We start from the raw sequence: 57,671 nt of genomic DNA, 5'->3' as shown, positions 1-57,671 counted from the left end.
TTATACTGTTGGTATATTTTTCAATTAATAGGGGGCATTATGGGAATTAAATATCCTATATATTTCCTTAGTAAAATAAAACCATATCCCTATACTAAATTACCTATAAAATATGATAGACACCGCCAAAAAAGTGGCGGTGTTTTTTTATAACCGCCAAATCACGCCAAAAATCTGTCTGAATCACGCCAGAAAATTGGCGTAAACCCGAAGTTGAAATAACGGTATAACTACTGGTACGCTTAAATTAACAGTGGTTAAGTAGATTTGCTTTAGTGAGTAATATATAAATCATTTTATTAAATAAGCAGCCTGACTATCTATGAATAAAGTAGCGTTAGTAGATTGTAGAATGTTACTAGCTAGTCAATATACTTCACCATAAAACTTTATAAAGGTAGGCGTGTATTGTGAAAGTAGAACTTGAAAATTTGTTTTCCATAGATGAAACTAGTCAAGATCAAGTTATTAACGTTTATAATCGTCATGGTATTGCTATTGGTGCGCCTGAATTGAGAAAAAGAAACTTAAAAACTAAATTTAATCCTATTTTTACATTAAATGAAGATGTAACATACGAGCAGGTAACAGCTTTATATGAGTCATTAGAGCGTGAATTTGGAATCGTTTCAATCGGAGAACGTTTTTATTTTGAATTTTCAGATTTAGAGTATGAACGAGCACCATTATTTACTTTAAATTCAACAGGTAATTCACCAGAAATGTTCTTAGAAGATAAGGGGACACTATTTTCTTTGAGTACACATTGTAAGTGTTGTGGGCTCATGGATAAAGAGCAGTTATCACCAATAGTTATCGATACTACGCAGATGAAAGATCGTCATTTAGTGCATGTAAATGGTTATTGGGTAGCTTCTGAGGAACTAGTATCATTAATGAAAAGAGAAAAACTAGAAGGCTATGAGCTTTTAGAGGTGATCCATCAAGGTCCGGAAGAAGGCAAACAGCCAGCTTTTCAAATTATTCCTATACAAATGCTTCCTGAGTGTAGTAAGGACAGGGTTAAATTATACTTTGCAACTGAGCAACCTCCGTGCAGTTGTGGTTTAAATGGTGTCATTAATGGTCCTGATATTTATCATCATGAAGATTTGGAAAACTTAAAAGGGGATGTTTTCTACTCAGCCGAGTGTAGTCATGATGGAAGATATCTATATAGAAAGACTTTGTTTAGTAAAAGATTTAGAGAAACTATTATAAAATATGGTATTTCACGTGAGGTTAGAGGAGAAAAGGATGCAAACTTTGGTCCAAAAGATTGGCTTTTTGATCCAGTGCTAATTAAGTAGTCAAATGTGGACTAGTAAAAGAATAAGGGAGTGTTTAGGATGTTTAGAAGAATACTACCTATAGTAGCCATTTTATTCATTGTTGCATTGGCCGTTTCCAATTACTTTAACAAACCAGAAGAAGAATCAGTCACTATTTATCAAGAGGTCAATGGTGTATACCTTTCTTAAAATGAAGGCCTATATTTCATTCAGAAAAGATTTATTTGTGTTATGATGTGAAGGACATAGCATGAATGTTTTTTGAGGTGAAAAAATGAAAAAATGGGCATATCCATTAGCAGTTTTAACGTTAATTGTCTTTATTGTATTAAGAGCCACTTATCAAAGCCAGCTGATGAATACATTTGATGCAAAGATGGCAGAGCTTTTTTTTGGTAATCGATTTATTGAGATTTTTCATTATATAGGTGAGCCTAAATTTGTTGTTGCTGTTGCAGTAGTTTTAATGGTGTATTTAGCTTGGAAGGAAAAAAATTATCGAGGTATGCTATTTGTTGTCCTAACTTTTGCGGCAGGCAATGTTCTGAACCAATTACTAAAAAAATGGGAGCAGCGTCCACGACCTGAAATTGAGGATCAACTGACATCCTTTAGTTTTCCATCTGGACATTCGATGACTGGTATACTTTATTTATTTACACTTGCTTATATCTTAGCGGAGAATAGTAGTAAAGGACGTAAAATCCTTCTGTGGCTTGGGGCAACAATTTTAATGGTGCTTATTGGTTTATCACGTATTGCAGGAGCTCGACATTTTGCTACAGATGTACTTGCTGGTTGGAGCATCGGCTATACTTGGTTTATCATCTGTGTCATTTGGTACGAACGTCGTAAACGTTTATTTCAATCTAATCATAAATAAAAAGACAGGCAGTATCTATTTCTATGATAGATACTGCTTTTTTACATTTTACCGAGACATTGTAAAGAATGATATTTGCCTCATAAAAAAGAATTGCGTATAGGAAACTTCTACGTTAAGATGAGTACAATAAGAAAAAGAGCAAAGGAAGAAGGGTATGGACGGAAATGTTTTACTGGCATTAGGATTAACTCTGTTTGCTGGACTTGCAACAGGTGTAGGTAGTTTAATAGCGTTTTTTACATCAAGAACAAATACAAAATTTTTATCATTAGCATTGGGGTTTTCAGCAGGGGTGATGATTTATGTATCCCTTGTAGAAATATTTGTGAAAGCTAAAGATGCTTTAACCAATGCATTAGGTACAACTAATGGCTATTGGATGACAATCCTTGGATTTTTCGGTGGGATGTTGTTTATTGCCTTAATTGATAAATTCATTCCGAAGGCAACTAATCCTCATGAAGTAAAGCTGGTAGAGGATGTTAATGCCATCAAACCACAGGTTAATGAAGAACATTTGATGAAGATGGGCGTTTTTACAGCCCTGGCGATTGGTATTCATAATTTTCCTGAGGGGATCGCTACATTTATGTCAGCTATTAATGATCCGAATGTAGGAATTGCTATTGCCATTGCAGTTGCTATTCATAATATTCCAGAAGGCATTGCTGTATCTGTTCCTATTTTCTTTGCAACAGGTAATCGAAGGAAAGCCTTTAAATTATCCTTTTTATCAGGATTGGCAGAACCTGTAGGTGCATTAGTAGCTTTTTTGCTCCTTATGCCCTTTTTAACAGATGTCATGTTTGGAATCGTTTTCGCTGGGGTTGCAGGGATAATGGTCTTTATTTCACTAGATGAATTGCTACCAGCTGCACAAAGATATGATGAAACACATTTGTCGATGTATGGTCTAGTAGGGGGAATGGCAGTCATGGCCATTAGCTTAGTATTATTAGCATAAGTAAGTAGGAAAAGGGAGACATCTTTGTAAAAGTGGCTCCTTTTTCTTTTTTCTATTAGCGTGTAACAACAGCTTCTTTTGACTCCACTAGCTCTTGTACTATTTTTAGACAATCATGAAATGTGGTAAAAGGTCTATATGGAACATGAAGCTCTTCACAGCGTTGGATAAGATGATCTCTAGCTAAAACAATATCTGCTAGTTTAGCTGCCTCAAAATCTGATAGAGAATCACCAATTACAATTTTATAATGATCCTCCTTGGCAACCTTCCGCATCACGCTTGGTTTACAGCAGCCGCATCCTTGTGTGTTGTATTTAGCGCATTCCTCATCGCAGCTATTTGGGTAGATCAATTCTATTTGTTTACCAGAGAAATCTGCTCTATTACAGTAAATGCCTGAAAAGGGGCCAAATTTTTCAACTAAAGGCTCGATGAAAAAATCAACTCCGCCACTTACAATATAAAATGGAATATCGTTGTTTTGAGCAAAGCGGGCAAAATCACCAAATCCCTCACGTATGACTGCCGACTCCATCAGGTATTGAATGACTTCATCTTTTTGATGAGTAGAAAGTAGATGAAACATTGCTGATAGCCCATCTTTAAATGAAATGGTTTGTTCCATCATCGCTTGAGCAATTTTCTCAGATTCTTCTGGTACAAATTCAGTCATAAGTGAAAAGATGTTATCTGTTTCTGTTATCGTGCCATCGAAATCACAGAATATAATGGGTTTCAAAATAATTCCTCCTTAGGAAAGCGCGTATAAAAAGTTTAATTCTATACTTCTATAATATTAGTTTTATCCAATCTTGCTTTCAAGAAAAAACGCCTACTATTAAAGTAGACGTTTCACACATTCATTGACTTGTACACCATGTTCATCAGCATTTGTTAAAATAATTTGATGCTCTGGGAATTGCTTTTTCATTAATTCAACGAAGTCAGAGGCAATAGCAGAAGGAATAATAGAAATCATTGTTGGTCCAGCGCCACTTAGAGCAGTACCATATGCACCGTTCGATTTTGCAGCCATACGAATTTCTTCATAAGCAGGAATTAGCTTTGCACGAAACGGTTCATGGAATAAATCTTCCTCCATATAACGCCCAGCACGTTCAAAATCTCGCGCCATTAAAGAAGCGGCTAACATATTTGCATTTGCTGAGGCATGAACAGCATAGGAACGGTTAAATTGCTCTGGTAAAACAGAACGGGATTCGCTTGTTTTTAATTCAACATCTGGTACATATACCACAAAGGAGGCATCGATATCATTGATGTGGAATGTATCGACTATGCCATTGTCATCCATCGAAGAAATCGTTAATCCTCCTAAAACTGAAGCAGTTGCGTTATCTGGATGTCCTTCAATTTGTGAAGATAGATTGAGTTTATCTTGAATTGTTAATTCCAGCTCGCAGACTTGGTTAGCAAGCTCAATACCTGCAACAATAACTGCTGCACTGCTGCCAAGTCCACGTGCCAATGGAAGTTCACTAGCCATCTCTACACGACAAGCCGGTAGCTGTTGACCATATAGATCTGCAGTTTTTTTAGCAATGACGTATAGTAAGTGTTCTTCAAGCTCAAACTCTTTAGGACCATTATCATCAAGATGAATAATTTCCCATTGTTCTTGCAACGTAACAGAAAGCTGTAAGTAAAGAGACAAGCCAAGTCCTATTGAATCAAAGCCTGGACCTAAGTTGGCTGTGCTTCCAGGAACTGAGATTTGCCACATTTTACTCATAGTACACCCTCAATATATGCACGAATTTCTTCTTCATCGTTTTTAAGGGATACGACCTCTACAGTGGATACATTCATGGCTGTATCAGGATCTTTCAGGCCATTCCCTGTAAAGATTGTTACAACTTTGGCGCCTTGAGGGATTTTTCCATTTGCAACAGATTTCATAACACCAGCTAAAGAAGCAGCAGAGCCAGGCTCAACAAAAATGCCTTCTGTACTTGCGATTAATTTGTAGGCTGCTACAATTTCTTCATCTGTAACAGAATCAATGATACCACCAGATTCATCTCGAGCAGCTTCTGCCAATGTCCAGCTCGCAGGATTTCCAATACGAATGGCAGTTGCTACAGTCTCAGGATTAGCAATTGGCTCACCTTTAACGATTGCTGCAGCACCTTCAGCTTCAAAGCCATACATTTTTGGTAGACCACAATTTTTTGCAGCGTGATATTCTTTAAACCCTTTCCAATATGCAGTAATATTACCTGCGTTCCCAACTGGAATACACAAATAATCAGGGGCTGAACCTAAGGCATCTACGATTTCAAACGAAGCTGTTTTTTGACCTTCGATACGGTATGGGTTTACAGAGTTAACAAGTGCAACTGGTGTCGTTTCACTTACTTGGCGAACGATATTGAGTGCATCATCAAAGTTTCCGTCAATTTCAATGATCTTTGCCCCGTACATTGTTGCCTGTGCTAGCTTTCCAAGAGCAACTTTACCTTTTGGAATAACAACGATTGATTGGATGCCTGCACGAGTTGCATAGGCAGCCGCAGCAGCGGAAGTGTTTCCTGTAGAAGCGCAAATAACGCATTGACTTCCATCCTCGATAGCTTTTGCAACAGCAAATACCATTCCTCGGTCTTTAAATGAGCCAGTTGGATTTGCACCCTCAATTTTTCCGTAAAGCTCAATGCCTAGTTTCTTAGATAAATTCACTAAATGTATTAGAGGCGTATTGCCTTCGTTTAAAGTTAAGGCAGGTGTATTTTCAGTTACGGGTAAAAATTGTTTATATTCTTCAATAAGGCCTTTCCACATAACGTAACGATCTCCTTTTGTTCTTATAGAAAGAACAGTTGTTTTTGTATAAAAGACATTTTAACGCAAATAGCACTATTATTTCAATACCATTTCATTAATTGTCGAAACAATTCGGTAATTTGAATAGTACTTGTCACTTTCTTGAAACAACTGTATAGTAATCTTGTAATGTAAAGTCATGTGTAAAGACAGGTGGTTAGAATGACAATAAATACAGTAGTAACAAAGAAACCTCAGCAATCCATTTCCAGAAATAAGTTATTGGGTGTAGCGGGGGTTGGGTGGCTCTTCGATGCAATGGACGTTGGTATATTATCCTTTGTCATTGCAGCATTGGCCGCTGAGTGGGGACTATCACCAAGTCAATCTGGTTGGATTGGTAGTATAAATTCTATCGGGATGGCTGTAGGAGCTCTCTTTTTTGGTGTGTTTGCTGATAAAGTAGGTCGCAAGCAAATATTTATGTGGACACTTGTCCTTTTTTCTATTGCAAGTGGTTTATCCGCTTTTACAACAACATTAACTGCATTTTTAATTTTACGCTTTTTAGTAGGGATGGGGCTAGGAGGAGAATTGCCTGTAGCTTCAACACTTGTATCTGAAAGTGTGGCTGCCAAAGAAAGAGGTCGTGTGGTTGTATTACTTGAAAGCTTTTGGGCAGCAGGTTGGTTAATAGCGGCACTTATTTCGTATTTTGTTATTCCCACATGGGGATGGCGAGTAGCCCTTATACTAACAGCACTTCCAGCGTTTTATGCTATTTATCTTCGTTGGCATTTGCCAGATTCACCTCAATTTACGGTGAAGGAAGAAGCGAAAAAACGGAGCATTGGTCAAAATATGAAAGAGGTTTGGTCAAAAAAGTATGCTCGTTCTACATTTATGCTGTGGCTATTATGGTTTACGGTTGTATTTTCGTATTATGGCATGTTTTTATGGTTGCCAAGTGTGATGGTAGGGAAGGGCTTTGACATGATTACAAGCTTTAAATATGTTTTGATCATGACTTTAGCTCAATTACCAGGTTACTTTACAGCCGCTTGGTTTATAGAAAAGTTTGGGCGTAAGTTTGTCCTTGTTTCCTATCTAATTGGTACAGCAGCGAGTGCTTATATTTTTGGAAATGCAGATACTTTAGCCGTATTGTTAACTTCAGGGATGTTTTTATCTTTCTTTAACTTGGGGGCTTGGGGAGCATTATATGCTTATACACCCGAACAATACCCATCGGTTATACGTGGAACAGGTGCTGGTATGGCAGCAGCGGTTGGACGGATTGGTGGTATTTTTGGGCCGTTGCTCGTTGGGTTTTTATTAACGGCAGGCTATGATATAGGTTTTATCTTTGCCATTTTCTGTGGAGCGATTATTATCGGTGTTGTAGGGGTCATCTTCCTTGGTAAGGAAACGAAGCAGCTTGAATTAGAATAGTATGAAATAGAATGTCCTGGATCACAGAATTGATCTAGGACATTTTTGTCTGATTTCGCTTAAATAATACATAAAAATGAGTTTTTATTAATTTTTATTCGATTTTACTGACTTATTTGTTAAAATGACAAATCAATATAAAATGGTTAAAGAGTAAATCAAATTGTTTTATTAGCAGGTTAATGCGATGAAGATTTTTCAGAAAAGTCATTGTATTCAAATTGTAATCGTGATACTGTATTTTTAATCGAATTTTGAGTCAGTAGGAAACAATCTCCCGTTCGTGATAAGGTCATTGAAAGAAAGGTTGTTAGGAATGAGTATTCATGAAGATATAAAGAAAAGGTTTGTAAGGCTGTCAAAGGGCCAGCGTAAAGTAGCACAATTTGTAATGGATAATCCCACAACAGTGATTGCTAATGGAGCAGCAGAGGTTGGCAGATTGGCTAATGTAAGTGAATCAACCGTGATTCGATTTTGTTATGCTATGGATTTGTCAGGGTATGTAGAACTACAAGAGCAAGTTAGAGGCTTTATTATGTCTCAAGATGTAGGTGCAAATCTACAGCCTACATATACTGCTAAGAAGCTGACTAATTCTAGCTTTGGTAAGGTGATGCAACGAGATAGCCAAAATATTCAAGAAACAATTCATTTGATTAACGATCAGCAGATCCAAAAATGCTCAAAATGGATGCATGAAGCAGACAATATATATATTCTAGGTACTCGTCACAATGCATCTGTTGCAAATTGGCTATCTAATACATTGAAAACACTTCGTGCTAATATTAAGCAGCTTCGTTTAGACTCAGATGATTTAGTGAATCAAATAAACAGTATGGGCGAACATACGACTTTAATTGTACTATCTTTTGATAAACAGATTGTGGATATTAAAACGATTGTTGAAATTGCAAAGGTAAAGAAAGTGAAAATTATTGCCATTACAGGTTCTGCATTTTCGCCTATTCGAGAATATGCCAGTGCATTATTTACCCTCGGTACCAAGAATCATTCTTCTCTAGACATTGCCCCAGTCTTGATTTCATTTTTGCATGCGTTGATAGAGGAAATGATAAGCCAGGATAAAGACCACTATGATAAATATCAGCAATTGTATGAGCAAGTAGAAAGTAATGTATTATTCTTAGATGCTATTAGAGAAAAGCAGGTATTTTAATGTAACTACGTATAGATAGTTGTTGAAACACACTATCTATGCGTATTTTTTTGAAATTTTCTATATAAAAAGATGTCCAAATAGTATTTAGACATCTAGGAAAAGTGAATTATAGAATTTTACTCAAGCTATATTCATTAATATAAGTATCATTTAATTTAATGGCATTTTTTCGAATGCCCTCCTGATGAAATCCTAGCTTTGTAAAGAGGTGTAAAGCTACATTGTTATGCTCCATAACAGATAACTCTAAACGGGAAATATCATGTTGTTTAGACCAACTTTCAACAGCTTTCATCAGTGCGGAGCCAATACCTTTTTGTTGATACTCTTCTTTCACAGCTAAACGAATAGAGGCAACATGTCTAGCTTTAGATTGTTTATATCCATGAATAACCGCATAACCCGCAAAAATTCCGTTTAGTACACAAAGTAGTATAGTACGGTTTTTTAATTGCTTCCAATAGGTTAAATTTTTACGAAGTTGTTGGACAGTGAGATCTAGCTCGTTTTGAACATTATACATGAAGTCAGTTTCTTGAAAAATCTCCTCTTGTAAATGAATGAATGATCTAGCATCAGATGCTTCAATTCCTCGTATTATGTATGCAGATGAATTCTCCTCACTATTAGAAGTGTTGTTTTCGGTAGACTTCATTTGCGTACGTGAGAAAGATACACTAGAACCTAGTTTAACATCAATGACATAATAGCCTGCATTTGTCCATGATAAATAATGTGAGAGAGGGGGCTTAGTTTTTTTCCACCAGCTTTTATTTAAGTAGGCAGCGTTCGGTAATGCTTGTCCCATAATGTTTTCTAATTCACCAAAGGATAAAGTAATTTCTTGTTGTAAAGCTACATCAAAATAGTTAGCTAAAGGAATGTACTTTTTTTCTATCTTCTTCGTCATCGTAATCCCCATTTCCTGAATATCCAAAAATATAGACTACCTGATGATAGCATAAAATTATGATGACTTAAATATGAAAACCCAACTAAATATCTATATAAACTAATTATTTTATAAAAAAGAGGCATTTTTACTATTGAATGTTAAAAATAGGTTGGTAAAAATAGAGAATTTTATAGAAGTAATTAGACCTATTAAAAGTATACATAGCAGCTTAAGCTAGTTATAATATAGATATCTTATTTGAAAAGTATGTATTTAGAGCGCTATCATTATATTTGCATAATACAGGTTAACCGCAATTAAGCCTGTATGTTATTTCGAGAGTGAAGGTCAATGGCAAATACGCTGAGGCGAAATTGTTCCAAAGTTTCACTTTATCACTTGTCAGGCTATAAGGTATGATAAAATAAAATATAAATGTAAGTGCCATTTTAGGAGGAATTAATTCAATGAGTAAAGTATTAGTTTTTGGACATAAAAACCCAGATACAGACACAATCACGTCTGCAATTGTATATGCCTATTTAAAACAACAAATTGGTGAAGAAGCTGAGGCTGTACGTCTTGGAGATGTTAATAATGAAACTCAATTTGCATTAGATAAATTTGGCTTTGAAGCGCCTCGTTTAATCTCTTCTGTAGTTGGTGAAGCGGACAAAGTTATTCTAGTAGACCACAATGAATTCCAACAATCGGCTGACGGTATTGAGGAAGTGCAAATTGCAGAGGTAATTGATCACCACCGCATCGCCAACTTCCAAACAGCTGATCCACTATATTATCGTGCAGAACCAGTAGGCTGTACGGCTACTATTCTTAAGAAAATTTTTAGCGAAAACGGTTTAGACATACCTGCGAACATTGCTGGTTTAATGTTATCTGCAATTGTTTCAGATACATTATTATTCAAATCACCGACTTGCACAGAGCAAGATGTAAAAGCTGGTGAAGAGCTAGCAAAAATTGCTGGTGTGGAAATTGCAGAGTATGGCTTAGCAATGCTAAAAGCAGGTGCTGATTTATCTGATAAATCATTAGAAGATTTATTATCATTAGATGCAAAAGAGTTCCAATTTGGTGAGTACAAATCTGTTGTAGCTCAAGTTAATGCAGTTGATGTTAATGATGTTCTTAATCGTCAAGAGGAGTTAGAAATCCTACTCAATAAAAATGTTGCAGAAAATGGCTTAGATCTATTCTTCTTCGTTGTGACTGACATTTTAAATAATGATTCAACAGCTGTTGCAATAGGGCAAGTAGCAGAAGCAGCAGCAAAAGGATTCGGTGCTGATCTTATCAATAACCGTGTTGTATTACCAGGTGTTGTTTCTCGTAAGAAACAAATTGTACCAGTATTAACAGAAGCTCTAAAATAAAAAATACAAAAGAGGTTGTCTATTTAGACAGCCTCTTTTTTTAATCAAGTTTTAATGGCTGTACAGCAGGGCCTTCAAGCACCTCACCCTTAGCGTTAAAACGAGAACCATGGCAAGGACAATCCCATGTTTCATCAGCTTCATTCCATTTTGTTTTGCAGCCTAAATGAGTACAGGTTGGAGCAGTGGCATTCCTCATATACCCAGCTATATATTCCTTGGCAACAAAGCCTCCTACTTTCAGCATTTGCATGAATTGGGCACCGAATTTAGTACGTGATGGTGAATAAAGAGCGATAGCACCTTCTTCAATCTTTGAGCCAGTTAAAAGAGACGATAAGATATCACCTGCGACAAAGGAATTGGAGATTCCCCATTTTCGATAGCCAGTGGCAATCAATACGTTAGGTAAGGAGTTTGTAATTCTCCCAACATAAGGGACAATATCAGGTGTTTCTATATCCTGGGCTGACCATCGATAAAGTGGCTGTTGTTCAAAATGCTCCTTCATTTCATTGGAAATGGCCTCATAATATGGCTCAGTATGAACGGTCTCGCCAGCGATATGATTCGCCCCTCCTAAGACTAAATAATTTTCCTGATTGATCGTGGCAGTCCGTATCGAACGGGAAGGAAAATCAACTGATAAATATTGACCTTGCATAGTCTCAGAGGTTTTACTTGCAACCATATAGGAGCGACTATTGGATAATTTAAAAAGTTTAAGCCCTTTAAATGCTTCAATGGGATAATGTGAACATAAAATAAGTTTATTATATTGAACCGACATATTTTTTTCGGTATATAAGTTATTCTGTGGTATGTTTAATTGCTGAACACGGGTATTTGCATAAAGTTTTGCGCCCATCTTCTGCGCCTCTTTCGCAAGAAAATTACTTACTTCAACAGGATTTATTTGTGCTTGTTGTGTCATACATAAAGCTTTTGTAATAGGGAATGGGAGCTCTGTGTCAGAGGTAAGGTTAGACTTAATGTTTAAAACCTTATAGGCATTCCATTCTTTTAATAATTGTGCATAGCCTTCTTTTGTTTGACAGTATAACAGTGAATCCACCGAACGAACCCTGTCTGGTGGGAGTATCTGTCTAGCTTTATCAATGGCTTGTTGATTCAGTTGATAATAAAGCTGTGCCTCTTCTAAAGATAATTTTTCTAAAAGATTTGCATAGACAATGCTATGTTGGGCTGTTAATTTTCCTGTTGAATGCCCTGTCGTACCGTGACCAAAATGGGTATTTGCTTCGAGAAGAACTACATCCACACCTGCTTTTGCTAAAGTATAGGCAGTATATAAACCAGTTAAGCCACCACCGATTATACATACATCGCATGTTGTTGAGGAAGTAAGAGAAGATAAAGAGACAGACTCAGTTGTAGCAAGCCAAAGAGATTGTGTCATATAGAAACCTCACATTGTTTTTGTGTTCAGTATGTAGAAGAACTTGAAAATTTATGCAGTGAGGCATTAAAATTGCCTTGTGATTTCAACTATCGCTACAATGTAGCAAAAGGAGTGAGTATGAAATGAAAATTGAAATTTGGTCTGACTATGTATGCCCATTTTGTTATATTGGTAAAAAACAATTAGAGAAAGCGATTGAGGATACTGGCTATTCGGGGCAGGTGGAGCTTGTCTATAAAAGCTACCAACTAGATCCAACGACTCCAATAAATTCGCATAGTACTGTCTATGAATCATTGGCAAAGAAATATGGAATGTCCTTAGAGAAGGCAAAGGAAATGACAGTGGGTGTAACAGAGCGTGCGAAAGAAGTAGGGCTAAACTACGATTTTAGCAATTTGATGGAAGAGAATACGCTAAAAGCACATCGGCTTGTAAAATGGGCTGAACAACAGGGAGATGTTACAGCTCTAGTGGAGTCACTTTTACACAGTCATTTTATTGAAGGAAAGCGTATCGGTCAAGATGATGTTTTATTAGAGATAGCTGAGAAAGTGGGCCTAGAGCGTGAAGAAGTTGCAAAGGTTCTTGCTAATGATGTTTATAAAAATGAGGTAGAAGCGGATATTCAAGAAGGTCTCCAGCTTGGTGTACGAGGGGTACCGTTCTTTGTCTTAAACCGTAAATATGGTATTTCAGGTGCACAACCGCAGGAGGTATTTGAGGATACATTGCGTAAAGTTGCTGAAGAAGAGGGCTTACAACCATCGCTAAAGATGGCTGGCACAGGTGATGCGGGTATTTGTACAGACGATAACTGTAAATTTTAGCTTACTAGAGAGAGGAGTAAGACTTTCAACTCCTCTTGTTAGAATGGATGAAAGATAGAATATTTCAGTCAAAAGTCTGAGGCAAGTAGCATTGACATTTTAGATGAAATTTTTTAAGATAAACACATATCTTGAATTCGAGATATTAGATTTTGAAATTTAAGGGAGATTTTATATAATGAACGTTTTAGTAGTAAAAGCTAACAACCGTCCAGACGGTATTTCAACAAAAATGTATGATACTTTCATGGAAAATGTACAAGGTGCCAACGTAACAACTTTTGACGTATTTGCAGAAGATATGCCTTATTTTGGCCAAGATCTTTTCAATGCTTTTGGTAAAGTACAAAATGGTGGAGAGTTAACAGACATTGAATCACGTCTATTAGCTGCAAAACAAAAAGCAATGGATGCATTAACTGCTGCTGATTTAGTTGTATTTGCATTCCCACTATGGAACTTAACAATTCCAGCACCTTTACAAACATTTATTGACTATGTATACCAAGCAGGATTCACATTCAAATATGGCGAAAATGGTCAATTAATTAGCTTAATGACTGACAAAAAAGCGATTATTTTAAATGCTCGTGGTGGCTACTATTCATCACCTGAAGCTCAACCAATGGAAATGTCAGTAAACTACATTAAAAACGTAGTAGGTGGCGTATTCGGGATGGAAGTTATTGAAGAAGTGATTATTGAAGGTCACAATGCTTCACCAGATAAAGCGCAAGAAATTATTGCAAATGGCCTAGAAGAAGTGAAAAAGGTTGCTCAATCACTACAAACTGTGAATGCATAAAAATTATTTTTTATTAAAAGTCCTCTCAATTTTGGGAGGACTTTTTTTATTTTGTCAACAGATGTATGGTGTGGTATGGAGGTCGGACATATTGACAGTAACTAATTATTTTGAATTTACATTTACTAACATCCTATTTAATAGAAAAATAAAGAATGGTAGAAATCTATGATTTGGAGGGAAAGTAATTAACCATTCTTTTAAAAATACATATAATTAGGACTATATATTCAGTAAAAATTAGAATGGTTTTAATATAATAGAATTTGTAGGAAAATACTAGATTATTAAGGAGGTTGTTGTATGAATAAGAAATTAATAACTAATTTCTTGGCGACGTTACTAGTCCTTTTCGCGTTTATACCATTTGGAATTTCTGCTGATGCTGCTTCCAATGATGTAACACGCGCAGGTTATGTAAAAGAATTAGTAGAAAATTTAGATGTAGAGATGGGTGACGGCTCTTCGCTTGCCTTTAACGATGTCTCTAAGGATTTAGCACCTTATGTAGAAAAAGCTGTTCAATTAAAACTTATTAAAGGGAAAACAGCAACGACATTTGGCCCAGATGACAAATTAACACGTCAGCAAGCATTTGTTATCTCTGCTCGTGGACTTGTTAGTGAAAACGCTTCCCTCAAAGTTTTAGAGCAATTTAAGGATGCAGATCAAATTGCAACGGCATATAAACAAGATTTAGCGAATGCTGTTGCAGCAAACATTTTACAAGCATTTGAGGATAATACTATTCGTCCTCGTGACTATGTGACAAAGGAACAGATGGAGAGTATTGTGGAGCGCTTTGTAGCAGAATACAAAGCACCTTCAACTGGTGTATCAGTTGATCTTCAGATTTTAGGGACAACAGATATTCATACCAATTTAGCTAATTACAATTACTATTTAGATGCTCCATCATCAGAGCTTGGGTTAGCTAATACAGCAACACTAATTGAGCAAGCAAGAGCTAAAAATCCAAACACATTACTATTTGATAATGGTGATTTAATTCAAGGCACACCACTTGGCTCATATAAAGCATTAGAAAGTGTTTTAAAGCCAGGTGAAGTTCATCCAGCTATTGCTGCACTTAATGCATTGAAATACGATGGTGGAACTTTAGGAAATCATGAATTTAATTATGGTCTAGACTTTTTAGATGAAGTATTAAACGATGCAAAGTATCCAGTCGTAAATGCTAATACCTATGATGCAAAAACAAAAGAGCGTATGTTTACACCTTATGTCATTCTTGATAAAGAAGTGGTAGATAGTTCAGGCAAAAAACATACACTTAAAGTTGGTGTAACAGGGATTGTTCCAACGAAAATTGTTGAATGGGATGCCATTCATTTAGCAGGTAAAGTTGAAATGCAAGAGCCAGTCGAAGCTGTGAAAGAGGTAGTACCAGAAATGCAAAAGGCTGGAGCAGACGTGATTGTCGTTCTGTCACATTCAGGTATCGGTGAAGATACTTATGTGAAGGGTGCTGAAAATGTTGGTTACCAATTAGCAGAAATTGATGGTATTGATGCTTTAATTACAGGACACTCTCATTTAACATTCCCTGGTGACTATAAGGATTTGAAAGATGTTGACCAAGAAAAGGGTACAATTCATGGTGTTCCTACTGTTATGGCAGGTAGCTATGGTAGTCATCTTGGTGTAATTGATTTAAAACTAGAACAACAAGGATCTGAGTGGGTAGTGGTAGATGGTAAAGGTTCATTGCAATCGATCAAGCAAGAAGGTTTACAACCATCCACAACGGTTTTAGAGGCTATTAAAGAGGCACATGATGGCACATTAACGTATATCCGTCAGCCTGTTGGAGAAACAACTGCACCAATCCATAGTTATTTTTCAATGGTGCAAGATGATCCATCCATTCAAATCGTAACACAAGCTCAAAAATGGTTTATCGAACAAGAGCTAAAGGGTACGGCTGATGAAAAGACACCAATTCTTTCAGCAGGAGCACCTTTCAAAGCAGGATCACGTAATAATCCATTAGATTATACAAATATTCCTGTAGGACCGCTTGCTATTAAAAATATGGCCGACATTTATCATTATGACAATACTGTTGCTACGATTAAAGTGACAGGCGCACAAGCAATCGAGTGGTTAGAGATGGCTGCTGGTATTTTCGCAACAATTGATCCGACTAAAACAGAAGAGCAAAATATTATCGATGCAGAAGCACGTTCTTATAACTTTGATGTGTTAGATGGCTTAACATATCAAATTGATGTCACATCGCCAGCAAAATATGACCGCCGCGGTAATCTTACTGATGAAAAGGCAAATCGTATTAAGAATGTACAATATAATGGTAAACCAATCGATTTAAAACAAGAATTCATCATCATTACAAACAATTATCGTGTTGGTGGATCATATGGGGCGACATTTAAAAATGCAGAAGGCTCTAACATAACTAACTATGCTTATGAAAATCGACAAGCTGTTGTAGATTATATTATGGCTAATAAAACAATTAACCCAGCTGCGGATAATAACTGGTCATTTGTACCGTTCCCAGCCAATACAAAGGTTATCTACCTATCTGCAAAAGATGCACAAAAGTTCATACCAGCAGGTAGTGGTATTGAATATTTAGAAGATACAGAAGCTGGATTTGCTAAATATTTAATTAAATAAAAGAATAGGAAAAGGAGAGTAACGATAATCGCTACTCTCCTTTTTTATGTCTGTTGAATGAATGATACCGTGTACCTTGATAGGTTAAAATGCCAAGATCACCTTCTACAAGCTGACCATAATCGTAGCCATTCATCTTTAGTTCATGCCGTTCTCCGTTTTGCTCTTCAAACGTAACGTAGTAGGACGTAGATGCCCCAGTATTGTTAGATCCCCCACGTATATTCGTACGCTTTGTCACAACCTTAGCGGGTACCGTTAATATTGGTGAACGGTTGTTTTTAGACCAAGTGATAATACCGTTTACAATCATAAAGGCTATGCTCCCAAAAACAATAAAGAAGATGATGGTAATAAAAGCAGAGCCAAATAAAAAATCATTATCAAACCAAAACATAAATTCCTCCCTTTCTTTAAGGTAGAAACAATACTTAAAGAGGATTTAATTCAAGATCTACTATCACGTCTATTTCATCGCTAATCAATACACCACCTGTTTCTAAAAAGGTATTATAGACTAGATTAAAATCACGACGATCAATTTGGGCTTTAGCTTGGAAGCCAAAAACTTCTTGTGCCCATGGATTCACACCTTTTCCTGTATATACTGTTGTAAATACGATAGGTCTTGTTATGTTTTTGATGGTTAAATCACCATGAATAGCAAAATTTTTATCATCAAGTTTATCAATATATGTAGAGGTAAATAATATTTTTGGATAGACGTCTGCATCAAAAAAGTCAGGAGACACAAGGTGGACATCACGATCATGATTCTTGGTGGAGACACTAGCCACTGTAATCGTGATAGAAATGTTTGCATCCTGCATTTGTTCGATATTGGATGTAACTATTTCACCGCTGTACGATTCAAACGTACCATGAATACGAGAAATCATCATATGTCTTACGGAAAACCCGATCGTTGAATGACTGAAATCAATAGCATATTTTTTCATTTGAAAACCTCCTAAAACAGCATTCTACAACGAATGATAAAGTAAACAAATCGCATATTCAATGAGTTTTTTATAAATGTGGAAGTATTTCCCTCTATAAAAGTGTAATCTGTGAACATGAAACAGAACATATTTAAAATCGAATAGGCATATTATTGGAAATATGTGCATTTTATTAAGATAGCGTTTAGTCTAAGACATTTTATGTTCCCTTGTTAGATATGTCCAACATTGAAATTGTTAGTTACTATTTGTAATTAAATATATAAAAGTTAATAGATTATTTTACGTAAATAAGTTACTTCAAATTTACATTTAGTGCATTAATCGTTACAATAGTTACATAGAGGTGAAAAATTATGAATGAGACAACTTTGTGTCCTCGTTTAGCTAAAGCAATGGATTTAATCGGAAAACGATGGACAGGGTTAATATTATATCAATTACTAGATGGACCACAGCGCTTTAATGAAATCGAATCTGCACTACCTGTCAGTGGACGTTTATTATCAGAACGTTTAAAGGAGCTTGAAAAAGAGGGGCTTGTTGAACGTAAAGTATATTCAGAAGTACCGGTACGCGTTGAGTATTCATTAACAGATAAAGGTCAGGCACTTGAAGGTGCTATCCGCAATATCGAAACATGGGCAAGTAGTTGGCTCTAGGGTGAATGGATTATTTTACTAGATAATACAATGAAATAGTGTCCTAAAAACGACACTTGGAATGACTGTCAATTTTCTTTATAATATTCATCATCTCTGCACAGGTCTTACCTGTCTTTTAATATGAGATAAAAATACCCTTCATTTTACTTGTCAAATTGGGGTTGTAAATCCATACTGGTGTAGAGTAAGAAGGACGTTAGAAAGGAATTAGCTCTCATGACAAAAGAACAATGGGCGATGGATTTAGCAAAAAGTATTAATCCTGCCAATATTAAGTTAAATGAATCATTACAGCAATACACAATGACAAAATTAGGTGGCAAAGCAGATGTTTTTGTTCTTCCTGAAACAGAAGAAGAGGCGGCATCCGTTATTCGCTATGCATATATAAATAATATTCCTTTATTAATGTTAGGTAACGGATCTAATATGGTTGTTCGAGATGGCGGTCATAGAGGAATCGTTGTAACATTTTCACGCTTAGATGAGATTCGTATTACTGGTGAGCATGTGTATGCTCAAAGTGGTGCACTGATCAAAGATGTATCAAAGCTATCAGCGCAAGCATCCTTAACAGGTTTTGAATTTGCATGTGGTATTCCTGGATCAATTGGCGGAGCAATGGCTATGAACGCAGGTGCCTATGGCGGTGAGATTAAAGATATTATTGTTTCATCGAAGGTGTTAACAAAAGAAGGGGACATTTTAATATTAGGTAAAGAAGACCTTGAGCTAGGATACCGACAAAGCATTATTGCCAAAAAGGGTTATTATGTGCTGTCCTCTGAATTTCAATTAGCAGTTGGCGTACAGGAGGAAATTGATGCGAAGATTGCTGATTTAACCTTCCAACGTGAATCAAAACAGCCTTTAGAATATCCATCTGCTGGAAGTGTATTTAAACGCCCACCTGGTCATTTTGCTGGAAAACTTATTCAAGATAGTGGCCTACAAGGTAAAGGTGTTGGTGATGCTGAAGTCTCTACCAAGCATGCAGGATTTATTGTCAACAAAGGAAATGCTACTGCTTCAGACTATATTAAGACAATCCAAATGGTTCAACGTGTAGTGAAAGAAAAATTTGGCGTTGAATTAGAGACGGAAGTCAAAATTGTTGGTGATGATCTATAATAGGATGCCCTTCGCATAAGCCGAAGGGCGTTTTTTTAGGAGTGTGGATAAAATGAAATTTATATCATGGAATGTTAATGGGATACGAGCATGTCTAGGTAAAGGCTTTTTAGAGTTCTTTCATCAAATAGATGCAGATTTCTTTTGTATCCAAGAAACAAAATGTCAGGCTGGACAAGTTGAGCTCTCTATCGAAGGTTATGAGCAGTATTGGAATTACGCGCAGAAAAAAGGGTATTCTGGAACAGCAATTTTCACGAAACACACGCCATTGTCTGTTAAGTATGGGGTGGGCGCCGAAGATTCTCAGGATGAAGGCAGAATTATAACATTAGAATATAAGAATTTCTATTTAGTAAATGTTTATACTCCAAATGCACAGCGTGATTTAGCGCGGTTACCATTACGTTTACAATGGGAGGATCGTTTAGCTAGCTATTTACAAGAACTAAATAGTCAGAAGCCAGTGGTTTATTGTGGTGATCTAAATGTTGCACACACGGAAATTGATTTAAAAAATGCAAAATCTAATATTGGAAATTCGGGCTTTACATATGAAGAGAGAGCAAAATTTTCAGCGTTATTGGAAAGCGGTTTTGTAGATTCTTTTAGATACAAGCATCCCGAGGAAACTGACCACTACACATGGTGGTCCTATATGAATAAAGTGCGTGAACGTAATATTGGTTGGCGTATCGATTATTTTGTTGTATCCAATCAATTGAAGGAACAAATTGAAAGCGCAACAATTCACCCACACATTATGGGCAGTGATCATTGTCCAATTGAATTGCAATTACAATGCTAGTACTTAAATCGTATTTTCTAAATGGAAATACGATTTTTTGTATTTGTAACTTAATAAGGTGACTTTTAAAAATGTGAGATTTGGCAATGCCAGGGGGTACCTTCAAAGTGAGGAGTAGACGCTACAATCACATGGGAACCCGCCCTAAAGTAGGGAAGAACGCTCCAATCATGTGGGAATCCGCTTCCACCATATAAGTCCGCTCCACGAGAGAAGATAAAAGAAAATATACTCTATAGAATCATTATACCTCTATGAACATACGAATTTTTAACATTACTCAGTAGCCTTCATAATTCCTATTGATTATACTATTCTAATAGCGGATAAATATAAAATTTTGTATTTAGAGACAATTTTATATACATAAAATAAGAAATTTCGCTAAAAAATTTTGCGTTTCAAAGCGGGTTTGGGAAGGTAGTACGGGAATATAGTGCAAAAAGGGGGTTATTCAGTGGGGAAGAGAAAGTTTAATTGGAAAAAGTGGCTAATTGTCATAGCTGGGATAATAGCTGCTTTGGCTCTTGTGGCTTTTATTGGATTTACATGGTTTATGAATAAATCTAAGCCGGTGATTGATGGTGAATTAGCTGTTACTATTCTGGATCAGGATGTGACAGTTACGAGAGATGAAAAAGGGGTTCCGCATATTTTTGCCAAAACAGATGCGGATTTGTATCGTGCGCAAGGTTATGTCCAAGCACAGGATAGACTATTTCAAATGGACTTGGCACGAAGGCAGGCAAGTGGTCGACTATCTGAAATTATTGGAGAAGCAACGATTAATACTGACAAACATTTCCGTACATTTAGCTTACGAGATGCTGCAGAGAAATCATTAGCTGCCTATGATGACGAAAGCAAACAAGTACTTGAATGGTATGCCGAAGGAGTAAATGCTTTTATTGCACAGGCAAAGGAAAGCAATACACTAAGCTATGAATTCGCTTTGTTAGGCTATGAACCCGAGGAGTGGACAGTTGTTGATTCCTTAACCATTGGAAAATATATGGCCTATGATCTGGGTGGAAATTGGAATACGTTAGCTTTTCGTCATTGGGCACTACAGAATTTTGATGAAGAAAAGGCAAAAGAATTATTTATTAAATATCCAGAAAATGCTTCGGCGATTATCGAGGCCAATATCCAAAATCCTGTAGCAGTAGCTGGGCAATTCAGTGCGGAAATGCTACCAAACGAATTTAACGGAAGTAATAACTGGGTAGTTTCAGGTGATAAAACGAAATCAGGAACGCCTATTTTAGCAGATGACCCACATTTAGGGTTAAGCACCCCTTCTATTTGGTATCAAATGCATCTGCAATCACCACAGCAAAACGTTAGTGGCGTTATCTTTGCAGGGATTCCAGGTATTATTTTAGGCCATAATGATGAAATTGCTTGGGGGGTAACCAATGTGGGTCCAGATGTACAGGATTTATATATTGAAATACCAAATCCAGATAATCCAACACAATTTCGATACGATGGAAAGTGGGAACAAGCAGAGGTGCGCGACGAATCAATTAAGGTAAAAGATGGAGAAACGGTAGATTTTGAAGTCGTTGTTACACGTCACGGCCCTATAATGACAGATTTAGCTTTTAAAGATACAGAGCCAACAGCACAATTTTCGATGCAGTGGACAGCACTACAACCGACAGCTGAACTAAGAGCAGTGCTTGGTTTTAATAAGGCAAAAACTTGGGGTGATTTCGAAAAAGCATTAGAAGACTTTAAAGCGCCAGCACAAAATTTTGTATTTGCATCAAAAGACGGTACGATTGCCTATAAAGCTAATGGTCAAATACCTATTCGTAAGCAAGGTGAGGGCCAATTACCAGTTCCAGGTGATTCGAGTGACTATGGCTGGGAGGGCTTTATCCCATGGGGTGAATTACCAACTCTAGTGAATCCAAAAGAAGGTTTTATTGCAACGGCAAATAACCAAGTAATAGGAGAGGACTACCCTTATCACATAACTGATTTCTGGGCGCAACCTTATCGTTTTGAAAGAATTAAAGAAGTGTTAGAGGCAAATGATGCGATTACAGTAGAAGATATGATGGCTTTGCAAATGGATCAGCACAACCTCTACGCAAGAGAATTTCTGCCTGATTTATTAACATCTTTAAAAGAAAAAGATCAGGATGGGAAGTATGCCGAGGTTATGACCATGCTAGAGAAGTGGGATATGGTGGACGCAAAGGAATCAGGTGCACCACTTGTGTTCCATACATTAATGATTAAGCTACAGGAAGTTTTGTTTAAAGATCAAATGCCTGAAGATATGTATGGCATCATGTATGGGAAGTTTAATATTACAGACCAGCTCTTACGTACAGCCTATTCTGGAGAGAAAAGCATTTGGATTGAGGAGCAGGGTGGCATTGATGAAACCATATACAAGGCATTTGAGCTAACAATTGCACAATTAGAAGATCAATTCGGAAAAAATTCCTCGAAATGGCAATGGGGTGATTACCATCAGCTTACTTTTGACCATACACTAGGAAGTGCATCGCCTATTCTTGCAGCCTATTTTAATGCTAAAAAGGTTCCTATTGGTGGATCAAAAGTTACCGTACAAGCAGCAGATAATGATTTAGCTGGTAATGTAGATCACGGTGCATCTTGGCGTTTTGTGGTAGATGTAGGTGATTTAAGCTCAGCCTATCATATTGTTGGTCCTGGTCAAAGTGGTCATGTAAAATCTGATTGGTATCAAGATCAGGTGCTGGATTGGGCAAATGGTGATTACCATCAAACATTTATTAAAGAGGAAGAGATAAAAGGGAAAACATTACAATTAATAGCGAAGTAATAAAAGAGTTAGCGTACAGAAAGTGCGCTAACTTTTTTTATTGAAGGATATACATCCTAACATTCAAATATTCGTTTGAATATGATGGAATAATATGTTACATTGAAAACAATCAAACGAATATTTGAATGAGGTGAGAAAAATGCCGAAAGAAATATGTGAGGTGACGCATGTACATGAAGAAGCAGTCACAAAGGTGAAACAACAAATGCCTGATTTATCAGGTGTAGCCAAATTTTTAAAAGCGTTATCTGATGAAACTAGACTTAAAATTGCCTATGCTTTAACGGTGGAAGATGAACTATGTGTTTGTGATGTTGCAACTATTATTGGTTCTTCAGTTGCTACAGCATCCCATCATTTACGATATTTGAAAGATAATAATTTAGCGAGATCACACCGCAAAGGTAAGCAAATGTATTACTCTTTAGCGGATGAGCATGTATATCAAATTGTAACAATTGCCTACGAACATGCGAAAGAGGGGATTGCGAATGGCAACGACACCAATTAAACAAGAATACAGATTGCAAAATTTATCTTGCGCTAGTTGTGCTGCAAAGTTTGAGAAAAACGTAAAGGCTATACCAGAAGTACAGGATGCACAAGTGAATTTTGGTGCTTCTAAAATTACAGTAATCGGTGCTATTAGTGTAGACCAAATTGAAGAAGCAGGTGCCTTTGATGGCATTAAGGTTACACAATCGGCAGCAAAAGCACTTGAAAATACTACACCTTTTTATCGTAAAAAGGAAAACGTTTTAGCAGGAATTTCATTGCTTTTTGTCATTCTAGGTTATCTATTTGCGGGTATGAATGGGGAATCGAGCCCGCTACCGATTTCCATGTTCATTATAGCTATCCTTGTGGGTGGAGTGGGTATTTTTAAAATAGGCTTCCGTAATTTAGTTCGCTTTGAATTTGATATGAAGACGCTTATGACAATCGCCATCATTGGAGCTGCTATTATCGGTGAATGGGAAGAAGCGGCAGTTGTCGTATTTTTATTTGCTGTGAGTGAGGCACTTGAAGCGTATTCAATGGATAAGGCACGTCAATCTATTCGTCAATTAATGGATATTGCTCCACCAACAGCGATTATCAAAAGAGCCCACGGTGAACACTACCATGAGGTTGAGTTACCTACTGAGGATATAGAAATAGGAGATATTTTGATTGTAAAGCCTGGGCAAAAGATTGCGATGGATGGCATAGTCATTAGTGGGTTGTCTGCAGTCAATCAGGCAGCTATTACAGGTGAGTCGATTCCCGTAAATAAAACAGTAAATGATGAAGTATTTGCTGGGACTTTAAATGAAGAGGGTGCTCTTGAAGTACGTGTGACAAAGCGTGTAGAAGATACTACTATCGCTAAAATAATTCATCTAGTGGAAGAAGCACAAGCAGAAAAGGCACCTTCTCAGCAATTTGTAGATCGCTTTGCAAAGTATTATACACCAGCGATTATGGTTATTGCTTTTTTAGTAGCTGTAATTCCACCTTTAATAGTAGGTGATTGGCAGCATTGGATTTACCAAGGGCTAGCTGTTTTAGTGGTAGGATGTCCTTGCGCACTGGTCGTCTCTACGCCCGTCGCCATTGTTACAGCCATTGGTAATGCAGCAAGGCAAGGTGTACTGATCAAAGGTGGTGTTCATTTAGAGCAGCTAGGACATATTGAAGCTGTTGCCTTTGACAAAACAGGAACATTAACGAAGGGGCAGCCAGCAGTAACAGATATCGTAACGACTGAAAACTGGTCAGAGGACTATGTGTTACAACTAGTGGCAGCGGTAGAAAAACAGTCACAGCACCCTTTAGCTAAAGCAATTTTAAATAGATTACACGATAAAAAATTATCTGAGCTAATACCAACAAATTTCCAATCAGTAACAGGAAAAGGTGCCTATGCTACCGTTGATAATCAGATTATTTATGTAGGTAGCATGAAATGGGCTACTTCATTAACTTCTGTAGATCAAAATATAGAAAGTCAGGTTAAGAATCTGCAAGAACAGGGTAAAACAGTAGTAGCAGCTGTTTCGAATAATCAACTTATTGGACTGGTTGCAATTGCTGATCAATTACGTCATGAAAGCAAGGATGTATTGAACAAATTAAATGCCTTAAAAGTAAAGCATATGGTGATGTTAACAGGCGATGCAGAGCCTACTGCGCAAGCCATTGCTACTTCATTAAAGATGACAGATGTGCGCGCTGGCTTGTTACCAGAAGAAAAATTAAAGGCGATTAAGGATTTACGTAAACAATTTGGTGCTGTAGCAATGGTTGGAGATGGTGTAAACGATGCACCAGCATTGGCCACTGCAAATGTAGGAATTGCCATGGGTGGAGCAGGAACGGATGCAGCTCTTGAGACAGCAGATATTGCCTTAATGGGTGATGATTTAACGAAGCTTCCTTACACTATTGGATTGAGCAGAAAAACATTACGTATCATTAAAGAGAATATTATATTTGCCCTAGTTTTAAAATTAATTGCATTGCTACTTGTCATACCTGGTTGGTTAACATTATGGATAGCAATTTTTGCCGATATGGGTGCGACACTATTAGTTGTGTTTAATTCATTAAGACTAATTAGAGCAAAAAAGTAGTAAGTAAGGTGTAGAACAATCTGAAAAGGTAGGAAATTAATCTTGCTTTGACACAAGGGATTTTATGCGAATAGATGCTACTTGTGATTCTTGAAAAAGACTTTTTTTAAGGCTATTATAGTTTCAGGAGTAATGTAACAATTAAATATAAATGAGGCGAAAGTTTGAATATGTCAGATCCTATTTTAGTAAATGTTACAGAAGAAATTGTGCGTGGTTTAGTAAGCTTTTTACTACGAGGACCAGAATATCAAACATTTTGTAAATGCGAAATCTGTGAATTAGACACGGTGGCACTTACACTAAATGCATTGCCAAGTAAGTATGTTACATCTATGGAAGCTAGAGATGAGGCATTTAAAGAAATGAATACTCCTGGAAACATTGAGCGTATTAATAAAGAGATTATTCATGCGTTACATGTGGTAAATAAGTATCCTCGACACAAAATAGAGCCTACTTCTTAATAGAAGAGGCTCTATTTAAGTTGTATAGGAAGTGTTTTTCTAGGCTATGTATTTTCAGTTAACTTTTAAGCCAAGCTTGTAGTAAACTAGAGAGTAAGAAAAGGAAAGAGAGGGAAAAGGATATGCCAACACCTAGTATGGAGGACCATATCGAACAAATATACTTATTAATTGCCAACAAGGGATATGCGAGAGTGTCTGACATTGCTGAAGCATTATCTGTTCTTCCTTCTTCTGTTACAAAAATGGTTCAAAAATTAGATAAAGATGGTTATTTAGTTTATGAAAAGTACCGTGGACTGACATTGACGCCTAAAGGGGATAAGCTCGGAAAGCGTCTTGTGCAGCGTCATGAATTGCTCGAGCAGTTTTTACGAATGATTGGTGTGGATGAAGAACGTATTTATGATGATGTAGAGGGAATTGAACATCATTTAAGTTGGAATTCAATCGATCGTATTGCAGATCTTGTGCAAGTAATGGAAGAAAATCCAGACATCGTGAAAAAATTAGAGGCATCTAAGACACAGCACAATCTTTAAAATGATGGTGTGAAGGAAAGGGAGACAATATGAACGCATTAAAATCAGGTGAAGTCGTTACATTAACGGTATTAGAACAACAAGCATCAAAATGGATTTTAACAAATGGAGTTGAAGAACTACCTTTAAATGCTTCAGAGGTAACAGAGCCACTAACAGTAGGTGACCGCCTTGAAGTATTTTTATTTGCAGACCGTCGTGGAGATTTGGCTGCAACAACGGCTATTCCAGCTTTTACACAAGGTGAATATGGCTGGGCACGTGTCTTGAAAGTAGTGGAACGTGAAGGTGCTTTTGTGGATATTGGTACATCTCGTGAAGTATTAGTAAGAGCAGAAGATTTACCTGCATTAAAAGAGGTATGGCCAGAACCAGGCGATCATTTATTTATGACACTACGTACAGATCGTAACGGTGATTTATTTGGTCGTTTAGCCACAGAGGAAAAAATTTCGGAGCTATATGAAGGTGCATTTGAAGATATGCACAATAAGAATATCCAAGCACGCCCATATCGTTTGTTACCGATCGGGACATTTTTGCTAGGTGTAGAAGTTCCTTACCGTATTTTTGTGCATGAGTCTGAGCGAAATAATGAGCCTCGATTAGGACAAGATGTAGTTGTACGTATTATCGATGTAAAAGACGATGGTTCCATGAATGGCTCACTTTTACCAAGAAAACATGAGCGTCTTTCAAATGATGCGCAACAAATATTAAAGTATATACAGGATGTGGGCGGTAAAATGCCATTTGGTGATAAATCGTCTCCTGAAGAGATTCAAGAAATGTTTAATATGAGTAAAGGGGCATTTAAACGTGCCTTAGGAACGTTAATGAAAGCTGGTAAAGTGAAACAACAAGACGGTTGGACTGAAGAAATTTAAAGGATGGTTTGTTTGACTAGCTAGCAAAACATTTACAACAGGAAAAGTGACGAGAGACAGCCTTGAAACCTTCTCGTCTTTTTTTCGTACTAATTATTGTATAGTGGCATACATTATACTTGCTAATTATGAAGTTTTAGCGAAAGGGGTCACACGATTTGAAAAAAACATGGATTAAAATACTAACTGCTACTATGTTAGTATTTGGAGTGATGGCACCAGCAACAGGATTTGCATCTGACAATACGCCTCCAAAAGCAATTGATGAAAAACTAGGCGTACCGATCGTCGTGTATGGAGCAAATTTATCTGAGGCTGAAAAAGAGTCTGTAAAAAAATCATTAAAAGTAAGCGAAGAACCTGAAATTGAAGAAATTACTGTGTCTGGTGAGGATCTAGTAAAATACATTAAAGATAGTAATTCAAGCTCACGTATGTACTCTTCTGCAAAGATTACACGCAGAGAAGCAGGAGAGGGTCTAGTAATACAAATTGTCACACCATCAAATATAACGCAGGTAACTTCAGAGATGTATGCAAATGCGATGTTAACAGCAGGAATTCAGGATGCATCCGTACAAGTAGCTGCACCGAAAGCCGTTACAGGGCATTCAGCATTAGTAGGTATTTACAAGGCATATGAGGTCACTACAGGGGAAACACTGGATATTGATCGTACAGATGTAGCAAACGAAGAATTATCAGTAGCAACATCCATTGCAGAATCTGCAGGGGTAGACGATGCAAAGGTTGCGGAATTACTGACAGAAATTAAAAAGCAAATTGCAGAGCTAAAGCCAGCAACACGTGAAGATGTGGAGAAAATTGTAGAAGAGCAATTAAGTAAGCTTGAAATTAATTTAAGTGAAAAGGACCGTCAATTGCTAGTGGATCTAATGGATAAAATAAGCAAGTTGGACATTGATTTTAGTAAATGGTCTGATCAATTAAATGATATCAGTAATACAATCCAAGAAAAATTCGGCTCACTTATGGAAGATAAAGGTTTCTGGGAAAGCGTAAAAAGCTTTTTTGCTAATTTAAAAGATACTATTTCTTCATGGTTTAACTAAATTTATAGTTGATAGAAAGGAATCTGTTATACCTTCTCACTTTGCTAGAGAAGGTGTACAGATTTTTTTTGATTCAACAAGTGAAAGATTTTGAAGTGTGATGTTTTCGACATAGGAAAGCTAACCGAATATCTGGACATAGCTTCGCTGATTTGATAAAAGAAGCGTACACAAATTTTGTGAAAATATAAAAAGCTATGGTACTATGAATAAAAGGAGTGGTGAGAAATGGAATTCCAATTACAACAATTAGCAGAAAATAAGTTTGCATTTTGAATGAGCAAGCAGGGGAAAAACTAGCAGAAATTACTTGGCAGCAAAATGGCTCAGTAATGGTAATGGATCACACATATGTATCTGATAAGCTCCGTGGTCAAGGTGTGGCCAAACAATTACTCGATCAAGCAGCATCGTATGCACGCGAAAATGGTTATAAAATGAAGGCCGTTTGTTCCTATGTGGTGGCAGCATTTGAAAAGTCAGATGCATACAATGATGTAAAACAATAAAAAATAAGGCAATCTGCTTTTAATTAAGCGGATTGCCTTTTAATTGCTAGAGCAAATCATGTAAATAGCTCCTTATAATAGAATGACACTATAAATTAGTACTGTTAAGAAGCCAGCCCCGCCAATTAATGAAGCCATATCTATCCAATCATATGCTAAATCGAAATCTTTCATTTTAACCACTCTCCTATTTTAGTATTAATTCATTAATTCCCTTTACTTGCCTTTTATAATCATAAATAGTTACAAAATTTTGACGAATGCTAAAAATAAGGGTACGATAACTGGGCTTTAATAGGAAATAGAGTGAGATTGTCTGCATTAAAAACTAGACGAACTACAATGGATTGACGGAGTTTTTACTAGATAAAAGGGCAAGTATTTATCCATACATTAATATATATGCTAGAGGGTATAAAAAAATAATGTTTATTCTTTTAAGAATAGGGAAAAACTATACTACAGAGCTAGTTTCTATATTTTTAGGAGGTTATAAACTATGGCAAAACGAAAAGGAACAGGTGTTGTCGTTGCAGGATTAGCAGGACTAGCAGCATCTTATTTCAGTAAAAAAGAGAATCGTGATAAAGCACTAACAATGTTTAATAGTATGAAAGCAAAATTAGAGTCGTATCTTACTACAGGTCCTGATATGCATGACAATATTGCAGAACGTGTAGCTACAGAGGTAGCAACAGAGGCTGGTACTTCACCAACTAAAATTGCCTCGAATGAAATGGTAGCTGAAGGTGGAGGACATACTGGTGTCCATTTCTATAATGAAGAAATTCAAGAAAAGGAAAAGTAAACAAAAAACCTTCTCATCTAAGCATGAGAAGGTCTTTTGTGTGGGATAAGAATTGCGCCTGCAAAGAGCAATAATACAAAGCCAGTAAATGCAAAGCCACTGACAGTACCAAGTGATAGCCAACCTAATAAAGAAGAGCCTATAACTACACCTAGAGAGAAAAACGCGTAGAAATAGCCGTAAGCTTTTCCTCGTACTTCAGCAGTTGTAGAGTCAATTAGCAGCGAATTTACCGAAGGGAATAGGAAACCGAATCCGATCCCATAGCAAGCCATTGCTGTATAGAGTAAAGAGCTAGAATTTGCTTGGCTAATTAATAGCTGGCTTATTCCCATTAAACCTATACCAAAAGACAATGTTTTGAGTGGATTAACCTTATCAAAAATACGATTAGTAGGTAATAGGAAAACAAGAACTGCAATAATACCAAATGTACTCATTAAAGTGCCGCTTAAACGAGAGTCGAAGCCTAAGGAATGTACTTTAAGAGGGAGTAGATACGCAATAACCCCTTGAGAAAACATTAAGAAAAAGGCTCCTAAAAAGGCTTTTAATGTTCCTGTATTATTAAAAAAGACACTGATCGGAATGTAATTACTTGGTTTAGCCTTCTCTTTTTTACTTGATTTGCTTTCAATATAAAGAACGCAAGGATACCTAGCAGAAGCATAAAGCTTGCTGTGATATTGAAAACAAATGGTACACTTGTCCGGCTAGCTAAAATACCACTAAATGCAGGGCCTATAATGGCTGCAATACCAACAAAGGCGCCAGAAATAGCACTGCCCTTACCTCTTTTTTCCTGCTCTGTAGCGTTCGCTAGAAATGTAAAGGCAGCAGGAACAATGAAGCCTGCAACAAGGCCATGGATAAAACGTACAATTAATAGAGCAATGGGCTCTTCTACTAAATTATAAAATGTTAATGATAGACCTGTTGTTAGAAGACCTATTATGAGTATGATGAAAGGTCCTTTGCGATCCGTTAAGAAGCCAGAAATGATATTACCGAATGTATTGGAAAGCGAATACATGCCCACTGCAAGACCAGTGAGGAATGCCGATGCACCTAAAGACTCAGCATAAGTACTCATAACAGGAAGCTGGGTAAAAAGGTCGAAAAACGAAAAGAAAATAATAGCATAGATAAATTTCTTCATGGTTCCTCCGATGAAATAGAACATTATAGTCAATAAGATTAATATAGTCCTATTATAGCATCTTCCAATCGATAATACTTCTCACTTGTTTTTTGCTTTCACGTATAAAAAACGTCTAATAAGTATTAACTTATTAGACGTAGAGAATTTAATAATTAAGCTTTTGCAACTTCTTTTTCATTGTTTTGTTTTTAGCAAGATTTACATGCCAAGAAAGTGCTTCCTCTAACAGATGAGGAGTTTGGTGGTTGCCAGTTGCTTCAACTGCACGGTTATAGTAATCCCATAATTGTTCTTTGTAATCTGGGTGTGCACAGTTTTCAATAATTAAAGGTACACGTTCTTTTGGTGCAAGACCACGTAAGTCAGCAATACCTTGTTCTGTAACGATAACATCAACGTCATGCTCTGTATGGTCAACGTGAGATACCATTGGCACGATAGAAGAAATTGCTCCACCTTTTGCGTATGATTTTGTAACAAAAATACCAAGGCGTGCGTTACGTGCGAAGTCACCTGAACCACCGATACCGTTCATCATACGAGTACCAGAAACATGCGTCGAATTAACGTTACCATAGATATCTAACTCAAGAGCTGTGTTGATTGAGATTAGACCCAAACGACGGATAAGCTCAGGGTGGTTAGAAATTTCTTGTGGACGTAAGCAAATTTTATCAGCATACTTTTCTAAATTACCATAAACTTTTTGCTGTAATTCTTCAGTAAGTGTGATTGAAGTTGCAGCAGCGAATTTAACTTTACCAGCATCGATTAAGTTAAATACAGCATCTTGAAGTACTTCAGATGCAACAATTAAATCTTCAAATTCTGAATCTGCAAAGCCATCAAGTACAGCGTTTGCTACAGAACCTACACCAGATTGCAATGGCATTAATTGTTTTGTTAAACGACCCGCTTTAATTTCATCACGGAAGAAGTCTAATAAAATGTTTGCCATCGTTTGTGTTTCTTCATCTGGAGGTACGATTAATGAAGGAGCATCTGGCTCTTCAGAGATAACAATTGCTTTAATTTTAGCTGGATCTACTTTGATACCAATATCACCAAGGCGTTGCATAGCATCTGTCATTGGAATAGCTTCACGTTTACCTTGTTCTCCAGGTACATAAATATCATGGATACCGATTAAAGCTTCTGGATGAGAGATATTTAACTCGATAATAATATTTTCTGCATATTCTGCAAAGATAGGTGAGTTACCTACAGAGTTTGTTGGAATGATTAAACCATCTTCAGTAATAGCAACCGCTTCAAGAATTAAATACTTGATTGGTCCGATAATTCCTTGGCGTACTAGCTCAGCATTATGAGAAAGATGAGCATCTACATATAAGATATCTCCAGAATTAATTAAATTACGGATACCCGCATCACCCTGGAATGGTCCACGTTTACGAATGGCACCAGCTTCTGCTAAGTACTTATCTACTTCTGGTCCTAATGATGCACCTGTATATACATCAATTTTGAATTCTTCATTTTTTGCGCGCTCAACTAATGCCATTGGAACAACTTTTGCATCCCCAGCACGAGTAAAACCACTCATCCCAACTACATCACCATTAGAAATAAGTGCTGCTGCTTCTTCAGCAGTTACAATTTTACTCTCAAGTTCTTTTAAACCTAGGCGTTTTTGAACATTTGCATCCATAAAAAAATCCTCCCCTAAATAATTTTGATGGAAACCGATTACAAAACTAGAAAAAACATTTAAGAATTTTCTGTTTATTCAGTTGTAGTATGACTCCAACCATTTGAATAATACTATCACCAAATTGTCACAAAAACTTTAGAATTAGCATTAAATTGAGTAAAAAAAGGAAAATCGAGCATTAAGATGATTTTTCGACAGAGAAAACGTTTTATTGTAGAGCTGTATAAATTTAGTTGTTTTCTATATTAAAAATAGTGCAAAAATAGTTAAATGTTGAGGTAAATGAGGCGGAGTTGTGCGCAAAAAAGAACAGCGAGCAATTATAAAAATTGCTCGCTGTTCATACAAATTAGAAACCTAAAGAACGACGGAAATAGCTTGCATAGCGTTGGCTAACAGGAATACGTGTACCATCTTTCATAATTAATAAAAACGTTGAGTGTGAATCTGGTTGAATTTCATCGATGTAGTCAATGTTAACGATATAAGAGCGGTGACAACGAATAAATGAGTCAGGTGCTAAAAATAGCTCTAGATCACTTAAGTTTAAACGGTGATAACCTTCACGTGTCATTGTTTTAACAAATGTTTTACGGAGTTGTGTTTCTAAATAAATAACTTGATCATGTTTGATTGGGTACCAGCAATCATCAATTTTGATTGTAATGTAGTTAGTTAAGAATGCTGATGGTTTTTGCGGGAAGATAGCAGTAATAGCTCCTTTTGTTTCGCCTTCCTCCATTAAAGGAATACTCATGCCATAATAAGCGACACCGAAGACATCAGGTTCGATATAAGAGCTGATTTTTTGACCATAGCTTAATGCTTTGTGTGCGGCTGAACCTTCTTTGATAGGGTCACCAGGTTTAATTTTCAAATCAACTTTCTTGCTTGGTTGGTAATACAAATATTCATTTGTATCAGAGATAGCGATGGACGTATTTTCAGGGAAGAATTCCTTAATAATTTCCATGATCTCTTCTATTTGTTTTGGATCCACTTTAAACACCTCGTCTAAACTTTTAAAAATAGTATTATCATCTATTTTACTACATATTCATATAAATTATATAGAGAAGATTTAGGAATAAAATAGAAAAATGTCGAATGATCCATTAGAATGATGTAAGTTGTTTTGTATAATTTGTAAATAAATTTATAAAATGACTAATTTTTTTGATATGTATATGGTAAAATTTAATTGTTAGGAATAAGTTTACGAGGTTTCTACTATGTATATGTGATAAATTAGAACTAGAGTAGCAATTAAAATGTGGTTGAAAGGAAATCGCAGAATATGGTAAAATTCACTGTATAGTCTATTTTTTTTATATCTGGTGTTTTAGTAGGGTTATTTTTGATTTATTTGTTAATAAAATTTGTGAAATAGGACTCAGTTCTTATATTGAATAAGTAAATACTATTTTCTTATTTTTAATTCGTCGGGATTGGTGTCAAATATTGTCATGCAATTCGTGCACTCTGAGGAAAGATGGGGAAGATTATGCAACTACATCAACATTCTATGTCAGAAACGATATCCAAAAGATACTTCCAAGAAATCGATAATATTAATCAATATATCGGTGTCGAAGAATTTTTTAATATTGAGTCGAAATTAATTTTTGAAATTTACCATTTAGAATCTGCAAAAGCGAAAAAATCTTTGCATGAGTTAATTGATATTCTCTCAATTCGTTTTGGCAAACAGGTCATTAAAATCGTTCGAAGTTATTTTTCTGTTTTGTCATCAATTGTTGCTCGTAAATTGCTGGACAATCAAGTACCTTCGAAAAAAGCATTTGCTTTCAATATTGCGTGTAACGATATGATAGAAAATCAAATGAAAGATGCAGAGTTTTTACAATTTGCTGATGATTTAATTGATTTCTTTGTTTACTTTATTGCAGATCGCAAACAACCGACTTTCCGACATCAAACTGTTAACAAAGTGATAATGTATATAAATGACGAGCTTGAAAATGATTTAACTGTTGAAAGTATAGCAAATAACTTTCATATAAGTACTAGTCACTTATCACGTATTTTTAGAGAACATGTGGGCATTACATTGGTTGAGTATTTAAATGTTAGACGTGTAGAAGAATCACAATACTACTTACGACATACAAACAAAAGTATTACTTCTATCTCAGATCAATTCCATTTCTGTAATCAAAGTTATTTTACTCGTATTTTCAAAAAATATACTGGAGTTACGCCAAAACATTTTAGAGACGAGCTTCATCATGAATTTTATCGTTTTGAAATGGCAGAAGCTGAATTACAAAATGTGTAGATTTTGAGCATAGAAAATGAGAAGGTGCGAACATATTAGCGTTGCTAAAGCTCGCATCTTTTTTGATGAATCATCTGAGGAACCAGCTTAAGGAATAAGTAGCACTTGCTATTTGATAAAGAGAGACCCTATAAGGTATACTTCACAGTAGTTGATAAATAATAGTAGGTGGAAAAATGAAAAATTTGAAGCTATTTTCAATGCTTGGTATTGCCGTTTTTGTTCTTAGTGGCTGTCAAGCTGTACAAAACAAAGAAGGTTTTTTCTATAGTATCTTTGTAAAACCTATGGAATTTTTATTGGAGTTTTTCGGGAATGATATCTTTTCAGGGAGCTATGGTTTAGCAATCATTGCGATTACTGTTCTAATTCGTTTAGTATTAATGCCGATTATGCTAAAAAACTATCGTCAACAGCAATTAATGAAAACGAAGATGGATGCTTTTAAACCTGAAATGGAAGCCGTTCAGAAAAAATGAAGGAAGCTAAGACAAAAGAAGAGCAAACGCAATATCAACAAGAAATGATGGCTCTATATCAAAAGCATGGCATTAATCCACTTAATATGGGTTGTTTACCGATGTTAATTCAAATGCCGATTATTATGGGTCTGTATTTCTCGATCTTGTATTCTGCCGATGTTAAATCCCATGAGTTTTTATGGTTTAGCTTAGGTTCACCTGATATCGTAATGACTATTGTTGCAGGGATTGTTTACCTAATCCAGGCTCGTGTATCTTTATGGACGGTACCAGAGCAACAAAAAGCGCAGATGAAAATGTTTATTTATATTTCACCAATTATGATTGTCTTTATCTCCATGTCTTCTATGGCAGCACTGCCTTTGTATTGGTCTGTCAGTGGTGCATTGTTGATTATTCAAACATATATTGGGCGTAAATATTATTCGGAACATCCTGAGAAAGCAAAAAAATAAATTGATTGATGTCGAGGCGCCTTTGCTGCCTCGATTTTTTTAGGAGGACAGCAAGATGAACAAAAAATGGCTATCATCTATTCTTGTCGCAATTTTTAGTATTGCAGCACTTGTATTTATTATTATGGGGAAATTTAATTTTGCCGTACTTGCAATGACGATCATGTTTGCCCTATCAAATGGGTTTAGAGCAAAAAGCTTTAAAGAGCAAGGTTATGTAAAAGAAGCAAAATGGATGCAGTATATGGCAGTTTTTTTCGCAATTGCATCTATAGTAGTATTTGTCATCGTTCTAACAGATTAATTGAATATTTACGTAGGAAATTTACACCTGAAAATGTGAACAGTGCTAAAATAAGATTATAACTAGTAATACAATAAAATAGGTATTTTCAAGGTGAAATGCTTTAAATATCCTTTTAGATACCTGATATTTTAAAAGGGGTATAAAGAGTGAAAAACAATCGTCTTCCGCTTATCGTTGGTGCTTTCATATCTATCGCGTTAATTGTAGCAATTTTTGTAGTCTATAACTATAAAAATAATCAAGTAAATAGTGCATCTGATGAGCAGCCAAAAACAACAGAAACAAACAAAACAACTGAACAAGATTCTACTGCAACAGAGAAACCAGACAATACTGAAACTCCTGCAAAGCCAGAGCAACAACCAGACGAAAATGGGTATCTTCCAAATCAAACATTACCTACGGAACCAACCTATATCAATGGTATTCTGTTAGCTAATAAAATTTATCCGCTTCCATCTACCTTTGCACCTGAAGAAAATCCAGAAGCACGAGAAGCGTTAAATCAAATGTTAGCAGCTGCCAAGCAGCAAGGATTTGATTTAGTTGCATTTAGTGGCTACCGATCTTTTGAATATCAAACAACCCTTTATGATAACTATGTTAAACGTGATGGACAGGCAGCGGCAGATCGATACAGTGCTCGTCCTGGCTACTCAGAACATCAAACAGGCTTAGCGTTTGATATAGGAGAGCGTGGAAAAGAAGATGTGTGGCTGACAGAAGAGTTTGGGGAAACTCCAGCAGGGCAATGGCTATTTGCACATGCACAGGAGTATGGCTTTATTTTGCGTTTCCCTCAAAACAAAGAAGAGATAACAGGTTATATGTATGAGTCATGGCACTATCGTTATGTGGGCAAAGAGATTGCAAAAGAGATAACAAAGAAAAACATTACGTTGGAAGAATATTTAGGCGTAAAATAATAAAAGGAAGAGAAGCCATTCTGTGAACAGGCTCTCTTCCTTTTTATTTTTATAAAATGGGTGTTAATAGACGGGAAATAGATTCTTTAAATTTAATCAGTGTTGAACGGTTTTTATACATTTCCCATGTTAATTCCGTACAATCAAAAATATCCTTCTCAAACAGTTCTGCCAATTGGTGCGATATATTTGCATCATATATGAAGGCATTGACTTCAAAATTTAGACTAAAACTTCGTACATCAATATTCGCTGTTCCGACAGAGGAAGCCTCGTCATCAATAATAATAGCTTTAGCATGGATAAAGCCCTTTTCATAGATGTAGACTTTGGCTCCAGCACGTAATAATTGACCCACATAAGAATAAGTAGCCCAATATACAAACATATGATCAGGCTTATTAGGAATCATTATGCGTACATCGATGCCTGACAAGGTGGCAATTTTAATGGCGTCTAAAAAACTAACATCTGGGATGAAATATGGTGTTTGAATGTAAATATATTTTTGAGCCATATTAATAAGCTTTAAGTAACCGATCTTTATTTGCTCCCAGTCTGAGTCTGGTCCACTTGAAACAATCTGTAAACCCACATCACCTTTTTGTGGGATGGCAGGGAAGTAACGATCAGAGTACCCCATTTTTTGTTGTGCACTAGCTTGGTTCCAGTCGAGTAAAAAGCGTGTTTGCAAAGGATGTACGGCACTACCCTCAATACGTAAGTGTGTATCTCGCCAATAACCAAACTTTTTTTGTAAACCTAAATACTCGTCACCGACGTTAAAACCACCAATATAGCCAATTCGACCATCAATGACAACGATTTTTCGGTGATTTCTAAAATTTAAACGAGGGTTAAGAAGTGGCAAAATGGATGGGAAGAAAACTTCTACTTCACCACCAGCATGCAGCAACTCTTTAAAATGGCGTCTTTTAACATTACGTGATCCCATTTCATCATAGAGAAGACGCACCTTAACACCTTGCTTTGCTTTTTTTATCAATGCATTGACGATACGTGTACCTAAGTCATCAAGTCTAAAAATATAATACTGGATGTGAATGTGATCTTTAGCTGCTTCAATGTCTTTAAGGAGCTGCTCAAACTTATCGGCACCATCATCAAAAATATCCAGATGGTTGTCCTGTGTTAACACCGCATTGTTTGTTCTGAGGTGCATATAAATCATCTCTTGATAATTTTCTGCATTAGCAATACGAAACTCAAACGTTTCATCTCGAATCGCTTCCATCTGATAGGTAATCAGATTATCAATCCCAATATCCTTGCGTCCTTCCCAACGAAATAGGTGCTTTCTTCGTAATTGTCTTCCAAGTAATAAGTACAAAATAAATCCAGCTAATGGCAGGAAAAATAACACGAGGATCCATGCCCATGTAGAGGTAGCATCTTTACGTTCTAAGAAAATGATGGTCATGGCTAATAAAATATTAAAAAACAAAGTTAAAGGAACTAAATATTCTATATCTGTAAAAATGCTCATTCCTACACCTGCCTTTGTATTGTTAATAACATACTTAGTATAGCCTACTTCAAATGCGGAAAGAAGATATGAAATGGCTAGATAGCATGGAAAAGGATTATCCCTTTGATATATAGGAATAATCCGCATGGTTTAATTAGTAATTCTCTAATAGTTAGAATGTTTCTATGATTACTGACTTAACGTTGGATATTCATAAAATGCAACCTACTATATTTTACGGAAGACGTAATGATTTACGGGATGACTTATATATAAAGATTAGGCTTATAGAAAGAATGGCTATTGCAGCCGAAATATAATAACCAAGACTTGCTTGTACGGTAAATAACCATGTAAAAAAGAGTGGACCAAGAATACGTCCTAAGTTATCCATTGAATAGGACAGTCCAGCGGCAGTTCCATATTGTCCTCCAGATTCTTTAGAGGAGAGTGATACAACACATGTTCTTGCAAGTGCATTACCTGCTGTAAAGACACAAAGGGCAAGCCCAGCGATAAAAAGATTAGCTGTCAATGTAAATAAAAGCATGCCGATAGCAGTTACAATTTGTGCACCAATTAACCATGTCGTTTCACTGCCATTTTTTATGCGTCGAACGACCCCTCCTTGAATAGCTGCATCGACAAAGCCACTAAACATGAACAAGTAACCAATTTGTAATGGTGTAATGTGAATTTTTTCGATTTGAAATAGCTGAAATGTAGCCTCTACGCCAGCTAGCATAAAAGTTACTAAAAAAGAAAACATAAATAGATAGCGCACACGGAATTGTAACATTGTTGCAGCACCCTTTGGCACTATAGCACGTTTATTTGAATCTTTTCGTTTTTTAGGTTCTTTTAGGACGAAACTTGCATAAATAAATAATAGTGCAATTAATGATGCTGATGCAGTAAACGGTAACTGCAAGCTATAATGGCCTAGCATTCCCCCGATTGCTGGACCAAAAATAAACCCAAGACCAATGGACATGCCCATAAAGCCCATATACTTATTGCGATCCTCTTCACTAGATATATCGGCGATAAATCCTGTTACTGCTGTATATAATGCACCTGAAAATAAACCACCAATAATACGTGAAACATACAATATAGCTAGGTTATCTATAAATAGTGAAAAAATAACAAAACTAAGGCTAAAGCCAATTAGACCAGTAAGGATTAGTTGTTTTCGCCCTACCTTATCTGATAGCATACCCCATAACGGTGCTGTGAAAAAACTTGCAAGTGAATAAACGGTCAATAAACCACCTACGTGGAGATCATGCCAATTTTGCTGCACAATTACCTCTGGTAAGACGGGAATAATAATGCCGAACCCTAGATAAACGAGGAATTGAACAGACATCAATAGTAAAATAGCCTTTTTCATACAGTTCCCTGCTTTCATACGATATTTCAATATGTATATTCTACCTCTCTTGTTCTTGCGATTACAACAATAGGGGAGGGAAAGCTTGAATAAAGTGGAACAATTTAGTAAAGAAAGAAATGAAGCGTTTTAGATTTTTTAAATCTATGTTCTGATTTTTGAATAAAATGTAGCCGTTTTGGGTAATTTAACTATGTTTGATGGAAAAGTTTGATGATGTGAAAAATTTACAATGTAACAAAATTGAAAAATTTTAAAGGTAAGTTAAATGGTATGATAAATTTGTCAGACATCATACTCGTAGAAAAATGAAACTTTTTCGTAAATAAAACGTTATATAAAATCGAGGAAAGATTGAGGTGGAATGTATGACAAAAGAAGTAGATTTGAAAAAGATTGTTTCGAATTTATCTAAGTTGGGTGTAACAGCCACTGTAACAAAGTCTCGACTAGAACTTTTAAAAGTGCTAACACCACCAACGCAAACTCCGCAAGTTCAAGCTTAACTCGTTTCCAATAGAAAAAGGGAGGTCTCAATACGCGAGACTTCCCTTTTTCTATAGTTATTCATCTTCATCATGTGTGGTAAACATATACGTTCGATAATGGAATCGCATACTAAAGACTAGCCCAATCGCTAATGCATTCCCCATAAGCGAACTTCCTCCGTAGCTAATGAACGGAAGTGGAATACCTGTGATAGGTAATAATTGAATAGTCATACCAATATTTTCGAAAACGTGGAAGGTAATCATAGCAATAATCCCAGCACATACATAGGTCGAGAAGGGATCTTTCAATAATAGGGTTGTCTTTGTTAAATGATAAATTAATAAGAAGAAAATACAAATAACAATACTAGCACCAATAAAGCCCCATTCCTCGCCGATAACTGTAAAAATGAAATCGGTATGGTTTTCAGCTACATATACTTCACGATTTCTAAATCCCTTACCAAAAATTTCACCTGATCCAATGGCATTTAAAGAGGTAATTAAATGATAGCCATCACTGGATGAATAGGAATAGGGGTCTAGCCAAGAATAAATACGAGCAAATTGATAGGCCTTAAAACCAAATGTTTTTTCTAGAAAGTCCTGCATATAGAGTGCCATCCACAGTAGGGTACCGCCTGCTACCATGCCACCTAAAAATGTTGGTAGAATGATTTTCCAAGAAATACCTGCTACAATGATAAGTGCTGCCGTAATGGCAAAGAATACAAGTGCTGAGCCTAGGTCAGGCTGCTTTAAAATAATAGCTAATGGTACGATTAAGGTGATAGCGATTTTACCTAGTAGCAAAAAGTCTGTTTTAATTGATCGTAATGAATAAATTTCATGGTGCTTACTAATTAATCGAGCTAGTGCTAAAATGTAAAAAGTTTTCATAAACTCAGAAGGCTGAATATTTCCAATCGGCGTATGATACCAGCTTTTAGCACCATTAACGGGTGCACCGATTTGACCTTCTCCTTCTGGCATAAAAATAAGCAGTACCAGTAAGGCAATCCCTGCTCCATACATATACCATGACATTTTTTTATATTGATCTGGCTCAAAAAACATGACTATACCAATAATTACTGCACCAATCACATACCATTGCATTTGTTTTGGTACGTAGTTAATGCCATATTGTCCTGAAGTTTGGGCAGATGCAATAGCTAACAAACTAATGACTAGAAAAGTGAAGAGTATAAATGCAAGTGTCCAGTCAAAACGATTTGCGAAATTTCGTTTATTTTCCATAAAAGCCACCTAAAATTAAAATAGTATCTCAATATGAGTAAATGTGATGCGATTCTCCCTATTTCGTTTATAATTGGTCAAAGAAGAAAGCAAATTAATAACCAGCAGTGGTGTGAAAATAGCTCATATCTATTGATAAGCTTGCAATTTGCTTTGAATATTGTCAATGGAATTTTAAGCAAATACTTGAACTCATTGAGTAATCTAAACTTTATATGCAAATGCATGTTTAACATTCCTAATTATAACGCAAAAATTACTTTTATGCCTGCGTATATAGTAGTGACGACAATTAACATAAAATGTTTCAAAAAAATCATGTTTAGTCTTATAATGTAGTGAAGAATGGGGTGATGGTTGTGGCTAAAAAATTAAAGTCAGCTGATGATTTTATGTATCATATTTATGTTCATATGAATGATGTCGATAAATTTGTTATATTTAGCGGGTTAAAATTCTCGCAATTTGTGGCTGCACTTGAACCACTACATCACTTACTGTTATTAAAACATTCCTATGAAGACGGTTCTTTTAATATGCATACACAATTTGAATATGTATTAGAAGAAGATGTTCCTCGTTTTGTGAAAAAATCTGCTGAATCTAAAGAATTATGCTGGGTAGATTTTATGGACGAGAAGAGGCTAGATCATTTAACACCGATGGAACAAGGAGAATTGCTGTACATAAGTCACAAGAAAGAACCAATTACGTCAGCATTTTTTAATAAATTACAAAATAGATTCGTCTATTATTCTTCAGATTTAGAGAAAATGACTAAAATTTATTTTCGTCATTTAAGTGATTCGGATTTATTGGTTGCCAATGTTTTTAATAGTTTAATTCGTGAAAAGGAACGCAGCACTGGATTTTGGCGTCGAAAAGTAAAAGCGAGTATTCCCGCTATATCACCAGATTTTTTACGTTCTTACCGATCCTTTGCGAAAGATGGAGCGTTACTATCTTTGTATCGGATTGAGAAACCAAAAGTAGCGTATGGAATAGAAGTTCGCAATCTGTCTGAATATTCTTTTCCTGACGAAGTTTGGGATGACTTAAATACGATTTTAAAAACAGAGCATGATGAATTAATCTATATTATTTAAACTTCATGGTGACGCAATCAAAGAACTAAGATGTTGGTAGACAATATTTATGTTGCATTATTCCTGTACAATTTAATAGCAGGAAGTATTGATGCTGGGGCATAATCGAAGAAATATACACGCAAAATCTCACCGTTAAAAATACGGTGAGATTTTTATGTCATTTGTCAAGACGTTTCATGATAAACTAATAGTACTCAAGAAGTATGTGGAGGGCACAAAAATGAAAAAAAGAATCGGTTTATTATACGGCGGAAAGTCAGCGGAGCACGAAGTGTCGTTATCGACAGCACGTGCAGTCACAGGAGCTTTGAACTTCGAGGAGTATGAAGTATATCCGATTTTCATTACAACTGACGGGGAATGGCGTCGTGGAGAGCGTTTAGAAAAACCCGTAAGTGCAATAGAAGAACTACAATTTGGTGATAATACTACAATTTTAGAAAATAATATCACTGATTTTTGCTTGATAAAAATGGCAATGAGGTAAAGTTTGATGTCATTTTCCCATTGTTACATGGTACGAATGGTGAGGATGGAACAGTGCAAGGTTTACTTGAGGTTCTAAATTTACCGTATGTAGGAAATGGTGTATTGGCATCCTCTGCTGGAATGGATAAAGTGGTAATGAAGCAATTATTTGAAATTGCTGGATTACCTCAAGTGCCCTATACGTATTTTATTCGTAGTGAGTGGAAGAATGAGCAACACGCAATCATTGAACGCTGTGAAAATAACCTGAATTGGCCAATGTTTGTGAAGCCTGCAAACTTAGGGTCAAGTGTTGGGATTAGCAAGGCAACAGATCGCGAGCAATTGGTAAAAGCAATTGAGGTTGCTTTACAATATGATCGTAAAATCGTTGTTGAACAGGGAATTGTCGCTCGTGAAGTTGAACTAGCGGTGTTAGGAAATGACTATCCTGAAGTATCAGTGCCAGGAGAAATTAAACCCGTTACTGATTTTTATGATTATGATTCTAAATATAAGGACGGTTCTACAGCACTTATTATTCCAGCTGAGCTTCCAGTAGAAACTGTGGCAAGCTTAAAAGAACTGGCAAAGCGTGCATTTAAGGCTATAGATGGTAGCGGCTTAGTTCGTGCGGACTTTTTTGTAACAACTGAAAATAACGTTTACATTAATGAAGTAAACACAATGCCAGGTTTTACGCCTGTAAGTATGTATCCATTATTATGGCAGCATACAGATGTGAGTTATCCAGAGCTGATTGACCGTTTAATTACCCTAGCAATTGAACGCTATGAAGAAAAACAACAGCTTCACTATAAAAAAGACTGAGTGGGATTATCGTGAAAAAAACTTTAAAACAATTAGCTGCATGGTTAAATGAGGATATGGCGGCTTTGGGTGACACTGTTGTGTCAGGAATTTCTATTGATACAAGAACAATTCAACAAGGAGACCTATTTGTTCCATTTCGTGGTGAGCATACAAATGGGCATAAGTTTGTAATGCAGGCATTTGAGAAAGGTGCCGGAGCTTCTCTTTGGCAAAAGGATGAGCCGAACCCACCAGAAGGTTACCCGTTGTTGTTTGTGGATGATCCAGAATTAGCTTTGCAAGAAATGGCTAGAGCATATCGTAATGAACATAAAGCAAAATTTATAGGCATTACAGGTTCAAATGGTAAGACATCAACAAAGGATATTTTAGCGGGAACACTAGCTCCATTCTTTAAAGTACAAAAAACAATCGGGAACTTTAATAATCAATTGGGCTTGCCTATTACTATCTTACAGCTTGATGAAGATACTGATGTGGCTGTCCTTGAGATGGGCATGAGTGGATTTGGTGAAATTGAGTTTTTAACGAAGCTTGCTCGTCCACATATGACGGTTATTACCAACATTGGTGAGGCCCATATGCAGGATTTGGGGTCACGTGCAGGTATTGCAAAAGCTAAGTTTGAAATTATTCAAGGAATGCAAGAAGATGGTCTATTATTCTATGATGGTGATGAACCTTTGCTCAAGGAATTAGTGGCAAAAGAACAGCACTTACAGTCAGTGCCGTTCGGGTTAGAATCCAATAATCTTTTATACGCTGACAATATTCATGCTAACGCTGATGGCAGCCACTTCACTACACACGGTATGATCGAGGGTGATTTCTTTATTTCAGTGCTTGGCAAGCATCAAGTAAAAAATACACTTGTGGCCATGTTAATTTCTCATAAGCTAGGTTTAAGCAATGAACAAATACGTACATCCTTAGAGCATGTCGTATTAACTGATATGAGGATGCAACAGGTACTAGGAACGAATGGCGCTCTATTTATCAATGATGCCTATAATGCAGCTCCAACCTCTGTAAAAGCTGCCATTCAATTTATGGCTACATCAACTATTCGACCTGAAAAATGGCTTGTGTTAGGAGATATGCTAGAGCTTGGACCAAATGAGCAACATTTCCACGAGGGTCTGGCTGAGCATATTAATGAGGATGAAATTGATTATGTCTGTTTGTTTGGCCCTCGGATGCAATATCTTTACAAAATATTAAAAGAGCGCTTTGAGGCTGAACGTTTATTGTATACAGAAGATGATTATACGGCTATTATTGAAAAGCTAAAACAAGCGAATGAATCATCTATTGTTTTACTTAAAGGTTCACGTGGTATGAAATTAGAGACAATCTTAAAGGCATTTACGTCATAGTAGCAATGAATCGGTGAGAGAAACGCTCACCGATTTATTTGTGTAGGTTTATCTTTGTTAAATGAGGTGAAGAATTTGTCAGTAGGTGTACTATGTATTCATGGATTTTCAGGTGGACCATATGAGGTGAAGCCATTCACAAGTTATTTACGTTCACATACAGATTGGATAATTGAAGAGCCAACATTGTCTGGACATGGTGAAGAATTACATATGAGTGGTTTTAAGGCGAAACACTGGTTAATGGATGCCGAATTAGCTTTCCGATCGTTGGCAAAAAAGTTGACGAGGTAATCGTTGTTGGCTTTTCAATGGGAGGAATTATAGCGCTATATTTAGCTAAACGTTATAAAGTGAAAAAGCTTGTATTACTAAGTGCTGCTGCAAAGTATGTGAGCCCTAAACAGCTAGTCAAAGATTTTAAAATGTTAGCTACTGAAGCCTATCACCATAATTTGACTAATAACGAACTCTATCTACGCTACCATCAGAAGTTTAACAATGTGCCACTTGCCTCAACAGTAGAATTTATGAAGTTGGTAAGAATGGTGGAGCCGTATTATCGGCATATTCAAATTCCTGTATATATTGTGCAGGGGAAGTTGGATGGGATAGTGCCTTATCATACGGCTCAATTTCTTTTTGATGAATTAGCCTCCACAGACAAGGTTTTGTATTTTTCTGATAATGGCAAGCACCATATATGTTTTGAGGAAGATTGCTCTGAATGGTTTCCACAGGTTTTAATGTTTTTAAAAGGTAAATAAAGTAGTCAGATTATTACGACTCATGCGTTATCGTTGCATAGGATTTAAAGCCATGTTAGACTAGTGTAAGCAATGGATACATTTTGTGCGAAGACTCTTCATATTTGGTTGAAGAGTACTTTTTTTTGAACACAACGGTTTTATTCTAAAGTGAAAAATTACGACAGAATCGAACCGCTCGGTAAAGACCGGGCTTTCCTTTTCATATAAGAGAGCTCTATATGGACTATCATGTAGAGAAAATTTTTAAGTAACGGAAACGTTCCACTACACAGGCTCGAATTTGCCGACAACTTCATCTGAAAATGTAACCATTTGTCAACTTAAAAGGAAAAAAAGGAGATTGAGAAGTTTGACAAATTTTTCAGAATTAAATATTAGCGAATCTACATTACGCTCAGTAAAGCGTATGGGATTTGAAGAAGCAACACCAATCCAAGAAGGTACTATTCGTTTTGCGATTGAAGGCCGTGATGTATTAGGTCAAGCACAAACAGGTACTGGTAAAACTGCCGCTTTCGGGATTCCACTAATTGAAAAAATCGATCCAAAAAACCCTAATATTCAAGCATTAGTCATTGCTCCAACTCGTGAGTTAGCAATTCAAGTTTCAGAAGAGCTTTATAAAATTGGCTATGACAAACGCGTAAAATTATTATCAGTATACGGTGGTCAAGAAATAGGCCGTCAAATTCGTGCACTGAAAAATAGACCTCAAATCATTGTTGGTACGCCAGGTCGTATTATTGATCATATTAATCGACGTACGTTAAAATTAGAAGATGTTCAAACATTAGTATTGGATGAAGCAGATGAAATGTTAAACATGGGCTTTATTGATGATATTAATTCAATCTTAGAAAACGTACCTTCTGAGCGCCAAACATTACTGTTCTCAGCAACAATGCCACCAGCAATTCGTAAAATTGCAGAAACATTTATGCGTGATCCAGAGATTGTAAAAATTAAAGCTAAAGAACTAACTGTTGATAACATTGATCAATATTTTGTTAAGTCTGCTGAACGTGAAAAATTCGATGTTTTATCTCGTTTATTAAACGTTCACCAACCAGAGCTAGCTATTATTTTTGGTCGTACAAAACGTCGTGTAGATGAGCTTGCACAGGCCCTATCTATTCGTGGCTATTTAGCTGAAGGTATTCATGGTGATTTAAGCCAAGCGAAGCGTATCTCAGTATTACGCCAGTTTAAAGAAAATAAAATCGATATCCTTGTTGCGACAGATGTAGCCGCTCGTGGACTTGATATTTCTGGTGTGACACACGTTTATAACTTTGATATTCCTCAAGATCCTGAATCATATGTTCACCGTATTGGACGTACAGGTCGTGCGGGTAAATCAGGTCTTGCCGTAACATTTGTAACACCACGTGAAATGGGTTACTTACGTATTGTAGAAGAAACTACGAAAAAACGTATGACACCTCTTCGCCCACCAACAACGGACGAAGCATTAGAAGGTCAACAACGCTTAGCTGTTGAAACACTGGAAGGTCTTATTGCTAATAACAATTTAGGTGATTACCGTACACTTGCAGCAGAATTATTAGACAATCATGATGCTGTTGATGTTGTTGCAGCTGCTCTGCGTTCATTAACGAGAGAGCCAGACGATACACCAGTAACAATCACAGAAGAACGTCCATTACCAATGCGTCGTGAACGTTCTAGCAATAACCGTGGTGGCGGTGATCGTGGCCGTGGTAACCGTAGCTTTGGCGGCGGACGTCGTGACAATGCTCGCAGTGGAGAGCGTCGCAGTAGCAGTAGCCGTCGAGAGGGTGGACGCCGTGAAGGCGGACGTCGTGAAGGTGGACAAGGTCGTTCTCGTTCTCCAAGACGTCACGAAGGATAATTTTAGACGAAATACACTTAATTTTTTACAGTAAACCTTACAGTCATGATGGCTGTAAGGTTTTTTTTCGGCTATAGTTGAAACAAAAAGGTGAGTGAATTCGTATACACCTAATGAAGAAAGAGGGGGAACGACAATGAGAGCACAACCGATTCATCAAATTTCTCGTAAAGGGCTAACAGTGTGGCGTTTATATGGAGTCATACAAACATTGGTGCTGTTAGTTGTAGCAGGACTTGTAAGCTATGGTACTTATTATTTTGAATGGCCTTCATTTATTTACTTCATAGCATGTGCAATTGTTTTACTAAGTGCGATATTATCTATTTTTATTTTCCCGAAAATAAGATGGGAAAGATGGCGCTATGAAGTTCGAGAGCATGAAATCGAAGTACAACATGGTTTATTTGTTGTGAAACGCACATTAATTCCAATGGTACGTGTGCAACATGTTGATACAACACAAGGGCCGATATTAAAAAAATACGACTTAGGTAATATCTCTATTTCTACAGCTGCAACTGTACATACGATTCCTGCACTTGTTATGGATGAAGCAGACGTACTGCGTGCGCGTATTTCTGATTTAGCAAGGGTGGCTGAAGATGATGTCTAAGGAAATTAATCGTTTACACCCAGTGTCTGCAATTATAACGAGTGTAAAAGCATTGAAAAGTATGATATTACCAATTGCCATTATTATCATAAGTAACGGCTTTAATTTTTCTTTGAATTTTCGTAGTGATCATTTTTTTGAAACCCTTTTACTTTTCGGTGTATGGGGAGTAGCAGCACTTCTTGCGCTCGTGGGAGGAATCATAAAATGGCGGACATTTGTTTACTGGTTTGAAGATGGGGAGTTGCGTGTGACATATGGATTATTTGTTAAAAAGAAACGTTATATCCCTTTTGAACGTATTCAAAGTTTGAATTACAATGAAGGTGTTTTTCATCGTATTTTTGGTTTAGTGAAAGTTCAGGTGGAGACTGCTGGTAGTAAAGGGGGAAAACCTGAGGTTGAGCTGACAGCCATTCGCAAAGCAGCAGCAGATGTTATTGAATTAGAAATGCGTCATGCTAAAAACGAAGCAGTTCAACAACAGGATCAAATGCAGGTTGTAGAGGAAGCTATACCAACTCCGATGATTTACCATATGTCCATGCGAGATTTACTAGTATTAGCAACAACATCTGGTGGAATTGGTGTTGTGTTATCAGGTCTTGCAGCCGTTGCTTCACAATTTTCCGACATTATTCCTTATGAAACTGTATTTCATGAGTTAGCTGATTTCGTGAAAATCGGCGCATTTTTAGTGGCATTGACGGTGATGGTTGTTTTAATTGTTGCTTGGATTGTATCAGTGGTCATCACACTGATAAATTATTATGATTACACTGTCCGCATTGAGGAAGAAAAGTTGATTATCACAAAGGGACTGTTAGAAAAAAAGCGTATTACTTTGCCGTTGAATCGAATTCAGGCAATTCGTATTGTGGAAAATCCACTACGTCAGTTAACAGGCTATGCTACAGTGGTTGTTGAAAGTGCTGGTGGTAATGGTGAAAATGGAAATGATAAAAAAATTACGCTATTTCCACTTATTAAGAAGCCGGATTGTATGCAAACATTAGAACAGCTTTTCCCAGAAATGAATTGGCAGCCTACATTTACTCGCTCACCAAAAAGGGCAAGACCATTTTTTTATCGCATTGATTTTTTCTGGCTAGTTCCGATTATCGGTGCATCTATCTATTTCTTTTATCCATACGGGCTATTGTCGTTGCTGTTAATTCCATTAACAATGTTACTTGGTATTTGGCAACATAAAACAGCAGGCTATCAAATAGATGGCAAACAACTGGCTATGCAGTATCGTGTGTTTAGTCGAATTACGTTAATCATGGAGAAGAAGCGAATTCAATCTATTGAAAGTACACAATCATACTTTCAAAAAAGAAAGAATGTTATGTCTGTAAAAGCAACCGTCATGTCAGGAGCAACTGGTACAACGGGGAGTGTTTCCAGCTTAGAGCAACAAGATGCCGAGACGATCTTAACATGGTACGAACATTAATGAACTAAAAAGCTAATCCTTTCAATTTTATGGAAGGATTAGCTTTTTTAACTATAAATAAATAGAGATGCTGTTTATAATAAAATAAATAGAACAAAAGGGGTGGAGACATTGTTTAAATATGACATTAATGAAAGCGCTTATTTAAAGCTTTTGGATTTAAGTGATGTAGAAGAGTTATTCGCTTTAACTGACCGTTCAAGGGATACATTACGTGAATGGTTGCCCTTTGTAGATGATGTCAAAACAGTAAAGGATACTGAGCAATTCGTAAAAAATGCTATGCAACAATATGCTGATCACAATGGCATACAAGCAGGGATTTACTATGATGGAAAGCTTGCCGGTGTTATCGGCTATCACCAAATCAACTGGCAACATAAATGGACAAGTATTGGCTACTGGCTAGGGAATGAATTTGTAGGAAAGGGGCTCGTTACGAATTCCATGAAAGCATTGATTGATTTTGCCTTTAATTATTTAAAGTTAAATCGTATAGAAGTGCGTGTTGCAGTTGGTAATATTCGTAGTCGTACAATCCCAAAGGTATTGGGCTTTCATGAAGAAGGGCGTTTAAGGGATGCTGAGTGGCTATATGATCACTACGTAGATCAGGTTGTTTATGGTTTAACAGCAACTGAATGGAAAAAAATAAAGATGTCAAATGAAGCTACAGTGGTTTTATAATGGAGGTCATTGTAAGGAAAGAGGAGCTGCTCTATAGGTGAGCAGCTCCTCTTTTTAATGTTATGGTCTACCAGCCATCTTTTGTTTGCGCCAGCTTAAAATTCTTTTTGGATGTAAATAGACAAGTCCAAGGATAAATCCGGTTACTAGACCGCCTAAATGAGCAAAGACATTCACATTTGGTTGGAGAAAGGTCATAATGACACTGATGACGATGATTGGTAAAATGAGCTTACGAAGCATGGGCATTGTACGTCGAGTATAGTAAACTAATGCCCCAAATGCACCAAAAATTCCAAAAATAGCCCCACTTGCACCAAGGCTCGCATAACTACTATCATAGAATATATAGGTTGCCATGTTGCCTACAATACCTGATACTAAATAAATTGTAATGAAACGTGCTTTCCCTGCGATTTTTTCTAGCTCTGGTCCAAAGAGATATAAGGAAAACATATTAAAAAACACATGCATAAAACCTGCATGTAAAAACATGGCAGAGAAAACACGCCACCATTCACCACTTTGAATCAGGAAATTTGCTTGGATTCCGTAATTCCACAAGAGTGTTCCTATGCTGGGTATGAGAGACAATACATAAAGAGTAAGATTTATTGCTATTAAAGTTGAAACAACAGGGTAATACTTTGTATATTGCTTAAAATTTTCCGTTCTACTAAACATGGCTCCACCTCAATTTACAATTATTATACATGCCTTGTTGGAAATAGGTAAAGGAGAAGGTTCACATGATTAAGGGAATTGGCCTCGATATTGTAGAGATTGATCGTATTGCAAAGGCTATGAAACGAACAGATAAATTTAAAGACCGCATTTTAACGATAAATGAAAAAAAAATATTTGATGGTTATTCGGAAACTCGCAAAATAGAATTTTTAGCTGGGCGATTTGCTGCAAAAGAAGCATTTTCGAAGGCTCTGGGAACAGGGCTTGGGGAACAATGTAAGCTTCATGATTTGGAAGTGTTAAAAGGAGCAGCTGGCAATCCTGTTTTATATTTTAAGGATGAACTTGTCAATGGTTTTGTTAGTATTACGCATTCTAAGCAATACGCAGCTGCTCAAGTAATCTTATTAGAATAGTACTTAACTTGTCTAAAAGGATTGCATGTAAATTTAAATATATTGCCCTTTCTTCAAATGACATAACTGACAAATACGGTTCATATATTGTCGTAGTGGATTTGAAAGAAGAAAGGGTGAAAGCGTGGGCAACCGTATAGTTAAATGGCTCGTCTTACTTTGTACGATATTACTTCTGTCGGCATGTGGTGCAGCCTCACAGGAAAAAGTGTTGAAGAAAGTGAATGGTAAATGGGCAGAGACGAATGGTTATGAATTAAATGCATCGATGGAAATTAAATCGGGTGGGGAACCTAGAAATTATGATGTAACAGTATGGCACACAAAACCTGATTTCTATCGAGTAGAAGTAGTTGAAAGTGGGAAAGATGTTTCTCAAATGATTGTACGTAATGCTGATGGTGTTTTTGTCGTAACACCGACATTAAACAAAATGTATAAATTCCAAAGTGATTGGCCAAAGAAAAATAGTCAGGCATACTTAATTGGAGCGCTAGCAGAAGATTTAGCAGAAGATAAAAATCTTGTCATGAAAGAAGAAGAAAAAGCATATATATTTGAAGCGGCTACTAGAAATAGCTATAAGAACAGTATGCCACATCAGGTTATAACAGTAGATAAGAAAACTTTATTGCCAACCTCAGTAGTGATTATGAATGATGTGAAAGAAGAGCAAATCAAAATCACATTTAAGAAAATTAAGCTAGGTGTACAACATGCTGCAAAAGAGTATGCAGTTGAGCAATTCACTGATAAAGATAACACGAAAGGTGAACAAGCTACACCTGCCGAAAAAGAAGGGCAAGAAGATAATGAGGATAAGGAAGCTGTTGGAGCAGAAGTTGAATATCAAGAATTCCAAACACATTATCCTGTTGTAAATTGGGCACAATTAGCGAATGAAAAAGTTGTGCAGGAAAGTGGAATGGAACGAGTAATCTTAACATACGATGGTGAGAAGGCATTTACTGTTATGCAGCAACCAGTAATGAAGGAAAATTCAATGTTACCTGTATCGTCACCTGGTGATCCAGTTGATTTAGGCTATACAATTGGTGCTATTACAGATACATCAATTAGTTGGGAAAAAGATGGCGTTGAATTCTTTGTAGCATCAAGTAAATTAACGCGAGAAGAAATGATTGAAGTTGCTACATCTATGACGATAAGTAGTATGAAGTAACTTTTCTGGCTACAGCCTTCTGGAATACGGAGGCTGTAGCTTATTGATAATTAAAATGAACCTATAAAGTATAGGCTCATCCGAAAACTAAAACTTTGTGTGTACAAGCTAAATCGACATACTTTGCAATATGTATGTCCTACATAATGTTTTAATTAAAAATAAAGAGGGTATTCTTATGAAGACACAGCAGTTTTTTCGTCCAACAAAAGCAATAATAGACTTACAAGCAATTCAACAAAATGTAAAAAACTTAAAAGAATTTTTACGACCTAATGTTCAAATTATCGCTGTAGTAAAAGCAAATGCGTATGGTCATGGAGATGTAGCCGTTGCACGGGCAGCTCTTGAAGCTGGTGCCACAGTACTTGCAGTGGCAACGCCCGATGAGGCATTACATATTCGAGCACATTTTGAAGAACCAGACATATTAATATTAGGTGCATCTCCAGTTTCGTTTGCTCCTTATGCAGCGCAGCAACGTATTATACTTACGGCATTTGCCGATGATTGGATTCAGCAAGCTGCTTCTCTTTTAGTGGATGAAGCGCTTCCTTTACGACTTCATATAAAAATAGATAGCGGAATGGGTAGAATAGGTATTCGCTCAGAGCAGGAATTATTAGAGCTCTATCAAACAATACAGTCTGCAGATAACATGGAGCTGGATGGAATATTTACACACTTTGCGACAGCTGATGAAGAGGATACGCTACATTTTGATCAACAGGTACAATTTTTTGAGAAATGTTTAGCTGTAATACCTAATAAGCCGCGACTTGTTCATGCATCTAATACAGCAGCCTCATTAGTAAAAGATCCGCATTTACAATATGATGCTGTTAGATTTGGTATTTCGATGTATGGATTATCACCTTCTTCATATGTGAAAAGTATATTACCTTTTCATTTGTTACCAGCGTTCTCGCTTGAAAGTGAACTTGTTCATGTAAAGCAAATAAAATCAGGTGATCCAGTTGGCTATGGAGCTACATATGTTGCTTCGACAGATATGTGGATAGGAACAATTCCAATTGGCTATGCAGATGGCGTGATTCGTAAGTTAGGTGGACAAGAGGTTTTAATTGATGGACAAAGAATGCCGATTGTTGGACGAATTTGTATGGACCAATGTATGGTTGCCTTACCAAAAGCATATGATATAGGTGAGAAGGTAACACTCATTGGTCGACAAGGAAATACTGGAGTATCGATCGATGAATGGGCAACAAAGCTCGAAACAATTAATTATGAAATACCATGCATTATAACAACAAGAGTTCCTAGAACATATCTTTAGTTGTCTTTCATTAGAATAAGTCAAATCTCAATGTAATGTCATGAGCAATGTTCCAAGTTGAATTTGGTAAATAAATTAGCACTGGAGAACTTATTTCTTTTCCAAAACATAGTAATGGCTCATATTTGAAAACACATTGCAATAATAATTATTCAGCATATACCTTCGACAACCAACATATTTTTACAATTTGTACTTCAAATTGTCAGATATTTTGTCATTTCATGTCTTTTCAACAATATCTTTCAATGATAGAATGGGAAGTAATGAAAAGTGTATGGTTCCGTTGGAGGTGCTTGCTGTGTACGAGAAAAAGTTAAGAGAAGCTACAATTGCTGTTCAAGACAGACTATTTCTACAAACAAAGGAAGTAATTGAAGGTGAATCTTTTGTGCGTATTTTGGCGCGCAAAAATTTAATGCAGGAGCAACCAAATCAAATACGGGAAGCTATGATTAAAGGATATGTTGAAATGTCTCATATTAATTTAATGATTGCGAGCGAATGCTTGCATGCAGAATATGAAGCACAACATATGGTGGAGCGTCTCGTTAGCGGGGGATGACACTTTGAATGTAAAACGTGGTGACGTTTTTTTTGCAGACTTATCACCGGTAATAGGTTCTGAACAAGGAGGCACTAGGCCGGTGCTGATTATTCAAAATGATATTGGCAATCGATTTAGTCCGACTGTCATCATCGCAGCTATCACTGCACAGATTCAAAAGGCAAAGTTACCGACACACGTTGAAATCAATGCTGAAAAGTATGGTTTTGAACGTGATTCGGTTATTTTGCTAGAACAAGTGCGGACAATTGATAAGTCAAGATTGACGGATCGTATTACGCAACTGGATCATGCTGTGATGGAAAAAGTTGATGGTGCGTTGATGATTAGTTTAGGTCTAGTTAAATTTTGATATACATATGTGTATAGAAGCATCGAGATTATGATATCTCGATGCTTTTTTGTCTTTTATCCTTGAAATGTCTTTACCATAATTTGAATTACGATAGATCTTGCTCAGCAAGCGATTTTGATACGAAAGATGAAGTACCTGAAATAATTAAGCCAAGGTGTAATTGATAAATGTTACAAAAAGCTTTAAGATATACACAAGATTTTTAATAAAAATAGATTTTTGAAAAAATTCTTAAAAGGTATATGAAAATTTACATAGAATATTCCATTTATAGAGGCAATTCATTCATTTTAAATGATGGCAAGCAGTTTGAATAAAAGTGTAAGAGTATAACTCCAAAGGAAATGGAGGGACAGCAGTGACATATAGGTCTTCGGTTGAAATTATTACAGAGTGGGATATTGTTGCAGCTAGACAACTGGGGCGCAATGAAGCAAAAGCACTTGGATTTGGCACTGTTGATCAAGCCCGCATCACCACGGCAATTAGTGAATTAGCACGAAATATTTATTTATATGCAAGTATAGGTGTCATAGCAATTGAAAGGGTTGAAGCAGATACTGAAAAGAAAATAGTTGTTGTTGCAACAGATCAAGGGCCTGGTATTAAAGATGTTCGTAAAGTAATGGAGGATGGTTATTCCACCTCGGGGGGCTAGGTGCTGGTTTGCCAGGTGTTAAACGACTGATGGATAGTTTAGATATTCAATCTGTCGTTGGAGAGGGAACAACGATAAGAGCGGAAAAATGGTTGCGTTAGGACGTGAAGAAAACTGAAACAATTAGAAGCTCAGTATAAAAAAATATTAGCAGATTATATGGTCAACCAAACAGAAAGAAATTTATATATCGCTCAGAACTTCACACGTCAGTTAATTCAAAAAAATATCTCTCCCGAGGATGTTATTAGCATTCATAAAAATGCTGTAGAACAAATATTTCCGAATCAAATGAACGAATCACAGCCTGCCTATGATTTTTTGATTGAAGTAATGGTGCATTATGGAATGGCACATAGAGAGCATCAAAGTTTACTTCAAAAGCAAGCTGAATATGAAATGGAAATGAAAATAGCGACAAACATCCAAAAAACATTGTTGAAAACTTATGTGCCGAATATGCAAAATATTGATATAGGTATGATTTCAGTACCTATTCGAAAAATGAACGGCGATTATGTACATTTTTTTCATGATGGAGAAGAATATTTGAGTGTGGCTGTGACAGATGTTGTCGGTAAAGGAGTTCCTGCTGCTTTATGTATGTCGATGGTGAAATATGGACTTGAAACATTAGTATATGCATATAAAGATCCCTCATATGTTTTAGAAGTTATTAATAGGGTAATAGAAAAAGGTGTGGATGACAGTATGTTTGTTTCGATGTTTTATGGCTGCTTAGATGTAGAGCAAAACATTTTTTCTTATGCTTCGGCAGGCCATGAACCAGCTTTACATTATAGTGCAAAGAACGATCAGTTCTTTACCTTAGAGGCTAAAGGTTTACTATTGGGTGTATTGTCTGAAACAAACTATACGTTTCATGAAATTGTGTTAGAAGAGAATGATTTGATTATTATGATGACCGACGGTGTGACAGAATTTAGAGTGAAAGAAGAATTAAATTCGCGAGAGGTAATCACAACTTTAATAAAAGAAAATAGACATTTATCTGCCCAGCAATTGTGTCAGCTCCTTTATAAGGAAATAGAGAGAGTGCAAAATTTTAAACTATTTGATGATTTTACTGTAGTTATTTTAAAAAAATAGGTTTAAGTTTAAATTGAACAGGGTAGAGAAAATAGTCTAACAAATATGGTGGAGGTGTGCTATATGGACGTAACGATACATTTTAAAGAAATTGATCATAAATTATTTGGCTTTGTTGAGGGTGAGATTGATACGTTTACAGCTTCAGGATTACGAGACGAATTAGAAGCTGTAAAGATTACAGAGGGTTTAGAAATTGAGCTTGATCTATCAAAGGTAAATTACATGGATAGTACAGGACTTGGGATTTTTGTTGCCTTTTATAAAAGAGCATTACGTGAAAATGGTAAAGTAAAGCTCGTTGGTTTATCGAATAGGTTACAAAGATTATTTGAAATTACTGGTCTTAGTGATTTGATGGATATCGAAACTGATAAAAAGGTGG

The 57,671-nt window shown here is 36.4% G+C and carries 51 protein-coding genes and 6 pseudogenes (1 of these 57 running past the window's edge); 43 read left to right on the top strand and 14 right to left on the bottom strand.

Features of this window, described 5'->3' with window-relative positions:
- The first annotated feature begins 410 nt into the window (after positions 1-410).
- The 4 genes from LBYS11_RS20880 (at position 411) to zupT (ending at position 3,142) form a co-directional block, all read left to right on the top strand.
- Positions 411-1,310: a hypothetical protein gene (locus LBYS11_RS20880; protein ID WP_054549610.1), complete on the top strand. Its 900-nt coding sequence runs from the start codon at positions 411-413 to the stop codon at positions 1,308-1,310.
- 39 nt (positions 1,311-1,349) lie between these two features.
- Complete coding sequence (locus tag LBYS11_RS24050) at positions 1,350-1,481, top strand: hypothetical protein (RefSeq protein ID WP_255349868.1); 132 nt, start codon at positions 1,350-1,352, stop codon at positions 1,479-1,481.
- 85 nt (positions 1,482-1,566) lie between these two features.
- Entirely contained in the window at positions 1,567-2,175 is a 609-nt protein-coding gene (locus LBYS11_RS20875) for a phosphatase PAP2 family protein (protein ID WP_048394216.1), read from the top strand.
- A 157-nt stretch (positions 2,176-2,332) separates the two neighbouring features.
- Positions 2,333-3,142 carry a zinc transporter ZupT gene (zupT, locus tag LBYS11_RS20870; RefSeq protein WP_016992734.1) on the top strand — a complete coding sequence of 270 codons (810 nt, stop codon included), beginning with the start codon at positions 2,333-2,335 and terminating at the stop codon, positions 3,140-3,142.
- A gap of 55 nt (positions 3,143-3,197) precedes the next feature.
- On the opposite strand, the gene LBYS11_RS20865 is transcribed toward zupT, so the two are convergent.
- From LBYS11_RS20865 to thrC, 3 genes are all read right to left on the bottom strand, one after another.
- Entirely contained in the window at positions 3,198-3,884 is a 687-nt protein-coding gene (locus LBYS11_RS20865; RefSeq protein ID WP_103118903.1) for an MtnX-like HAD-IB family phosphatase, read from the bottom strand.
- 99 nt (positions 3,885-3,983) lie between these two features.
- Positions 3,984-4,898, bottom strand: a complete 915-nt coding sequence (gene thrB, locus LBYS11_RS20860) for a homoserine kinase (RefSeq protein ID WP_054549608.1) — start codon at positions 4,896-4,898, stop codon at positions 3,984-3,986.
- On the bottom strand, positions 4,895-5,947 hold the full coding sequence (thrC, locus tag LBYS11_RS20855; RefSeq protein WP_004231969.1) for a threonine synthase: 1,053 nt from the start codon (positions 5,945-5,947) through the stop codon (positions 4,895-4,897). The genes thrB and thrC overlap by 4 nt, the downstream gene beginning before the upstream one ends.
- Before the next feature lie 204 nt (positions 5,948-6,151).
- On the opposite strand from thrC, the gene LBYS11_RS20850 reads away from it, so the two are divergent.
- Together LBYS11_RS20850 and LBYS11_RS20845 are read left to right on the top strand one after the other, a co-directional pair.
- Complete coding sequence (locus LBYS11_RS20850; protein WP_054549607.1) at positions 6,152-7,381, top strand: MFS transporter; 1,230 nt, start codon at positions 6,152-6,154, stop codon at positions 7,379-7,381.
- Between the two features lie 316 nt (positions 7,382-7,697).
- Positions 7,698-8,564 (top strand): MurR/RpiR family transcriptional regulator, encoded by an 867-nt coding sequence (locus LBYS11_RS20845; RefSeq protein WP_103118902.1) that lies wholly within the window; start codon positions 7,698-7,700, stop codon positions 8,562-8,564.
- A gap of 109 nt (positions 8,565-8,673) precedes the next feature.
- Here LBYS11_RS20845 and LBYS11_RS20840 read toward each other — a convergent pair whose 3' ends face one another.
- Entirely contained in the window at positions 8,674-9,477 is an 804-nt protein-coding gene (locus LBYS11_RS20840) for a GNAT family N-acetyltransferase (RefSeq protein ID WP_048394306.1), read from the bottom strand.
- A 452-nt stretch (positions 9,478-9,929) separates the two neighbouring features.
- Here LBYS11_RS20840 and LBYS11_RS20835 point away from each other — a divergent pair, with 452 nt between their 5' ends.
- Positions 9,930-10,856, top strand: a complete 927-nt coding sequence (locus LBYS11_RS20835; protein ID WP_054549605.1) for a manganese-dependent inorganic pyrophosphatase — start codon at positions 9,930-9,932, stop codon at positions 10,854-10,856.
- Between the two features lie 40 nt (positions 10,857-10,896).
- On the opposite strand, the gene LBYS11_RS20830 is transcribed toward LBYS11_RS20835, so the two are convergent.
- Complete coding sequence (locus LBYS11_RS20830; protein WP_066038018.1) at positions 10,897-12,276, bottom strand: FAD-dependent oxidoreductase; 1,380 nt, start codon at positions 12,274-12,276, stop codon at positions 10,897-10,899.
- A 125-nt stretch (positions 12,277-12,401) separates the two neighbouring features.
- Here LBYS11_RS20830 and LBYS11_RS20825 point away from each other — a divergent pair, with 125 nt between their 5' ends.
- From LBYS11_RS20825 to LBYS11_RS20815, 3 genes are all read left to right on the top strand, one after another.
- Positions 12,402-13,109: a DsbA family oxidoreductase gene (locus LBYS11_RS20825; protein WP_103118901.1), complete on the top strand. Its 708-nt coding sequence runs from the start codon at positions 12,402-12,404 to the stop codon at positions 13,107-13,109.
- 178 nt (positions 13,110-13,287) lie between these two features.
- Positions 13,288-13,914, top strand: coding sequence for an FMN-dependent NADH-azoreductase (locus LBYS11_RS20820; RefSeq protein WP_048394231.1), 627 nt, complete (start codon positions 13,288-13,290; stop codon positions 13,912-13,914).
- Between the two features lie 303 nt (positions 13,915-14,217).
- Positions 14,218-16,578, top strand: a complete 2,361-nt coding sequence (locus LBYS11_RS20815; RefSeq protein WP_103118900.1) for a bifunctional 2',3'-cyclic-nucleotide 2'-phosphodiesterase/3'-nucleotidase — start codon at positions 14,218-14,220, stop codon at positions 16,576-16,578.
- Positions 16,579-16,609: 31 nt separating this feature from the next.
- Here LBYS11_RS20815 and LBYS11_RS20810 read toward each other — a convergent pair whose 3' ends face one another.
- Together LBYS11_RS20810 and LBYS11_RS20805 are read right to left on the bottom strand one after the other, a co-directional pair.
- A complete protein-coding gene (locus LBYS11_RS20810; protein ID WP_004231978.1) occupies positions 16,610-16,975 on the bottom strand; it encodes a DUF2500 domain-containing protein in 366 nt (121 codons plus the stop codon).
- A 34-nt stretch (positions 16,976-17,009) separates the two neighbouring features.
- Positions 17,010-17,537 (bottom strand): YceI family protein, encoded by a 528-nt coding sequence (locus LBYS11_RS20805; RefSeq protein ID WP_103118899.1) that lies wholly within the window; start codon positions 17,535-17,537, stop codon positions 17,010-17,012.
- A gap of 359 nt (positions 17,538-17,896) precedes the next feature.
- Between LBYS11_RS20805 and LBYS11_RS20800 the strand changes: the two genes are divergently transcribed.
- The 12 genes and pseudogenes from LBYS11_RS20800 (at position 17,897) to LBYS11_RS20745 (ending at position 29,875) form a co-directional block, all read left to right on the top strand.
- Positions 17,897-18,202 carry a winged helix-turn-helix transcriptional regulator gene (locus LBYS11_RS20800; protein ID WP_004231981.1) on the top strand — a complete coding sequence of 102 codons (306 nt, stop codon included), beginning with the start codon at positions 17,897-17,899 and terminating at the stop codon, positions 18,200-18,202.
- Positions 18,203-18,421: 219 nt separating this feature from the next.
- Entirely contained in the window at positions 18,422-19,336 is a 915-nt protein-coding gene (gene murB / locus LBYS11_RS20795; protein ID WP_048394238.1) for a UDP-N-acetylmuramate dehydrogenase, read from the top strand.
- Between the two features lie 52 nt (positions 19,337-19,388).
- Entirely contained in the window at positions 19,389-20,144 is a 756-nt protein-coding gene (locus LBYS11_RS20790; RefSeq protein ID WP_048394240.1) for an exodeoxyribonuclease III, read from the top strand.
- 457 nt (positions 20,145-20,601) lie between these two features.
- On the top strand, positions 20,602-22,971 hold the full coding sequence (locus LBYS11_RS20785) for a penicillin acylase family protein (RefSeq protein ID WP_103118898.1): 2,370 nt from the start codon (positions 20,602-20,604) through the stop codon (positions 22,969-22,971).
- 142 nt (positions 22,972-23,113) lie between these two features.
- Complete coding sequence (locus LBYS11_RS20780; protein ID WP_103118897.1) at positions 23,114-23,485, top strand: ArsR/SmtB family transcription factor; 372 nt, start codon at positions 23,114-23,116, stop codon at positions 23,483-23,485.
- Entirely contained in the window at positions 23,466-25,589 is a 2,124-nt protein-coding gene (locus LBYS11_RS20775) for a heavy metal translocating P-type ATPase (protein WP_066038024.1), read from the top strand. Before LBYS11_RS20780 ends, LBYS11_RS20775 begins: the two co-directional genes overlap by 20 nt.
- Positions 25,590-25,759: 170 nt before the next feature.
- Positions 25,760-26,056: a late competence development ComFB family protein gene (locus LBYS11_RS20770; protein WP_369700627.1), complete on the top strand. Its 297-nt coding sequence runs from the start codon at positions 25,760-25,762 to the stop codon at positions 26,054-26,056.
- Between the two features lie 122 nt (positions 26,057-26,178).
- Positions 26,179-26,598 (top strand): transcriptional regulator MntR, encoded by a 420-nt coding sequence (mntR, locus tag LBYS11_RS20765; RefSeq protein ID WP_004231993.1) that lies wholly within the window; start codon positions 26,179-26,181, stop codon positions 26,596-26,598.
- 29 nt (positions 26,599-26,627) lie between these two features.
- The gene (locus LBYS11_RS20760) at positions 26,628-27,485 is read left to right on the top strand and encodes a CvfB family protein (RefSeq protein ID WP_048394250.1); all 858 of its coding nucleotides are present in this window, start codon (positions 26,628-26,630) and stop codon (positions 27,483-27,485) included.
- A gap of 158 nt (positions 27,486-27,643) precedes the next feature.
- On the top strand, positions 27,644-28,558 hold the full coding sequence (locus tag LBYS11_RS20755; protein WP_048394252.1) for a DUF1002 domain-containing protein: 915 nt from the start codon (positions 27,644-27,646) through the stop codon (positions 28,556-28,558).
- A gap of 228 nt (positions 28,559-28,786) precedes the next feature.
- Positions 28,787-29,067, top strand: a pseudogene (locus LBYS11_RS20750) (GNAT family N-acetyltransferase).
- 499 nt (positions 29,068-29,566) lie between these two features.
- Positions 29,567-29,875, top strand: a complete 309-nt coding sequence (locus tag LBYS11_RS20745) for a hypothetical protein (RefSeq protein WP_004232000.1) — start codon at positions 29,567-29,569, stop codon at positions 29,873-29,875.
- A 17-nt stretch (positions 29,876-29,892) separates the two neighbouring features.
- Here LBYS11_RS20745 and LBYS11_RS20740 read toward each other — a convergent pair.
- The 3 genes and pseudogenes from LBYS11_RS20740 to LBYS11_RS20730 all read right to left on the bottom strand — a co-directional run bounded on the left by LBYS11_RS20740 (position 29,893) and on the right by LBYS11_RS20730 (position 33,712).
- Positions 29,893-31,034 (bottom strand): annotated as a pseudogene (locus LBYS11_RS20740) (MFS transporter).
- A gap of 148 nt (positions 31,035-31,182) precedes the next feature.
- Positions 31,183-32,709: a succinyl-CoA:acetate CoA-transferase ScpC gene (locus LBYS11_RS20735; RefSeq protein WP_103118895.1), complete on the bottom strand. Its 1,527-nt coding sequence runs from the start codon at positions 32,707-32,709 to the stop codon at positions 31,183-31,185.
- A gap of 352 nt (positions 32,710-33,061) precedes the next feature.
- Entirely contained in the window at positions 33,062-33,712 is a 651-nt protein-coding gene (locus LBYS11_RS20730; protein ID WP_004232004.1) for a LytTR family DNA-binding domain-containing protein, read from the bottom strand.
- 504 nt (positions 33,713-34,216) lie between these two features.
- Between LBYS11_RS20730 and LBYS11_RS20725 the strand changes: the two genes are divergently transcribed.
- The 4 genes and pseudogenes from LBYS11_RS20725 to LBYS11_RS20710 all read left to right on the top strand — a co-directional run bounded on the left by LBYS11_RS20725 (position 34,217) and on the right by LBYS11_RS20710 (position 37,181).
- The gene (locus tag LBYS11_RS20725) at positions 34,217-35,011 is read left to right on the top strand and encodes a helix-turn-helix transcriptional regulator (protein WP_048394255.1); all 795 of its coding nucleotides are present in this window, start codon (positions 34,217-34,219) and stop codon (positions 35,009-35,011) included.
- 176 nt (positions 35,012-35,187) lie between these two features.
- A pseudogene (yidC, locus tag LBYS11_RS20720) lies at positions 35,188-35,948 on the top strand (membrane protein insertase YidC).
- Between the two features lie 55 nt (positions 35,949-36,003).
- Positions 36,004-36,252, top strand: a complete 249-nt coding sequence (locus LBYS11_RS20715) for a hypothetical protein (protein ID WP_048394257.1) — start codon at positions 36,004-36,006, stop codon at positions 36,250-36,252.
- A 149-nt stretch (positions 36,253-36,401) separates the two neighbouring features.
- Positions 36,402-37,181 carry a M15 family metallopeptidase gene (locus LBYS11_RS20710; protein WP_048394259.1) on the top strand — a complete coding sequence of 260 codons (780 nt, stop codon included), beginning with the start codon at positions 36,402-36,404 and terminating at the stop codon, positions 37,179-37,181.
- 49 nt (positions 37,182-37,230) lie between these two features.
- Here the strand turns inward: LBYS11_RS20710 and cls are convergent, their stop codons facing one another.
- Together cls and LBYS11_RS20700 are read right to left on the bottom strand one after the other, a co-directional pair.
- Positions 37,231-38,688, bottom strand: coding sequence for a cardiolipin synthase (cls, locus tag LBYS11_RS20705; protein WP_103119112.1), 1,458 nt, complete (start codon positions 38,686-38,688; stop codon positions 37,231-37,233).
- 217 nt (positions 38,689-38,905) lie between these two features.
- Positions 38,906-40,066 carry an MFS transporter gene (locus LBYS11_RS20700; protein WP_103118894.1) on the bottom strand — a complete coding sequence of 387 codons (1,161 nt, stop codon included), beginning with the start codon at positions 40,064-40,066 and terminating at the stop codon, positions 38,906-38,908.
- A 368-nt stretch (positions 40,067-40,434) separates the two neighbouring features.
- Here LBYS11_RS20700 and LBYS11_RS23340 point away from each other — a divergent pair, with 368 nt between their 5' ends.
- Complete coding sequence (locus LBYS11_RS23340) at positions 40,435-40,572, top strand: Lmo0850 family protein (protein ID WP_004232019.1); 138 nt, start codon at positions 40,435-40,437, stop codon at positions 40,570-40,572.
- A gap of 57 nt (positions 40,573-40,629) precedes the next feature.
- Here the strand turns inward: LBYS11_RS23340 and LBYS11_RS20695 are convergent, their stop codons facing one another.
- Positions 40,630-41,817: an FtsW/RodA/SpoVE family cell cycle protein gene (locus LBYS11_RS20695; protein WP_036079404.1), complete on the bottom strand. Its 1,188-nt coding sequence runs from the start codon at positions 41,815-41,817 to the stop codon at positions 40,630-40,632.
- A 353-nt stretch (positions 41,818-42,170) separates the two neighbouring features.
- On the opposite strand from LBYS11_RS20695, the gene LBYS11_RS20690 reads away from it, so the two are divergent.
- The 8 genes and pseudogenes from LBYS11_RS20690 to LBYS11_RS20655 all read left to right on the top strand — a co-directional run bounded on the left by LBYS11_RS20690 (position 42,171) and on the right by LBYS11_RS20655 (position 51,009).
- The gene (locus tag LBYS11_RS20690) at positions 42,171-42,923 is read left to right on the top strand and encodes a hypothetical protein (protein WP_048394266.1); all 753 of its coding nucleotides are present in this window, start codon (positions 42,171-42,173) and stop codon (positions 42,921-42,923) included.
- A 223-nt stretch (positions 42,924-43,146) separates the two neighbouring features.
- Positions 43,147-44,225, top strand: a pseudogene (locus LBYS11_RS20685) (D-alanine--D-alanine ligase).
- Positions 44,226-44,236: 11 nt separating this feature from the next.
- The gene (gene murF, locus LBYS11_RS20680; RefSeq protein ID WP_103118893.1) at positions 44,237-45,604 is read left to right on the top strand and encodes a UDP-N-acetylmuramoyl-tripeptide--D-alanyl-D-alanine ligase; all 1,368 of its coding nucleotides are present in this window, start codon (positions 44,237-44,239) and stop codon (positions 45,602-45,604) included.
- A 75-nt stretch (positions 45,605-45,679) separates the two neighbouring features.
- A pseudogene (locus LBYS11_RS20675) lies at positions 45,680-46,371 on the top strand (alpha/beta hydrolase).
- Between the two features lie 352 nt (positions 46,372-46,723).
- Positions 46,724-48,247 (top strand): degradosome RNA helicase CshA, encoded by a 1,524-nt coding sequence (locus LBYS11_RS20670; RefSeq protein ID WP_103118892.1) that lies wholly within the window; start codon positions 46,724-46,726, stop codon positions 48,245-48,247.
- 136 nt (positions 48,248-48,383) lie between these two features.
- The gene (locus LBYS11_RS20665; protein ID WP_004232029.1) at positions 48,384-48,863 is read left to right on the top strand and encodes a PH domain-containing protein; all 480 of its coding nucleotides are present in this window, start codon (positions 48,384-48,386) and stop codon (positions 48,861-48,863) included.
- Positions 48,856-50,322, top strand: coding sequence for a PH domain-containing protein (locus LBYS11_RS20660; protein WP_103118891.1), 1,467 nt, complete (start codon positions 48,856-48,858; stop codon positions 50,320-50,322). The genes LBYS11_RS20665 and LBYS11_RS20660 overlap by 8 nt, the downstream gene beginning before the upstream one ends.
- 111 nt (positions 50,323-50,433) lie before the next feature.
- Complete coding sequence (locus LBYS11_RS20655; protein ID WP_054549589.1) at positions 50,434-51,009, top strand: GNAT family N-acetyltransferase; 576 nt, start codon at positions 50,434-50,436, stop codon at positions 51,007-51,009.
- A gap of 60 nt (positions 51,010-51,069) precedes the next feature.
- On the opposite strand, the gene LBYS11_RS20650 is transcribed toward LBYS11_RS20655, so the two are convergent.
- On the bottom strand, positions 51,070-51,693 hold the full coding sequence (locus tag LBYS11_RS20650) for a rhomboid family intramembrane serine protease (RefSeq protein ID WP_048394279.1): 624 nt from the start codon (positions 51,691-51,693) through the stop codon (positions 51,070-51,072).
- A gap of 65 nt (positions 51,694-51,758) precedes the next feature.
- Between LBYS11_RS20650 and acpS the strand changes: the two genes are divergently transcribed.
- From acpS to LBYS11_RS20610, 8 genes and pseudogenes are all read left to right on the top strand, one after another.
- On the top strand, positions 51,759-52,112 hold the full coding sequence (gene acpS, locus LBYS11_RS20645) for a holo-ACP synthase (RefSeq protein WP_048394281.1): 354 nt from the start codon (positions 51,759-51,761) through the stop codon (positions 52,110-52,112).
- Between the two features lie 124 nt (positions 52,113-52,236).
- A complete protein-coding gene (locus tag LBYS11_RS20640; protein WP_048394283.1) occupies positions 52,237-53,295 on the top strand; it encodes a LolA family protein in 1,059 nt (352 codons plus the stop codon).
- Between the two features lie 178 nt (positions 53,296-53,473).
- Positions 53,474-54,595 carry an alanine racemase gene (alr, locus tag LBYS11_RS20635; RefSeq protein WP_103118890.1) on the top strand — a complete coding sequence of 374 codons (1,122 nt, stop codon included), beginning with the start codon at positions 53,474-53,476 and terminating at the stop codon, positions 54,593-54,595.
- Positions 54,596-54,896: 301 nt separating this feature from the next.
- On the top strand, positions 54,897-55,160 hold the full coding sequence (locus LBYS11_RS20630; RefSeq protein ID WP_004232053.1) for a hypothetical protein: 264 nt from the start codon (positions 54,897-54,899) through the stop codon (positions 55,158-55,160).
- Positions 55,161-55,164: 4 nt separating this feature from the next.
- Positions 55,165-55,515 carry a type II toxin-antitoxin system PemK/MazF family toxin gene (locus LBYS11_RS20625; protein ID WP_004232054.1) on the top strand — a complete coding sequence of 117 codons (351 nt, stop codon included), beginning with the start codon at positions 55,165-55,167 and terminating at the stop codon, positions 55,513-55,515.
- 361 nt (positions 55,516-55,876) lie between these two features.
- Positions 55,877-56,277, top strand: a pseudogene (locus LBYS11_RS20620) (anti-sigma regulatory factor).
- 58 nt (positions 56,278-56,335) lie between these two features.
- The gene (locus tag LBYS11_RS20615) at positions 56,336-57,286 is read left to right on the top strand and encodes a PP2C family protein-serine/threonine phosphatase (RefSeq protein ID WP_048394289.1); all 951 of its coding nucleotides are present in this window, start codon (positions 56,336-56,338) and stop codon (positions 57,284-57,286) included.
- 63 nt (positions 57,287-57,349) lie between these two features.
- Positions 57,350-57,671, top strand: partial view of an STAS domain-containing protein gene (locus LBYS11_RS20610; RefSeq protein ID WP_016993414.1) — the 5' portion only. The gene runs 11 nt beyond the window's last position; only the first 322 of its 333 coding nucleotides appear in the window; its start codon is at positions 57,350-57,352; its stop codon lies off the right edge, out of view.

The organism is Lysinibacillus sp. YS11, assembly GCF_002896375.1.
GTDB lineage: Bacteria > Bacillota > Bacilli > Bacillales_A > Planococcaceae > Lysinibacillus > Lysinibacillus capsici.
Note: the sequence above shows the minus strand (reverse complement) of the source record. Positions and strands in the feature narration are given on the sequence as shown.

Coding starts and splice junctions, on each gene's coding strand:
- LBYS11_RS20790 (WP_048394240.1), top strand. CDS start 19,389: ATGAAATTTATATCATGGAATGTTAATGGGATACGAGCATGTCTAGGT.
- LBYS11_RS20660 (WP_103118891.1), top strand. CDS start 48,856: ATGTCTAAGGAAATTAATCGTTTACACCCAGTGTCTGCAATTATAACG.
- LBYS11_RS20735 (WP_103118895.1), bottom strand. CDS start 32,709: ATGGATGCAAATGTTCAAAAACGCCTAGGTTTAAAAGAACTTGAGAGT.
- thrC (WP_004231969.1), bottom strand. CDS start 5,947: ATGTGGAAAGGCCTTATTGAAGAATATAAACAATTTTTACCCGTAACT.
- LBYS11_RS20690 (WP_048394266.1), top strand. CDS start 42,171: ATGGTTGTGGCTAAAAAATTAAAGTCAGCTGATGATTTTATGTATCAT.
- LBYS11_RS20650 (WP_048394279.1), bottom strand. CDS start 51,693: ATGTTTAGTAGAACGGAAAATTTTAAGCAATATACAAAGTATTACCCT.
- murB (WP_048394238.1), top strand. CDS start 18,422: ATGACAAAAGAACAATGGGCGATGGATTTAGCAAAAAGTATTAATCCT.
- LBYS11_RS20715 (WP_048394257.1), top strand. CDS start 36,004: ATGAACAAAAAATGGCTATCATCTATTCTTGTCGCAATTTTTAGTATT.
- LBYS11_RS20760 (WP_048394250.1), top strand. CDS start 26,628: ATGAACGCATTAAAATCAGGTGAAGTCGTTACATTAACGGTATTAGAA.
- LBYS11_RS20810 (WP_004231978.1), bottom strand. CDS start 16,975: ATGTTTTGGTTTGATAATGATTTTTTATTTGGCTCTGCTTTTATTACC.
- LBYS11_RS20780 (WP_103118897.1), top strand. CDS start 23,114: ATGCCGAAAGAAATATGTGAGGTGACGCATGTACATGAAGAAGCAGTC.
- zupT (WP_016992734.1), top strand. CDS start 2,333: ATGGACGGAAATGTTTTACTGGCATTAGGATTAACTCTGTTTGCTGGA.
- mntR (WP_004231993.1), top strand. CDS start 26,179: ATGCCAACACCTAGTATGGAGGACCATATCGAACAAATATACTTATTA.
- LBYS11_RS20700 (WP_103118894.1), bottom strand. CDS start 40,066: ATGAAAAAGGCTATTTTACTATTGATGTCTGTTCAATTCCTCGTTTAT.
- LBYS11_RS20850 (WP_054549607.1), top strand. CDS start 6,152: ATGACAATAAATACAGTAGTAACAAAGAAACCTCAGCAATCCATTTCC.
- LBYS11_RS20805 (WP_103118899.1), bottom strand. CDS start 17,537: ATGAAAAAATATGCTATTGATTTCAGTCATTCAACGATCGGGTTTTCC.
- LBYS11_RS20800 (WP_004231981.1), top strand. CDS start 17,897: ATGAATGAGACAACTTTGTGTCCTCGTTTAGCTAAAGCAATGGATTTA.
- LBYS11_RS24050 (WP_255349868.1), top strand. CDS start 1,350: ATGTTTAGAAGAATACTACCTATAGTAGCCATTTTATTCATTGTTGCA.
- LBYS11_RS20665 (WP_004232029.1), top strand. CDS start 48,384: ATGAGAGCACAACCGATTCATCAAATTTCTCGTAAAGGGCTAACAGTG.
- LBYS11_RS20835 (WP_054549605.1), top strand. CDS start 9,930: ATGAGTAAAGTATTAGTTTTTGGACATAAAAACCCAGATACAGACACA.
- LBYS11_RS20775 (WP_066038024.1), top strand. CDS start 23,466: ATGGCAACGACACCAATTAAACAAGAATACAGATTGCAAAATTTATCT.
- LBYS11_RS20840 (WP_048394306.1), bottom strand. CDS start 9,477: ATGACGAAGAAGATAGAAAAAAAGTACATTCCTTTAGCTAACTATTTT.
- LBYS11_RS20770 (WP_369700627.1), top strand. CDS start 25,760: ATGTCAGATCCTATTTTAGTAAATGTTACAGAAGAAATTGTGCGTGGT.
- cls (WP_103119112.1), bottom strand. CDS start 38,688: ATGAGCATTTTTACAGATATAGAATATTTAGTTCCTTTAACTTTGTTT.
- LBYS11_RS20615 (WP_048394289.1), top strand. CDS start 56,336: ATGGTCAACCAAACAGAAAGAAATTTATATATCGCTCAGAACTTCACA.
- LBYS11_RS20875 (WP_048394216.1), top strand. CDS start 1,567: ATGAAAAAATGGGCATATCCATTAGCAGTTTTAACGTTAATTGTCTTT.
- acpS (WP_048394281.1), top strand. CDS start 51,759: ATGATTAAGGGAATTGGCCTCGATATTGTAGAGATTGATCGTATTGCA.
- thrB (WP_054549608.1), bottom strand. CDS start 4,898: ATGAGTAAAATGTGGCAAATCTCAGTTCCTGGAAGCACAGCCAACTTA.
- alr (WP_103118890.1), top strand. CDS start 53,474: ATGAAGACACAGCAGTTTTTTCGTCCAACAAAAGCAATAATAGACTTA.
- LBYS11_RS20815 (WP_103118900.1), top strand. CDS start 14,218: ATGAATAAGAAATTAATAACTAATTTCTTGGCGACGTTACTAGTCCTT.
- LBYS11_RS20845 (WP_103118902.1), top strand. CDS start 7,698: ATGAGTATTCATGAAGATATAAAGAAAAGGTTTGTAAGGCTGTCAAAG.
- LBYS11_RS23340 (WP_004232019.1), top strand. CDS start 40,435: ATGACAAAAGAAGTAGATTTGAAAAAGATTGTTTCGAATTTATCTAAG.
- LBYS11_RS20695 (WP_036079404.1), bottom strand. CDS start 41,817: ATGGAAAATAAACGAAATTTCGCAAATCGTTTTGACTGGACACTTGCA.
- LBYS11_RS20745 (WP_004232000.1), top strand. CDS start 29,567: ATGGCAAAACGAAAAGGAACAGGTGTTGTCGTTGCAGGATTAGCAGGA.
- LBYS11_RS20830 (WP_066038018.1), bottom strand. CDS start 12,276: ATGACACAATCTCTTTGGCTTGCTACAACTGAGTCTGTCTCTTTATCT.
- LBYS11_RS20725 (WP_048394255.1), top strand. CDS start 34,217: ATGCAACTACATCAACATTCTATGTCAGAAACGATATCCAAAAGATAC.
- LBYS11_RS20825 (WP_103118901.1), top strand. CDS start 12,402: ATGAAAATTGAAATTTGGTCTGACTATGTATGCCCATTTTGTTATATT.
- LBYS11_RS20820 (WP_048394231.1), top strand. CDS start 13,288: ATGAACGTTTTAGTAGTAAAAGCTAACAACCGTCCAGACGGTATTTCA.